Source organism: Brevundimonas sp. Root1423 (assembly GCF_001426805.1).
Window position 1 is genome coordinate 1 of sequence record NZ_LMFL01000067.1, and the last position, 57671, is coordinate 57671.

The window sequence follows — 57671 nt, forward strand, 5'->3', positions numbered from 1 at the left end:
GCAGCATTTCGTACGTCGTGGACGTGCATCGCGGGAAGACGCCGGCGGCGAAGAGCCTGCTSGACGTCATGCTGCTGATGAGCTTCTTCCCGCATCTGGTGGCGGGGCCGATCGTGCGGGCGTCGGACCTGCTGCCGCAGTTCGACCGGACGCCGCGRCTGACGCGSGAGATGGCCACCCACGGCCTGCTGCTGATCGTCTGGGGGCTGTTCAAGAAGACGGTGATCGCGTCCGAGATTTCGGTGAAYCTGGTCGAYCCGGTGTTCTTCGATCCCTCGGCCTATGGCGCGGTGGATATCGCGGCGGCGGTCTATGGTTATGCGGTCCAGATCTATTGCGACTTCTCGGCCTATTCGGACATGGCCATCGGGATCGCGGCCCTGCTCGGCTATTCCTTCCCGCGCAATTTCGACCAGCCCTATCGCGCCAGTTCGATGCAGGCCTTCTGGCGGCGCTGGCACATCAGCCTGTCCAGCTGGCTGCGGGACTACCTGTATGTGCCGCTGGGGGGCGGGCGCAGGGGGCTGATCTCGTCGTGCATCAACGTCTTCATCACCATGGTGCTGGGCGGGTTGTGGCACGGGGCGGCCTGGACCTTCCTGGCCTGGGGGGCGCTGCACGGCGGGGTGCAGGTGATCGAGCGGCTGGGTCGCGCGGCGTTCGGGGACCGCAAGGTCGTTCCGACAGTCGTCGGGGTGCTGGTCACCTTCCACATCGTCTGCCTGGGCTGGATCCTGTTCCGGGCCGAGAGCTCCGACATGGCCATGGCCATGCTGCAGGGCCTGGGGCGGATCGGGCCGGTGGCCGCCCTGACGCCGCTGCTGCTGATGCTGATCCTCGGCGGGCTGGCCATGCACTGGTTGCCGCCGCGCGCCGTCGAGGGGCTGGCCGAGCGGCTGAAGACGGCGCCGTCGATCACCCTGGGCCTGCTGGTCGGCGCGGCCTTCCTGCTGATCGAGGCGGTGCGCCCCGAGGGCGTGGCGCCCTTCATCTATTTCCAGTTCTGAGGCGTTGGACCCGCGATGACCGACGACACGACAGGCAGGCACGAAGATCCCCCGGAAAGGCTGGAGCCGTTCCCGCTCCAGGGGGCGGATTCGCCCTTTCCGCCGCTGTACGAAAGTCTGCCGCCGCCGCCGAAGGATCCGCCCAGCGACTGGATCGAGACGGCCGACGCCCATGACCTGCCGACACGCGACAACGCCCTGACCGCCCTGGGTCGGTTCGCCTTTCCGCCCGCGCCGCCGCTGGACGACGAGGGCGTGGCGGCGCGCGACCGGCGCTGGACCAGCCGGACCGTATTGATGACGGCGGCCTTCCTGATGGTGTTCAACGCCGTGTCGCCGCTGAACTGGGCGCGGCAGCAGCCGCCGGGATGGATCGCGGGCACGGTGGAGCAGCTGTCCGAGGTCTGGGTCGCCCGGTTGGCCGTCTTCGGCGTCGATCAGCCGCGTCAGGGCCTGCGCGAGATGTGGACGGCGGCGCGGCAGGCGCGGTTCATCGGCCAGGACCCGGTGCGCGACGCGGGGTCGACACCAGGTTGAGATTGGTGAACCTTCGCGGTTCAGAAGATGTGCGGGGGCATGGGTGAAAATCGACCGACGGAAGGCCCTGACCGGCGCCGCGATGCTGAGCCTGTGCGCCGGTCCGGCGCTGGGCCAGACCCGGCGGACAAGACGCGGCGCCGGCGGTCTGTCCGCCACCAGCGACGATGTGGTGGCCTTCGGCGAAGGCCTGGCCCTGATGAAACGGCGGCGCGACGACCGGTCCTGGGCGCGGCAGAACGCCATCCACTCCCGCAACGGCCAGCACAACAACGGCCTGTTCCTGCCCTGGCACCGGCTGCAACTGCTGCATCTCGAGCGGATCATCGCCGGCCTGACGGGGCATGCCGCCTTCGCCATGCCCTACTGGGACGCGCAGGAGCATCGGACCCTGCCGTCGTGGATCACGGAGCAGGACGCCCTGCTGTACGAGCGGCAGCGCGCGCGCGGCGTCGAGACCCTGGACTTCAACGCCGCCCGGTGGGCCCGGTCGCCGTATATGTCGCGGCTGACCTCGGATGATTTTCCGACCTTCGCGGGCCGGCTGCCGACCGGGGCGGGGATGGTCGAGGGCTATGGCCACAACTACATCCACGAACTGGTCGGCGGGGTGATGAAGCGGCTGACGACGGCGGCGACCGATCCCATTTTCTGGCTGCATCACTGCAATGTCGACCGCGTCTGGGCGACCTGGCACGCGCGTCAGCCGGCCGGCGTCTATCCCGAGGACTGGACCGCACGGACGCTGGACGGCTTCGTCGGCGGGCAAGGCGAGGACACGGGCGACTGGCGGGTTGGGAGCGTGCTGGAGACGCGGGCGCTGGGCTATGGCTACGACCATCTCTATCCCTTCCCGGTGTTCAACGCGCCCGAGGTGGGACCGCCGGGAGCGACGCGGCGCGAGCCGCTGGGCGGGGTCGTCCACCGGATGCGGGCCGAGGGCGGAGACGGGCAGGGCGGCTTGTCCGTGACCCTGCCGGCGGAGGCCGTGGCGCGGATGCGGGCGGCGGACGACACGCTGATGATCGAGGGGGCCGGATCGGTCGCCTGGGCCGCGAACGAGACGCTGCTGGACCGGTCGATCGAGATCCGCATGAGCTGCGCCGGGCGGCGGATATCTCTGGGGTCGTCGCCGACCTTCCTGCACCTGCGGGAAGGCGTGGAGGCGCACCACGCCGGCGACTACGTCCTGCCGTTCCGGTTCGGCGAGGAGGTGCTGAACCTGATCGGCGAGGGCGATGCGCCCGTGACCATCAGCGTCGAGGCCGAGGACCTGGCCCCGGAGGCCGGACGGGGCCCCGCGCAGGCGCTGGCGCTCGACCTGTCGTTGACCCTGACCGAAAGCCGCTGGGCATGAGCCGTTTGAAGATCGTTCTGGTGCTGGCGCTGGCGGCGCTGTGCGTTCCTGTGGCCGGCTGTTCGGTGTTTCAGGATCAGGTTCCGCCACCGGTGATGGCGCCGCCGCCTCCACCGCCTCCACCGCCTCCACCGCCTCCGCCCGCCTCCGCCCGCCGCGCCGCCGCCGGCCCAGGCGGACCTGTGGCCGGACGGGCGGGCGCCGATGTGTTTCGAGGCCCCGGCCGAGGCGGACGCCTGGGCGCGGGAGAAGGTGATGGACGCCGCGGCCGCGTGGGAGGCCGTGGCCCGGGTCGAGTTCGACATCCTCGCCGCCTGTCCGGCGCCCGGCTCAGGGCCGCGCCGGATTCCCATACGGATCGAGCACGATCCCGAGCTGTTCGCCTCGTCCAGCCATCTGGGCGTCAATCTGGTGCGCGGCGGGGCCATCACCCTGAACGCCGACTATCTGGTCACCAACCGCATCTGCGGCCGGCGCGGGACCGTGGGGCGCGAGGGGTGTTTCTACGCCGACGCCCTGCATGAGCTGGGACACGCCCTCGGCTTTTCGCACGACCACGTCAGCCCGCGCGCGCCCGATTGCGTCGCCCGCCTGGGCACGCCGGAGGCCGAGGTCGCCGACGAGCAGTATTACGACCCCGCATCGATCATGAACTACTGCAACCCCGACCGCTGGAAGGGCCAGTTGAGCCCTGCCGACCTGTGCTCGGTCCGCGCCGCCTACGGCGGACCGCACGGCGACCGGCCCAGCCGGGCCAGCTGCTATGCGATGACCGGGGCGACCGCGGGCGGTCGGGAGAGCCGGCGCCCTTGACCCCCGTCTCCCCCGCACCCTAGCGTGCGGCGCCCGTGGGGCGTGGTGGTTTGGGGAAGTCAAAATGCGTCATGGTCTGCTCGCACGGGCTCTGCCCGCCTTCGTACTTCTGGCGGCCCTTGCGGGGCCGGTGCTGGCCCAGGACGGCCTGGCCTACCAGCAGCCGCCCGCGCCGATCGCCGACATTCTCGACACCAAGCCAACGCCGACGCCAAGCCTGTCGCCCGACCGGACGACCCTCGCGCTGTTCGAGCGCGCCAATCTGCCGCCGATCGCCGAACTGGCAGAGCCGATGCTGCGGCTCGCGGGATACCGGATCAATCCGCGCAACAACGGGCCGGCGAACAGCCGGGTCACCTGGCTGACGGGGCTGAGCCTGCAGCCGGTCGCGGGCGGCGAGGCGCGCACGGTCGCGCTGCCGGCCAATGCGCGGTTCCTCTCGCCCAGCTGGTCGCCGGACGGAAAATCGATCGCCCTGATGATGGACGCCCCGACGGGGCTGGAGCTGTGGGTCGTGGATGTCGCGAGCGGACAGGCGCGCAAGCTGACCGACGCCCGTGTCAACGCGGCCGGGGGCGGGGCCTTCGACTGGCTGCCGGACAGTTCGGGCCTGATGGTGCGGATGACGCCCGAAGGCCGCGGCGCGGCGCCGGATGTGAGCCGAGCCCCCGTCGGCCCGACGGTCGAGGAAAGCATGGGGCGGACGGCCCCGGCGCGGACCTATCAGGACCTGCTGTCCAACGCCGGCGACGAGGCCCTGTTCGACCACTATTTCACCTCGCAGCTGACGCTGGTTCCGCTGAATGGACCGGCGCGCACGCTGGGGGCTCCGGCTGTGTATCTCGGCGCGGGCGTGTCGCCCGACGGGCAGCACGTGCTGCAGACGACGGCCAGGCGGCCCTACAGCTATGTCGTGCCCGCCGCCCTGTTCCCGGCGGACGTGGTCGTGACCGATCTGCAGGGCCGGGTCGTTCACCGGGTCGCCGACCTTCCCCTGAGGGACAACATCCCGACGCCGTTCGACGCCGTGGCGCCGGGCCCGCGCTCGGTGCAGTGGCGCGCCGATGCGCCCGCGACCTTGGTCTGGACCGAGGCCCAGGACGGCGGCGATCCGCGCACGCCCGCCGAGGTGCGCGACCGGGTGTTCATGCTGGCGGCGCCGTTCAACGCCGGGCCGACACGGCTGATCGACCTGAAGGAACGCTACGCCGGCGTGACCTGGGGTGACGCGGACACCGCCCTGGTGAACAGCCGCTGGTTCAACACCCGGCACGAGACCCGCTATGTGGTCGATCCGTCAAACCCGGGCAGCGGGCGGGTCCTGCTGGAGCGCAATTATCAGGACCGGTACAACGATCCGGGCTCGCCCGTGACCGAGCCCAACGACCAGGGCTTCCCCGTCATCCGTTTCGCCCGCGACGGCCGGGTGCTGACAACCGGCCCCGGCGCGACGCGCGAGGGGGAGTACCCCTTCCTGGCGGCCATGGACCTGTCGAACGGACAGTCCGAAAGGCTGTGGAGCTCGGCCAGCGGCGACTATGAGAGCGTCGTCGGCATCCTTGACGAGGAAGGCCGCCGTCTGGTGACCCGCCGCGAGACCCGCAACGACCCGCCGAACCTGTTCGTCCGCGACCTGGATGCGAGCCGGCAGGACGCCCTGACGACCTTCCCCGATCCGGCGCCGCAGCTGGCCGGGGTCAGCAAGCAGACCATCGCCTATACGCGCGCCGACGGCGTGGCGCTGTCGGGGACGTTGTATCTGCCGGCGGGGTACGACAAGGACCGCGACGGTCCGCTGCCCCTGGTGATGTGGGCCTATCCGGCCGAGTTCACCGACGCGGCGGTGGCCGGCCAGGTGGTGGACAGCGCCAACCGCTTCACGCGGCCCGGCGGCATCAGCCATCTGTTCCTCCTGACCCAGGGCTATGCCGTGCTGGACGACCCGTCGATGCCCATCGTCGGCGTGGGCGGAGCCGAGCCGAACGACACCTATGTCGAACAGCTGAAGGCCAGCGCCGAGGCGGCGGTCGAGGCCGTGGTCGGCATGGGCGTGGCGGACCGCGAACGGATCGCCGTGGGCGGGCACAGCTACGGCGCCTTCATGACCGCCAACCTGCTGGCCCACACCGACCTGTTCCGCACCGGCATCGCCCGGTCGGGCGCCTATAACCGCACCCTGACGCCGTTCGGATTCCAGGCCGAGCAGCGGACCTACTGGGAGGCGACCGAGACCTATACGGAGATGTCGCCCTTCACCTACGCCAACCGGGTCAATGAGCCGATCCTGCTGATCCACGGCGAGGCCGACGACAACTCCGGTACCTTCCCGGTCCAGTCCGAGCGGTTCTACGCGGCGCTCAAGGGCAATGGCGCGACGGTGCGCTACGTGGTCCTGCCGCTGGAAGCCCACGGCTATCGCGCACGGGAATCCGTGGGTCATACGCTGTGGGAGATGACCCGCTGGCTGGACCAGTATGTGAAGAACGCGCCGCCCCGGTCGGCCGCCCCCTGAGGCGACGGAACGCTTGCCGCGCCGCAACATTCCTGTTGCCTCAGCGACGCTTGTCGGGTCACGCTGAATCTTCAGAGCAGCGGGAGCGGCATGGCGTTCGACGAGATGTCAGGTGGGGCGCCCGGGTGCGGGGCGGATGTCCGCGACAGTTATCGCGGGCTGGCCCGCTGGCTGGCCGAGGCGCCGGACGGCCTGCTGCAGGCGCGCTCGCGTCAGGCCGAGCTGTTCTTCCGCCGCATGGGCATCACCTTCGCCGTCTATGGCGACGCGGAGTCGAGCGAGCGGCTGATCCCCTTCGACGTCGTGCCGCGCATCATCGGGGCGTCGGAATGGGCCGGGCTGGAGGCCGGGCTGATCCAGCGCGTGACGGCGATGAACATGTTCCTCGCCGACGTATACGGCCCGCAGGAGTGTCTCAAGGCGGGCGTCCTGCCGCCCGAACTGGTGCTGACCAATCCCCACTATGTGCCCGAGATGCAGGGCCGCCGGCCGCCGCGCGGGGTGTGGGTGCATATCGCCGGCGTCGATCTGGTGCGGACGGGCGAGGACGGCTTCTACGTGCTGGAAGATAACTGCCGCACGCCCAGCGGGGTCTCCTACATGCTGGAGAACCGCGAGATGATGATGCGGCTGTTCCCCGACCTGTTCGCCGACTATCCGGTGCGGCCGGTCGAGACCTATACGGACATGCTGCTGAGCTCGCTGCGGGCCTGCGCGCCAGAGGCGGCGGGGCCGGACCCGACGATCGTGGTGCTGACGCCCGGGCCGTTCAACTCGGCCTATTATGAGCACAGCTTCCTGGCCGACAAGCTGGGGGTCGAGCTGGTCGAGGGGCGCGACCTGTTCGTCGACGATGGCAAGGTCTTCATGCGCACGACGCAGGGACGCCAGCAGGTCGACGTCGTCTACCGCCGCATCGACGACGACTACCTCGATCCGCTGACCTTCCGGCCGGATTCGTCCCTGGGCGTGCCGGGGCTGATGACCGCCTACCAGGCCGGGACGGTGACCCTGGCCAATGCGGTCGGGACGGGCGTGGCCGACGACAAGGCGGTCTATACCTACATGCCCGAGATCATCCGCTTCTTCACCGGCGAGGAGCCGATCCTGAAGAATGTGCCGACGTGGCGCTGCCGCGAGCCCGAGGCGCTGAAGGAGGTGCTGTCGAAACTGGATCAGCTGGTGGTCAAGGAGGTCGGCGGATCGGGCGGCTACGGCATGCTGGTGGGGCCGGCGGCGTCGAAATCCGAGATCGAGGCGTTCCGCAAGCGGCTGATCAACGATCCCGACGACTTCATCGCCCAGCCGACCCTGGAGCTGTCGACCGCGCCGACGTTGGACAAGTCCGGCGTGCTGGCGCCGCGCCACGTCGACCTGCGGCCGTTCGTGCTGTCGAGCCCCGACGGGGTGAAGGTGGCGCCGGGCGGTCTGACGCGGGTGGCGCTCAAGCCCGGGTCGCTGGTGGTCAACTCCAGCCAGGGCGGCGGGACCAAGGACACGTGGGTGCTGGATGTTTGAATGCTGAGCCGCACCGCAGACAGCCTGTACTGGACCGGCCGCTATATCGAGCGGGCGGATTTTCTCGCCCGCATCCTCGAGGCCACGCTGAGGCTGGCCGCCATTCCGACGCGCGGCGACGGCGACGCGGAAACCGTATGGGCCAGCGCGCTCGCTTCCGCCGGCGCGCCCAAGGCGCTGGGCCGGTCGCCGACCGAGAAGTCGGTGCGGGAATATCTGGCCTTCGCGCCGGACAATTCCTCGTCGATCACCGCCTGCATCACCCGGGCGCGGACCAACGCCCGCTCGGTGCGAACGGCCCTCACGGTGGAGCTGTGGGAGGCCATCAACGGCGCCTGGAACGGGCTGGAGGAACAGGGCCAGCCGACGCGCCGCGACGAGTTCGCCCGCTTCCTGGAGTGGGTGAAGACGGTCACCCTGTCGGTCGAGGGCGCGACCAGCCGGACGATGCTGCGCAACGACGGCTACTATTTCCTTCGCCTGGGGGCGGCCATCGAGCGGGCCGACAACACGGCGCGGCTGCTGGACGTCAAATACCATCTGCTGTTGCCCGAGGGCGAACGGGTCGGCGGGCAGCTGGACTATTTCCAGTGGACGACCCTGCTGCGCGAGGTCTCGGCGCTGACCGCCTATCGCTGGGTCTATCGGGACTCGGTCAAGCCGTGGCTGGTGGCCGATCTGCTGGTGCTGAACCGTCAGATGCCGCGCTCGCTGGCCAGCTGTCAGGCGTCGATCGTGCGGTATCTGGAGCGTCTGGCCAGCGACTATGGCCGGCGGGGACCGGCGCAGCGGCTGGCGGCGGAGCGGATGCGGGCCTTCGACAATTCGCGCATGGACGACATCTTCCAGTCGGGCCTGCACGAATACATCCAGGCCTTCCTCGGCGAGAACGGCCGCCTCGGGCAGGCGATCCACGAACAGTATCTGAGCTGACCCAGTGCGCATCCGTATCGATCACGCGACCACCTACGCCTATGACCGGGCGGCGCGGTTCATCATCCAGACGCTGCGTCTGTCGCCCCGGTCGTCCGAGGCCCAGCAGGTGCGGGACTGGCGGGTCGAGACCGATGTCGACGCGCGTCTGCGCAAGTCCGAGGACGCCTTCGGCAACATCGTCCACACCCTCTATACCGAACAGCCGACGCAGAGCCTGACGATCCGGGTCTCGGGCGAGGTGGTGACGAACGAGACCGCCGGCGTCGTGCCGCGGGATCAGGAGACCCTGTCGCCGCTGGTGTTCCTGCGGGATACGGCGCTGACCAAACGCGACAAGCTGATCTCGGTCTTCGCCTCGGAGTTTTCGGCCCATCCGCCGCTGGAGCGGCTGCACCGGCTGATGGCCGGGATCCACGGCTCGGTCGCGTTCGAGGTCGGGGTGACGACGCCGACCCATACGGCGGCCGAGGTCCTGGCCCTGGGGCGGGGCGTCTGTCAGGACCACGCCCATGTCTTCATAGCCTGCTGCCGGCAGATGGGCGTGCCGGCGCGCTATGTGTCAGGTCATCTGCTGCGGCGGGACGGACAGGACGACCAGGAGGCGGGCCACGCCTGGGCCGAGGCCTGGATCGAGGATCTGGGCTGGGTGGGATTCGATCCGGCCAACGGCATCTGTTCGACCGAGCGCTATGTGCGGGTCGCCACCGGCCTGGACTATCTGGGCGCGGCGCCGGTGCGCGGGGCCACCTACGGCGGGGGCGGCGAGCGGCTGGCGGTGCGGCTGAACGTGCGTGATGCGGACATGCAACAGAGCCAGCAACAGGCCTGACCCGGGTGAGGATGCGGGCGCCGCCGTCGCGCGAATCTGATACCGTCGCCTCATGACTGCCGTACGGGGATGGCGCGCCGCATGACCTATTGCGTAGGCATGCTGGTCGAAGAGGGTCTGGCGATGATCGCCGACACCCGCACCAATGCGGGCGTCGACAGCATTTCGACCTATCGCAAACTCCACGTCGTCGACCGGCCCGGCGAGCGGGTTCTGGGCGTCTGCACCGCCGGCAATCTGTCCGTCACCCAGACCGCCCTGGCCATGGCGAAGGAGGGCGTCCACCTCAACGTCGGCGACGAGCCCGAGACGCTGGAGACGGCGCCGAGCCTGTTCCGCTGCGCCCAGATTCTGGGCCACGCCCTGCGCAGCGTGCGCTTGTCGATCGCGCCGGCGCTGGAGGCCGACAGCCTGAACACCTCGGCCTCGATGCTGCTGGGGGGCCAGATCAAGGGCGGCGAGATGGGGCTGTTCCTGATCTACAGCCAGGGCAATTTCATCGAGTGCGGGCGCGACACGCCCTATCTGCAGATCGGCGAGCTGAAATACGGCAAGCCCATTCTGGAGAGCGGCCTCGCCTTCGACACGCCGCTGGCCGAGGCGGTCAAGCTGGGACTGATCTCGTTCTCGACCACGATGCGCAGCAATGTCGGGGTCGGGGCGCCCTTCGACCTGATCACGATCCGCCGCGGCTTCATCAGCGGCGAACAGCGGCGGATCGAGGAAGACGATCCCTATTTCGCCGACCTGCACGAGCGCTGGACCCGGGCCCAGAACACCGCGCGCCGGTCGATGCCGGAGCCGCCGTGGATGATCGGGCCGCGACTGGCGTCCAGCCGCACCTGATCCTTCTTCCGATCATCCCGGCTGTCGCCGGGATGATCGGAGTTGTTCAGCCTGACCCTCAAGGTAGGGTGGCGCATGATCCGATCCCTGAGCCGCCGCCACACCCTTGCCCTGATGGGCGGAACCGCCGCCGCCGGCCTGCCCGCCTTCGCGCGGAATGAGGACTGGGCCGCCCTCGGCGCCGATGTGAAGGCCGAGTTCAAATGGGCCTGGGACCACTATGTCGCCCGGGCCTGGGGCAAGGACGAGATCAATCCTGTTTCGGGGACCAGCCAGTCCTTCTTCATCGAGGGGCATGACCTCGGCCTGTCGCTGGTCGAGGCGCTGGACACGCTGTGGATCATGGAACTGGACGAGGCGTTCCAGGCCGGGGTCGACTGGGTGAAAGCCCATCTGGACTTCGACATCGACGGCTTCGCCCAGGTGTTCGAGACCAATATCCGGCTGGTCGGCGGCCTGCTGTCGGCGCATCTGGCCAGCGGGGATCCGGTGCTGCTGGCCAGGGCGAAGGATCTGGCCGACCGGCTGATGAAGGCGTTCGACGCCTCGCCGCACGGTCTGCCGTACCGCTATGTGAACCTGAAGACGGGGGCGGTGCGCGACCCCATGACCAACCTCGCCGAGATCGGCACCTACGCCACCGAGTTCGGCCTGCTGGGCCAGCTGACGGGCGAGCCGAAATACTATGCGGCGGCCAAGCGGGCGATAAAGCATGCGCTCGAGATGCGGTCGGACAAGGGTCTGATGGCGGCCAATATCCATGCGGAGACGGGGCTGTTCACCAGCCGCAACGCCTCGATCGACGTCTATGCCGACAGCTTCTACGAATATCTCTGGGACAGCTGGGAGATGTTCGGCGACGCCGAGATGAAGCGCTGGGCCGAGGAATGCACGGGCGCGATGATCGCCCATCAGGGGCGCCGCTACGAGGGCCGGCTGTGGTTCCCGATGGTGGACTATGAGACCGCCGAGGTGACCGGCACGTCGCAGACCGTGCTGGGCGGTTATCTGGCCGGGCTGCTGGGGCAGGTGGGACGCAAGGCCGAGGGCGACGACTTCCTGGCCAGCTACACCGACATGCAGGCGCGCTACACCATCATCCCGGAATCGATCGAGGTGACGACGGGGACGGCGCGCGGCAAGCGCACCGGCCTGCGKCCCGAGTTCGCCGACGCCTGCCTGAACCTGTGGCTGGGCGACCGCGACGAGCGGTATCGCGCGCTGACGGCGGTGCACTACCGGGCGATGAAGGMGACGTCGAARGCGGCSTAYGGCTAYACSTCGCTGGCCGACATCACSACCCGGCCGATGRCSCAGGGCGACAACTGCCCCGGCTACTGGTGGTCGGAGCAGATGAAATACTACTTCCTGATGTTCGCCGAGCCGAAGCGGGTGGACCTGAGCCGGCTGGTGCTGGTGGTCGGAGCAGATGAAATACTACTTCCTGATGTTCGCCGAGCCGAAGCGGGTGGACCTGAGCCGGCTGGTGCTGAGCACGGAGGCGAATGTGCTCAGGGGGTTTGTGAGGGGCTAGGTCGGCGGAGGACGCCTAGTCCTCCAGGTCCCGAGCCTGCCCCAGCCGCTTCAAGAACGCCGCGACACTCCCCTCTCCGTCATCCTCGGACTTGATCCGAGGATCGGGCGCCGATCCGCACAGCGATGGGTACAGGTCCGCCCAATCAGGATTGCGCGCCTCGATCAACTGCATCTTCCACGCGCGTTTCCAACGCTTGAGGGCCTTCTCCCGTCGGATGGCCTCCGTGACCAGCGCGTGCTGTTCGTACCAGACCAGAAGATTGCACTCGTGGCGTTTGGTGAAGCCTTCGATGACGCCGTCGCGGTGCTGTCGCCCGCGCTCATAGAGGTTGCTGGTCATGCCGATGTAGCGGACGCCGAACGGTCGGCTGGCCTCGATATAGGTGGCGATGAACGGGCGGCGCTCGCTGTCCATGGACCGATCTGAGGAACGTCCGGCCCTCGGGTCAAGCCCGAGGGTGACGGTCTTGAGGGGAGTGCGGCGTCCTGATGAGCCGGCGCTGGACGTCAGTTCGCCGGATACCCCGTCATCGAATACGGCCGCGCCTCCGCGCTGACACCCCAGGTCATGTTCGACTCCCTCCCCATGAGGAACCTCAGTTCGCCGCCTGCCATGATCTCCTCGTGCCCGATCCAGGTCCGCGCCAACGGTACGCCGTTCAACATGATCGCCTGGATGTACGGGTGGTCGTCGGCCAGACCGTCCGTGACGATGGCGAAGCGCTTGCCGCCGGGCAGGTTCAGCACCGTGCGGTCCGTGAACGGCCGGCCGATGACGTACTGGTTCGAACCCGGCGTCACCGGATAGAAGCCCATGGCCGTGAACATCAGCCAGGCCGACATCTGGCCGACGTCGTCGTTGCCGGCGAGGCCGTCGGGGCGGGCGTGGTACTGGCTGGTGACGATCTGCGTCAGCCGCGCCTGGGTCCGCCACGGGGCGCCGGCGTAGACGTACATATAGCCGGTGTGGTGGCTGGGCTCGTTGCCGTGGATGTACTGGCCGATCAGGCCGGCGATGTCCTCGGCGTGGGAATAGTCGAGCCCGGTGTTGTCGAAGTCGAACATGGCGTCGAGCTTGGCCACCGTGGCCGCGTCGCCGCCCATCAGGTTGACGAGACCGCCGAGGTCCTGGGGCGCGAACCACGAATACTGCCAAGCGTTGCCCTCGGTGTAGTCCGATCCGTAGTTGATGGCGGTGGGGTCGAAGGGCGTGCGGTACGAACCGTCGGCCAGACGGGCGCGGACGAAGCCGGTGTCGCGGTCGAAGGTGTTCGTATTCGACGGTCTTGGACGCSGCCTCGGGCTCGCGGTCGATGGGGACGTAGCCGAGGTCCATATAGTCGCCCAGCCCGCCATAGGGYCGGTAGGTGGCGCTGGCCGTCATGGCGGCCAACGCCGCGGCGCCGTCGATGCCGGGGATGCCCTTCAGATACGCATCCGCGATGACCGGGACGGCGTGATAGCCGATCATGGTCCAGGTCTCCTGACCGTGGAACGACCAGACCGGCAGGATGCCGTAGGGGCTGACCTGTTGCGCCGCGATCAGCGAGTTGACGATGTCGGCGTTGCGCGCCGGCGGGGCGACGAGGGTCAGCAGCGGATGCTCGGCGCGGAAGGTGTCCCAAAGCGAAAAGGTCGAATGGACGGTGAAGTCGGACTGATGGACCTGCTGGTCCGGCCCGCGCCAGCGGCCGTCGGCGTCGCCATGGACGCTGGGCGCGATCAGGGCGTGATAGAGGGCGGTGTAGAGGGTGGTCCGCATCTCCGGCGCGGCCTCGATCTCGACCACATTCAGCGCCTCTTCCCACGCCCGGCGGGTGACGGCGCGCGTGCCGTCGAAGTCGAACTCGCCGCCCTCCGACTCCAGATTGCGGATCGCTCCGGCCTCATCGACGGACGAGACGGCGACCTTGACCAGCAGCGGCCCGGCGATCTCGCCGAAGTCGAAGGCGGCCTCGAGCTGGCGGCCCTGGACCTGGTCGCGATCGGCGGGGGTGCGGCCGGGCTGGCGGAAGCCGTTGTAGGGGATGGCCTCGTCGCGATCCTTCAGCTCATGGCCGACCATGGGGCGCGAGAAGCGCATGGCGAAATAGAGCTGGCGGGCGGGGGCCCAGCCGCGCGTCTCGCGGAAGCCGGTGACCGTGCCGTCGGGATGCGAAATAGAGCTGGCGGGCGGGGGCCCAGCCGCGCGTCTCGCGGAAGCCGGTGACCGTGCCGTCGGGATGCAGGCGGATGCGCGACCACAGCACCTTGCCGGGGTAGTCGTAGATGGAGTTGCGCAAGTCGAGCAGGACGCGGGCGGGAGCGCCGCGCGGGAAGCTGTAGCGGTGCAGGCCGATGCGGACGCCCGCGGTCAGTTCGGCGCGCACGGCCGAGTCGGTCAGGCTGACGGCGTAATAGCCGGGCTCGGCGGTCTCGGACGCCTTGCTGTAGCGCGAGCGGTAGCCCGAGCCGGGCTGGTCGGCCGCGCCGGGGTCCCATTTCAACTCGCCCGAGATCGGGGTGATCAGCACGTCGCCGAGGTCGGAATGGCCGGTGCCCGAGAAATGGGTGTGCGAGAAGCCCATGATGGTCGGGTCGTCGTAGCGGTAGCCCGAGGCCCAGTCATAGGACTGGCGGAACGGCCGGTAGTCTGTGTCGGGGCTGAGCTGCACCATGCCGAACGGGGCCACCGCGCCGGGGAAGGTGTGGCCCTTGCCGGCCGTGCCGATGAAGGGGTCGACGGCCTCGAAGGGCGTGGGGAGGGGCGGGGGCGCTTCCTGCGCGGTGGCGCAGCCGGCGAGGGCCAGAACCAGAACCGCCGCCCATATCGTGCCCTGGCCGATCCGCCGCATGAAACGCCCCTCCGCGAAGAAGGGGGAGCCTATGCAGGATGGAGGGGAGAGGGAAGGACGATGGTGGGTGATGTAGGGTTCGAACCTACGACCCGCTGATTAAGAGTCAGCTGCTCTACCAACTGAGCTAATCACCCGGACCATACGTCAGGCGGAGCCTCGCAAGGCTCGTGCCGTCCCGACCGTGCCAGTCCAGGACCGGCGTCGGCGAGGGGGCGTACCTAATGGGAATGCCGCTCGCGTGCAAGGGGATGCGGCTGGCCGTTCCGGTTTGTCGCAGGACGGTCTAGGGTCGTGAATCAGCCGCCGGGGAGCGGCGACGGGGGAAAACGCACCATGGCCTTCTGGAACCGCCGGCGCTCGATCGACGCCATGCTGGCCCCGCACAGCGGGCATGCGCTGAAGAAGACGCTGAGCTGGCCGCACCTGATGGCCCTGGGCGTCGGGGCCATCGTGGGCACCGGCATCCTGACCCTGATCGGGGTCGGAGCCGGGCTGGCCGGGCCGGCGGTGATGATCAGCTTCGCCCTGGCGGGCCTGGTCTGCGCCTGCGCCGCCCTCGCCTACGCCGAGCTGTCGACGATGATGCCCGCGGCGGGCAGCGCCTACACCTATTCCTACGCCGTGCTCGGCGAGCTGGTCGCCTGGATCGTGGGCTGGAGCCTGATCCTGGAATATTCGCTGGTCGTGTCGGCGGTGGCCGTGGGCTGGTCGGGGTATGCGGTCGGCTTCCTGAGCGGCATGGGGCTGGACCTGCCGACGGCGCTGACGGTCGGACCGCACGTGGCGGGCGGGATCGTCAACCTGCCGGCGGTGTTCATCATCGCCGTGGTGACCGGCCTGCTGCTGCTGGGCACGCGCGAGAGCGCGACGCTGAACGCGGTGCTGGTGGTCATCAAAATCCTGGCCCTGATCGCCTTCGTGGCCATCGCCCTGCCGGCCTTCGACGCCGCCAACTTCACGCCCTTCATGCCCAACGGCTTCGGCGCGCCGGCCCTGCCGTTCGCCGAGCAGATCACCGGCCAGCCCGTGGTCCAGACCGGCGTCATGGCGGCGGCGGCCATCATCTTCTTCGCCTTCTACGGCTTCGACGCCATCTCGACGGCGGCCGAGGAAACCAAACGGCCCGAGCGCGATCTGGCCATCGGCATCGTCGGCTCGATGGTGGTCTGCACGGCCCTGTATCTGGTCGTCGCGGCCGCCGCGATCGGGGCCCGGCCCGTGGCCAGCTTCGCCGAAAGCCCGGAACCGCTGGCCCTGATCCTGCGCGAGATGGGGCAGGGCACGGCGGCGCAGTGGATCGCGGCCAGCGCGGTGATCGCCCTGCCGACCGTGCTGCTGGCCTTCCTGTTCGGCCAGAGCCGCATCTTCCTGGGCATGGCGCGAGACGGCCTGCTGCCGCGGCGTCTGGCCCGGGTGTCGGTGCGCGGCGTGCCAGCGGTGGTGACGGTCTTCACCGCCATCGTCGTGGCGGCGCTGGCGGGGGTGATGCGGCTGGACGAGCTGGCCTCGTTGGCCAACGCCGGGACGCTGGCGGCCTTCGCGGCCGTGGGCCTGTGCCTGATCGTGCTGCGGGTCCGCGACCCGAACCGCCCGCGTCTGTTCCGCGCGCCGCTGTGGTGGCTGGTCGGGGCGATCACCATCGTCGGCTGCATCGTCTTCTTCTTCAGCCTCGCGGCCCGGACGCAGATGTGGTTCGTGATCTGGAACGTGATCGGTCTGGTCATCTACTTCGTCTGGTCCTCCCGGAACTCGCGGCTGGCCAGGGGCGAGGAGACCGCCGGCTGATGGCCCTGCGCGACCTGTCCGGCGCCGTCGACTTCGCCGTCCTGGAGGCGGCGACCGGCGGCGACGACGGGATCGGCGAGGAGGTGCTGGGTCTGTTCGCCCAGCAGGCGGCCCTGTGGTCGCCCATGCTGGACGTGCGGGACGAGGGCTGGCGCGACGCGGCGCACACGCTGCGCGGCGCGGCCGCCGGCATCGGGGCCGGGACGCTGGCCGAAGCCTGTCAGGCGGCGGAGGCGGCGGACAAGGCCGCCGCGCCGCCGCTGCTGGAGCGGGTGCACGACGCGCTGGAGGCCGCCCTCGCCGACGTTGCGGCGTACCGGCACGAGCTGATGCTGAGGTCGCTGAGGGGCTAGCCCCGCGTGCGGTCGAACGCCTCGAACTCGTGGGCGATGCAGCGGGCGATCAGGGTGCGCCAGACGGGCTCGGCGATGGCGGGCGAGAGGCCGGCGGGTTCGGCGGCGATGAGCACCTTGCGCACCACATCCTCGATGCGGGCGTCGTCGTGGACGACCGAGCGGTCCGGCTTGATGCGGGCGGCGGCGTCCATATAGCGCTGACGCTCGGCGAGCAGGACGACGAGGGCGCGGTCGAGGGCGTCGACGCCCTGACGGACCTCGGCCATGGAGGCGCAGGCCTCCGGCGCGGTGCGCGGATCGATCGTGACGCTATCCGACAAAGGCGCGCTCCAGCACATAGTCGCCCGGTTCGGCGTTCGACCCTTCCTTGAGGCCGAAGGCTTCGAGCAGTTCGCCCGTCTCCTTGATCATGGCCATGGAGCCGCACAGCATCACCCGGTCACGTTCGGGCGAGAAGCCCGCGGGAAGGCCCAGATCAGCGAACAGGGCGCCGGACCTGATGCGGTCGGTGATCCGGCCGGGGGTCTCGAACGACTCGCGGGTGACGGTGGGGTAGTAGACCAGCCGGGCCTTGGCCTCCTCGCCGACCAGGGGGTCGTCGTGGATTCCGGAGGTCAGGAAGTCGCGGTAGGTCAGGTCGGCGACGTTGCGCACCGTGTGGCAGACCACGACCTGGCCGAAGCGGGCCCAGGTGTCGGGATCGCGGACCACGCTGAGCCATGGCGCCAGGCCGGTGCCGGTTCCGATCAGCCACAGCCGCTCTCCGCCGGTCAGGGCGTCGAGGACGAGGGTGCCGGTCGGCTTCCTGCCCATCAGCACGGTGTCGCCGGGCTGGATCTTCTGCAGGCGCGAGGTCAGGGGGCCGTCGGGGACCTTGATGGACAGGAATTCCAGCTGTTCGTCCCACGAGGGGCTGGCGATGGAATAGGCGCGCAGGATCGGCTTGCCGCCGTCCTCGCCGGGCAGGCCGATCATCACGAACTCGCCCGAGCGGAAGCGGAAGTCGTCGGGGCGCTCTATGGCGAAGCTGAACAGCTGGTCGGTCCAGTGGCGCACCCACAACACCTTCAGCTCATGGAAGGGCGAGGCTTTCGCGGGCGGGGAGGAAACGGCGAGGTCGGTCATCTCGGGGCTTATTAGGCGGTGCGGCGGCGGGGGGGAAGCCGCGGGGATGTCGCGATCCGAGCTTGGGGGATGACGACGACGAATTCTCCCTCTAGCGTTCGCCTCATGCGCAACAAACTCCTCGCCTCCACCCTGTTCCTTGCGGCGTTGTCGCCGTTCACCGCCGTGATGGCGCAAACGGCGGACCCGGCGATCCTTACGCCCGAGCGGGTGTTCGCCAATCCGTCGCTGGCCGGACCGGTGGCGCGCGGGGTCAGCCTGTCGCCGGACGGCGAACTGGTCGCCTTCCTGCGGTCTCGCGAGGACGACGTGGACGTGCTGGATCTGTGGGCCGCCCCGACGGGCGCCGGCGAGCCGTTCAAGCTGATCGACGCGCGGGCGCTGGTCCCCGACGCCGGCGAACTGTCGGAGGCCGAGAAGGCGCGGCGCGAGCGCATGCGGATCTCGCAGCGCGGCGTGGTCGAATATTCGTGGGACGAGCAGGGCCGTTACATCCTGGCCCCGCTGGAAGGCGACATCTTCCTCGCCAGCCGGGACGGAGGCGCGGTGCGCCGGCTGACCGAAACCGAGGCCGACGAGATCGACGCCAAGGTCTCGCCCAAGGGCAACTATGTCTCCTTCGTGCGGGATCAGGACCTGGTCGTTGTCGATCTGGCGAGCGGCGCCGAGACGCCGATCACCGACGACGGCGAGGGCCTGATCACCTGGGCGACCGCCGAGTTCATCGCCCAGGAGGAGATGGATCGCGACACGGGCTACTGGTGGAGCCCGGACGAGCGCTACATCGCCCTGCAGCGCACCGACGAATCGCCCGTCGACATCGTGCCGCGGCTGGACATCACCGGCGGCGGCGCGACCGTTGTCGAGCAGCGCTATCCGCGCGCGGGCAGGCCCAACGCTGTGGTCGAACTGTATGTGCGCGACATCGTCGGCGGCGGCCGGGTCAAGGTCGACCTGGGCGAGAACACCGACATCTATCTGGCCCGGGTGAACTGGTCGGCCGACGGCCGCACCCTGTATGTGCAGCGCGAGAGCCGCGATCAGAAGCGGCTGGACCTGCTGCGCGTCGATCCGGCGACCGGCGCCTCCCGCGTGATCTCGACCCAGCGGTCGGACGCCTGGGTGTCGCTGAGCAACGACTTCAAGGCCCTGGATGACGGCACCTTCATCTGGTCGTCGGAGGAGACCGGCTGGAAGCACCTGTATCTCTACAACCGCGAGGGCCGCCGTCTGCGGGCGATCACGCGCGGGGACTGGCCGGTCAAATCGCTGAACGGCGTCAACCAGGCGACCGGCGAGGTCTTCTTCACCGCCTCGATGCGCGACGGGCGCGAACTGCCGATCGAACAGCAGATGTTCCGCGCCTCGCTGCGCCGGACGGTGACGCCGGTGGCGGTGACGCCGGGCGGCGGCTGGTGGAGCGCCTCGGTCAACAAGACCGGCACGGCGTTCGTGGGCAACTATTCGGATCTCGACACGCCGCCGCAGTCGGGCCTGTACCGCGCCGACGGGACCTTCGTGCGCTGGATCGAGGAGAACGCGCTGGACGCGGACCACCCCTTCTTCCCCTACGCCTCCCGGCGGCAGACTCCGACCTTCGGCACGCTGGACAGCCATGGCGAAACCCTGGTCTGGCAGATGACCACCCCGCCGGGCTTCGATCCGTCGAAACAGTATCCGGTGGTCATGCAGGTCTATGGCGGCCCGTCGGGCGGCGGGGTCAAGCAGGCGTGGCAGTCGGCCACCAGCCAACTGCTGACCGAGGCCGGCTACATCGTCTTCCGCCTCGACAATCGCGGCGAGGGCGATCGTTCCGCGGCTTTCAAACAGGCCCTCTACCTGAAGATGGGACAGCCCGAGATCGAGGACCAGGTGCTGGGCGCCGACTATCTGCGCTCGCTGCCTTATGTCGACGACGACCGCATCGCCATGATGGGCTGGTCCTACGGCGGCTTCATGAGCCTGATGGCCCTGACGGAGCCGAAGATGGGGCTGGCCTCGGCCATCGCCGGCGCCCCGCCGACCGAGTGGAGCCTGTACGACACCCACTACACCGAGCGGTTCATGTCGACGCCGGAAGCGAACGCCGCGGGCTATGCCGCCTCGGACGCCATTCCGCGGCTGCCGAACCTGACCGGGCGGCTGCTGCTGATGCACGGCATGGCCGATGACAATGTCATCCTCGAGAACTCGACCCGCGTCATCGACGCGCTGCAGGCCTCGTCCACCCCGTTTGAACTGATGCTCTATCCCGGTCAGCGCCACGGCGTGCGGGGCAATGAAAGGCAGCTGCAGCAATGGCGTACCTATCTCGACTTCCTGGATCGCACGATCGGTTCAAGGGCGCCCGCCGCGCGGGACTGATCGCAGGGGCGATCGCGGTTCTCTGCGCGCCTAACGCAACGGCGCAGACACCGTCGCCGACCGGCAGCCAGCGGAGCGTGGCCGGGAGCCAGTGCCGGGCCCTCGAAACCCTGACCGCGTCAGAGCGGCGGAGCGCGGAGTACATGCTGGCTGAACGGGGCTGGACCGCGGGACGGCCCGTCCCCTGCATAAAGACGGAGCCAGGGCGGAGCGTGGGGTCGATGGGGTCGATCTGCATCGACGGTCCCGAACCGGATATCATTGATTGCGTGGAGCACCTTGGAACCAGGCCGCGCTCGGGCCGGGATCCCTGGAACAGTGTCATCGCGCTCGTGCCCTCTCCGGTTATGCCGCCACCGGGCATTGACGCCGACAGCGGTCTGGTCGGCACGCCGATCCTGCTGAAAGACAATATCGAAACGACCGAACTGCCGACGACGGCGGGATCGCTGGCGCTGGCCGGCAATTCGCCCGGGAGGGACGCGCCTCTGGTCACGCGTCTCCGCGCAGCCGGCGCGGTCATCGTCGGCAAGGCGAACCTGTCCGAATGGGCCAACATCCGTTCGACCAATTCCATCAGCGGATGGAGCGCCGTCGGCGGGCAGGCGCGGAACCCTTACGATCCGGAGCGGACGCCGTGCGGGTCCTCCGCTGGCAGCGCCGTGGCCGTGGCGGTGGGTCTTGTCCCGGCGGCGATCGGCACCGAGACGGACGGCTCGATCACCTGCCCGGCCTCCGTCAACGGCGTCGTCGGGTTCAAGCCGACGGTGGGGCTGGTCAGCCGCACGCACATCGTCCCGATCAGCCATTCGCAGGACACGGCCGGACCGATCACCACCACCGTAGAGGACGCGGCCATCGTGCTGTCGGTCATCGCGGGATCGGACCCGCTCGATCCGGCGACGGTCGAGGCCGATGCGCGCAAGGTCGACTATCGCGCGGCTCTGGACGCGGACAGCCTGCGCGGGACCCGGCTCGGCGTGATGCGGTTCCTGGTCTCCAACTATTCGGCGGAGACGCAGGCCGAATTCGAACGGGCCCTGCAGGCCCTGCGCGACGCGGGGGCCGAACTGGTCGAGATCACCGAGGCGCCGAAGGATTTCCGCGCCCTCGGCGGCTGGGAAATCCAGGTCCTGATGAGCGAACTGAAGCACGATCTGAACGCCTATCTGGCCTCGACCGACCCGGCGCAGGTGCCGACCCGGACCCTGGCGGACCTGATCGCCTTCAACGACGCCGAGCCGCGCGAGACGGTGCTGTTCGGCCAGGAGCTGTTCCTGCGGGCGGAGGCGACCACGGGGCTGGAGGATCCGGTCTATCTGGACGCGCGCGCCAACTCGCTGCGCGCCGCGGGTCCCGAGGGCATCGACAAGATGTTGGCGGACCATACGGTCGCCGCCCTGATCGCGCCGACGACCTCGCGCGCCTGGACCAATGACCGCGAGGACGATGACAACGCCCAGGGCTCGGCCAGCCGGCTGGCGGCGGTGGCGGGCTATCCGCACCTGACCGTGCCGATGGGCTTCGACCGCGGCATGCCGGTGGGGATCAGCTTCATCGGCGGCAAGTGGGACGACGCCCGCATCCTGTCGCTGGGCCATGCCTATGAACAGCGGACCTATGAGCGCCGGCCGCCGACGCTGGCGGCGCCGTAGGCGGCAACCTTCGGCGGGGCGAACGGGTTGGAGCGGCATGGAAAAGCTGTTCGTCTCCTTCGCCACGGCGACCGCCAGGATCGCCGGCAAGCCGTGGACCTTCCTCGGCTGCGTGCTGATCGTGCTGCTCTGGGCGGCGACGGGCCCGATCTTCAATTTCAGCGAGACCTGGCAGCTGATCATCAACACCGGGACGACCATCGTCACCTTCCTGATGGTCTTCCTGATCCAGAACACACAGAACCGGGACGGCGCCGCCATGCAGGCCAAGCTCGACGAACTGTTGCATGCGGTCCGGGCGGCGGACGAGCGGTTCGTCGGCATCGAACATCTGACCGAGAAGGATCTCGACAAAATTCTCGGCCAGGTCGAGGAACGGGCGGCGCGCGTTCATGGCGAGGGGGCCGGCGCGCTGCCGGTCGTGGCCACCCGGGCCGAGGACACAACCGCGGGAAACCGTCGACGGAAGGCGGCCGCGGGAAAGGGGCCCGGCAAGGCCAAGACCGCGGCCCCGGCGCGAAAGACCCGCGCGTGAGCGAGTTGGTCGCCAATGTCGTCGGCACGGCCGCCGCCCTCTGTTCGATCACCAGCTTCGCGCCGCAGATGATCAAGATCTGGAAGGAGCGGGACGCCTCGTCCGTGTCGCTCAAGACCTATTCCCTGACGGTGACCTGTTTCATCCTGTGGACCGCCTATGGGGTGCTGACGGGGGCCTGGCCCATCATCGTGGCCAACGCCTGCGCCCTCGTGATGGCGTCGGGCGTGCTGGCGATGAAATGGCGGTTCAGCGAACACGGCAAGGCTTGACCGATCCGGCTTCGCCGCCGAGACTTCGGTTCTGCCAGCGCTCGGGCTGAGAGGACGGCTCATCTCCCAGATTCCGTCTTCCGACCGGCTCGCGCCCCTGGCGTGGGCCGCCATCCTGATCGTCGCAGCCAGCCATTTCGCGGCCTTCGTCGATCGCAGCCTGCCAGCCGTCGTGGCCCCCCTGATCCGAACCCAATTCGGCCTGAACGACACCCAGATCGGCCTGTTGCAGGGGCCGGCCTTCTCGACCCTCTACGCATTCGGCCTGCTCGGGGCGGGCCATTTCATCGCTGGCCGGAATCCCTATCGGGTCGCGGCGGCCTGCGTGATCGTCTGGACCGCCGGCGCCGTTCTGTTCGCCCTGGCCCCCGACTACCCTTCGATGCTGGCGGCGCGTGTGGCCCTGGGTCTGGGTCAGGCGGCCTTCGTGCCCGCAGCCCTCATGCTGCTGACCGCGCAGGACGACGCCGGGCGCAGGGCCCGCGCGCTGTCGACCTTCACCACCGGATCGGCCACCGGGCGCAGCGCTGCATTGGTGCTCGGCGGGGCTGCGCTGGCCATGGTCGCCGGCCGGGCCGTCGCCGGGCTGGAGCCCTGGCGGGCGGCGTGTCTGGCCCTGGCGCTCCCAAATCTTGTGCTGATCGCTCTGCTGGTATGGAGCGGGCGCGGCCATGAGACCGTCGTCCGCGAGCCGGGTCAGGGTCTCGGCGACGCGTTTCGTTTGCTGGGCCGCCGCTGGCGCGTCTTCGCGCCCCTTCTGATCATCGGGGCCTGCGCGGTGCTGATGATCCAGGCCACCGCCGCCTGGAGCCCCTCGATCCTGAATCGCAGCTTCAGCCTGACGCCAGCGCAGGCCGCGCTTGTCGCGGGCGCGGTGGCCCTGAGCTTCGCGCCGCTCGGGCATCTGGGAGGGGGGTGGACCCTGGGCTCGCCCGTGGGGCGGCGCTTCGGCGCCGGTCCGCTGCTTGCGGCGGGGATGGCGCTGGCGCTGGTCAGCGTCGTGGCGCTGGCGTCGGCGCGGGGGCTGCCCATGGCGGCGGCAGGCCTGGCCGGTCTGACAGTCGGCGGCGGCTTCACGGCGGTCATCGCGCTGATCGAGGTCCAGGCCCTGACGCAGCCCCGTCTGCGGCCGCAGGTCGGAGCCGTCTATCTGGCCTTCGTCTCCCTGATCGGCGTCGGCCTGGGGCCGTTGCTGACCGGAATCGTCAGCGATCACGGCGGGACTGGTCACGGCGCCCTGACCTGGGCGATCGCCGCTGTGGTCAGCGTGGCGGCGATCGTGGGGGCGGGCGTCGCCCTGGCCTTCGCCGGCCGGCGGGCGCTGGATGCCAGCGTCTGAGCCCGCGGCGTCGAAAGGGGCGACGAACGCTGGAACCCGGTCGTCGGCCTGACCCCGTTTATGCGGGGACGACGGCGGTGGTCTCGATCTCGACGCGGGCGGAGTCCTCGATGAGCCCCTTGACCTCGACCACGGCCATGGCGGGGTAGTGGGGCCCGATCAACTCGCGCCAGACCGCGCCGATCTCGCGCAGGGCGGACAGGTATTCGGCCTTGTCCACCACGTACCAGGTCATGCGGACGATGTGTTCGGGGCCCGCGCCGGCCTCGGCGAGGACGGCGAGGGTGTTGTCGATCGTCTGGCGGAACTGGTCGGCGAATCCCGGCCCGGGGAACACGCCCTCGGGCGTCCAGCCGATCTGGCCGGCGACGAAGACCATGCGGCCGGTCGCCTCCACGCCGTTGGAATAGCCCTTCGGCCGGGGCCAGCCTTCGGGAAGCAGGATCCGGTTCATCAGGGCGTCTCCACGAAGGGGGCGAGGCGGGCGCGAAGGGCCTCGGGCCAGGGCTCGGGCTTCAGCGAGGCGCCGACGTAGACGATGGTCTGGGTCGCCTCGAACCGCAGTTCGCCGCCCGAGCTGATACGATGCCGCAGGCCGCACGACGCGCCGCCGAGCTTCGTCACCGTCAGTTCAAAGGTCAGCTCGTCCTCCAGCCGCGACGGGGCGATGAAACGGGCCTCGACGGCGGCGGTCGGGACGCTGACGTGGCGGTTGACGTGCAGCTCGCGGAACGAGGCCTGCAGCGGCCCGGCGAACCAGTCCTCGACCACCCCGTTCAGCATCTCGAAATAGCGCGGGAAGAAGACGATGCCCGCCGCGTCGCAGTCGGCGAAGCGGACGCGACGTTCGACCGTGAAGACCTCGCCCGTCATCCCGGCTCCTTGAGCCGGAAGCGCTGCAGCTTGCCGGTCTGGGTCTTGGGCAGGGCGTCGACGAAATCGAGCCCGCGCGGGTATTTGTAGGGGGCGATGACGCCCTTCACAAAGGTCTGAAGCTCGGTGCGGAGGGCGTCCGAGGGGTCGTGGCCCTCGTTCAGGACCACGAAGGCCTGGACGATCTGGCCGCGTTCGGGATCGGGGGCGCCGATGACGGCGGCCTCGGCCACGGCGTCGTGGCGCAGCAGGGCGTGCTCCACCTCGGGCGCGCCGATGTTGTAGCCGGACGAGATGATCATGTCGTCGGACCGGGCCACGAACCAGAAMYAGCCGTCCTCATCCAGCCGGTAGACGTCGCCGGTCAGATTCCAGCCGTCCTGGACATAGGCCGCCTGACGCGCATCATCGAGATAGCGGCAGCCGGTGGGSCCGCGCACGGCGAGGCGGCCGGTTTCGCCCGGTGGCAGGGGCCGGCCGTCCGCGTCGATGATCCGGGCCTGATAGCCGGGCACCGCCTTGCCGGTGCTGCCGGGGCGGATGTCGTCGCCGCGGGCCGAGATGAAGACGTGGATCATCTCGGTCGAGCCGATGCCGTCGATGATGCGGACGCCGGTCGCCTCATGCCATGCGTCGGAGGTGGCGGCGGGCAGGGCTTCGCCGGCCGAGACGCAGGTGCGCAGGGAGGACAGGTCGTGGTCGCCGGCCAGCTTCAGCAGGGCGCGGTAGCCGGGGCGGAGGATGTCGTCGCCGCGGGCCGAGATGAAGACGTGGATCATCTCGGTCGAGCCGATGCCGTCGATGATGCGGACGCCGGTCGCCTCATGCCAGGCGTCCGAGGTGGCGGCGGGCAGGGCCTCTCCGGCCGAGACGCAGGTGCGCAGGCTGGACAGGTCATGCTGGCCGGCCAGCTTCAGCAGGGCGCGGTAGCCTGTCGGGGCGGTGAACAGGGCGGTGGCCCCGCAGCGCTCGATGGTCTCGGCCAGGGCCTCGAAGCCGGGGCGGGGCGCGAAGGCCGTCGCGGCGCCGACGGCGGCGGGGAACACCACCAGACCCCCAAGACCGAAGGTGAAGGCGATCGGCGGGGTGCCGACGGCGATGTCGTCCTTCGTCAGGCCGACGACGTGGCGGGCGAAGGTGTCGGCCATGGCGAGGATGTCGCGATGGAAGTGGACGCAGCCCTTGGGCTTGCCCGTCGTGCCTGAGGTGAAGGCGATAAGGGCCGGATCGTCGGCGGCCGTATCGACGGCGTCGAAGCGGAAGCCGGCCGGCAGAGCCTGGGCGGCCGCCTGCAGCGCGGTGGAATCCATGACGTGGGTCAGTGAGGGCGAGGTCGCACGGGCCTCTGTCACGGCGTCGGCGAGGGTTGAATAGACCAGCGCGTGGCTGATCCGGGCCTTGTCGATCACCGTCGCCAGTTCGGCCGCGCGGAGCATGGGCATGGTGGCGACGACCACGCCGCCGGCCTTGAGGATCGCGAACCAGGCCAGCACCGTCCAAGCCGAATTCTGGCCGTGCAGCAGGACGCGATTGCCGGGGATCAGCCCCATGTCCTCGACCAGCACCCGCGCCATCCGGCCCGAGATGGCGTCGACCCGGGCCCAGGAGAATTCGTGGTCAAAGTCGATGAGCGCGCGGGCGTCAGGGCCTGCCGCTTCAATGGCCCGGCGCAGCAGTTCGACGCCGGCGTTCAAACGCTCGGGATAGGCCAGTTCCGGCAGGTCGAAGACGAGCTCGGGTTGCTGGTCCGCCGGCGGCAGGTGATCGAGGACGAACCGGTCGATGTGGGCGCTGGTCCTCATCAGGCGCCTCCGCCCATGCCGGCGAGGACCTGCCGCGCGATGACGATCTTCTGCACCTCGGACGCGCCTTCATAGATGCGCAGGGCGCGGATCTCGCGGTACAGCCGCTCGACCGGATGGCCCGAGACGACGCCGAGGCCGCCGAACAGCTGGACCGCCGCGTCGATGACCTGCTGGGCCTCGTCGGTGGCGTAGAGCTTGGCCATGGCGGCCTCGCGGGTGACGCGCGGCGCGCCCTGATCCTTCAGCCAGGCGGCGCGGTAGATCAGCAGGGCCGAGGCGTCGATCTTCAGCAGCGCGAACCCGGGCAGCATGAACCCCAACCCGCCGGCGCGCCCTGATCCTTCAGCCAGGCGGCGCGGTAGATCAGCAGGGCCGAGGCGTCGATCTTCAGRGCCATGTCGGCCAGCGAGGCCTGCACCAGTTGCAGRTCGCTCATCGGCGCGCCGAACAGCYGGCGGGMGMCGGTGCGSSWSGCGGCCTCGTCGAASGCGCGGCGCGAGAAGCCGAGGGCGGCGGCGGCSACGGTCGAGCGGAACACRTCCAGCGTGGCCATGGCGATGCGGAAGCCGTCGCCCGGGGCGCCGAGGATGCGGTCTTCGTCGATGCGGCAGGCGTTGAAACGGATGGTGGCCAGCGGATGGGCGGCCATCAGGGGGATGCGTTCGACGATCTCGAAGCCGGGGGTCCCGGCGTCGACGACGAAGGCGCTGATGCCCTTGGCGCCSGTCCCYTCGCCGGTGCGGGCGAAGACGGTGTAGCGGTCGGCGAGGCCGCCGTTGGARATGAAGGTCTTGGTCCCGTCGAGGACCCAGCCGTCGCCGTCGCGGCGCGCGGAGGTCGACAGGGCGGCGACGTCGGAGCCGGCGTCGGGCTCGGACAGGGCGAAGGCGGCGATGGTCTCGCCGGACGCGACGCCGGGCAGCCAGCGGGCCTTCTGCGCGTCGGTGCCGAACAGGCTGATCGGGCCGGAGCCGAGCCCCTGCATGGCGAAGACGAAGTCGGCGAGGCCGGAGCGGCGGGCGAGGGTCTCGCGCGTCAGGCACAGGGTGCGCACGTCGAGCTTTCCGTTCGCATCCGGCACCGCGTTGTTCAGCCAGCCGCCCTCGGCCAGCGCCTTCAGGATCGTCCGGCAGTCGCCGTCGAGGTCGTGGTCGCCGTGCAGGTGCAGCGCGTCGCCGTTCGCCTCGGCCCAGGCTTCGATGTCGGCGGCGAAGGCGCGGTGGCGTTCGTCGAAGAAGGGCCAGTCCAGGAAGGTGCGGTCGGCCATGGCTCAGTTCCCCTCGAACACCGGCTCGCGTTTCGCCGCGAAGGCCTCGTAGGCGCGACGGAAGTCCTTGGTCTGCATGCAGATGGCCTGGGCCTGGGCCTCGGACTCGATGGCGGCGTCCAGGCTCATGTCCCATTCGACGTTGAGCTGGTTCTTGGTGATGCCGTGGGCGAAGGTCGGGCCCCTGGCCAGCGGACGGGCCAGTTCCAGCGCCGTCTCCATCAGCGCCTCGCCCTCGACGACCCGATTGTGGAAGCCCCAGCGCTCGCCCTCGTCGGCGGTCATGACCCGACCGGTGAACAGCAGCTCCGAGGCGCGGCCCTGGCCAATCTGGCGGGGCAGGATGGCGCAGGCGCCCATGTCGCAGCCGGCCAGGCCGACACGGGTGAACAGGAAGGCCGTCTTCGTCCGCGGCGTGGCGATGCGCAGATCCGAGGCCATGGCCATGATGGCGCCGGCGCCGACGCAGACCCCGTCCAGCGCGGCGATCACTGGCTGCGGGCAGCCGCGCATCGCCTTGACCAGATCGCCCGTCATGCGGGTGAAGGCGAGCAGGGCCGGCATGTCCATTTCGGTCAGCGGGCCGATGATCTCGTGCACGTCGCCGCCCGAGGAGAAATTGCCGCCGGCGCCGGTGACGATGACGACCTTGCAGTCGTCGGCGTGGACCAGGGCACGGAACAGGTCGCGCATCTCGGCATAGGAGTCGAACGTCAGCGGATTCTTCCGCTCGGGCCGGTTCAGGGTCAGGGTGGCCACGCCGTCGTCGTCCACCGACCACAGGAAATGGGCCGCCTTGTAGTCGCGCGCCTTCATCCGTTCAGCTCCTCGTGCGTGGTGGCGTGGAGCGACCGCTTGGCGCGCTCCAGCAGGCGGGTCAGGTCGTCGGCCTCGGCCGCGGTCAGGTCGGCGAACAGGGCCTCGAGCCAGCGTTCGTGAGCCCGGGCCATGGCGGTGAAGCGGCTCTGGCCGGGCGGCGTCAGGCGCAGGCGCTGAACCCGGCGATCAGTCCCGGCCATGGCCTCGATCAGGCCGTCGGCCTTGAGCCGCGCGGCGAGGCCGGTGACGTTGCCGTTGGACACCATCAGCATGCCCGCCGCCTCGCCCATGGTCAGGCCCGCCTCGCCCGCGCGATCCAGCGCCGACAGCATGTCGAACCGGGGCAGGGTGGAGCCGAACTCGTCGCGCAGGCGCTGGGAAATGGTCTGTTCGATGGTGGTGGTGCAGGTCAGAAGCCGCAGCCACAGGCGCAGCGAGCGCTTGCCGTCGGGGGCGCCGCCCAACCTGTCCGGAAGCGGGCGGTCAGGAAGAGCGGCGGCGGCGCTCACAGCTCGCCCCCGGCCACGGGGACGGCGGCGCCGTTGACCCCGGAGGCGCCGTCGCCGCAGAGCCAGACGATGGTCATGGCCACTTCGTCTGGCGTGATCAACCGGCCCTGGGGGTTGGAGGCGGCGAGGGCGGCGCGCGCCTCGTCCTCGGTGCGGCCGGTCTTGCCGATGATCGCTTCGATCGAGCGGGCGACCAGTTCGGTTTCGGTGAAGCCGGGGCAGACGGCGTTGACGGTGACGCCCTTCGAGGCGACCTCGAGCGCCAGGGCGCGGGTCAGGCCGACGAGGCCGTGCTTGGCCGCGACATAGGCCGAGACATAGGCGTAGCCCTTCAGGCCCGCCGTCGAGGCGACGTTGACGATTCGGCCCCAACGGCGCGTCAGCATGCCCGGCAGGACCAGTCGGGCGGCTTCGGCCGGAGCCTCGAGATTGAGCGCCAGCATGGCGCGGAAGGCGTCGGCGTCGGTCTTGAGGAAGGGGGCGGACGACGCGGCGCCGGCATTGTTGATCAGGATGTCGATCGGGCCGAACCGGTCGCGGCCGACCTCGATGGCGGCGGCCAGGGCGTCCGGGTCGGTGACGTCGGCGGGGGCGGCGAAGGCGAGGTCGCCTATGCGGTCGGCTGTCTCGTTCAGACGGGCGACATGGCGTCCGATCAGGGTGACCTGACAGCCGGCCTCGGCCAGCCGTTCGGCCGTCGCCCGGCCGATGCCGGAGCCGGCCCCGGTGACCACGGCGTGGTGTCCGGTCAGGCTCATACGGGCCCCGCCTGCGACGACTTTTCAAGGTTGCGGGCCAGCTGGGCGAAGCCGGCGCGGTACTGGACCGGCGGCTGAATCCCGCGCCAGCCCAGTTCGGCGGCTGCGCGCAGGCTCCAGTTCGGATCGGCCAGATGCGGCCGGGCGAGGGCGCACAGGTCCGCGCGGCCGGCGGCGAGAATGCTGTTCACGTGGTCGGTCTCATAGATGTTGCCGACGGCCATGGTGGCCACCCCCGCCTCGTTGCGGATGCGGTCGCTGAAGGGCGTCTGGAACATGCGGCCGTAGACGGGTTTCGAGTCCGGCGAGGTCTGGCCGGCGGAGACGTCGATCAGGTCGCAGCCGGCCTCGGCGAAGGCGCGGGCGATGGCGACGGAATCCTCGGGCGTCAGGCCGTCCTCGACCCAGTCGCTGGCCGACAGGCGGACGGACATCGGCTTGTCGTCGGGCCAGACGGCGCGCATGGCGGCGAAGACTTCCAGCGGGAAGCGCAGCCGATTGTCGACGGAGCCGCCGTATTCGTCGGCGCGGTGGTTCGACATCGGCGTCAGGAAGGACGACAGCAGATAGCCGTGGGCGCAGTGCAGCTCGACCATGTCGAAGCCGGCTTCATCGGCCCAACGCGTGGCGCGGACGAAATCATCCCGGACGCGGTCCATGTCCACGCGGGTCATTTCACGCGGAGTCCGGTCTTCGTCCGACCACGGAATGGAGGACGGGGCGATCAACTCCCAGCCTTCCTCGAGCGGTTGGTCGGCGCGCGGACCCCACGGCCGTTCGACCGATCCCTTGCGTCCGGCGTGGGCCAGCTGGATGGCGAGGCGCGAACCCTGCCCATGGACGAAGTCGACAATCCGCCTCCAGGCGTCGCGGTGCGCGGGACGGTACATCCCTGCACAGCCCGGCGTGATACGGGCGTCGGCCGAGACGTCCGTCATCTCGGTGAAGACCAGTCCCGCCCCGCCCAGGGCCCGGGCGCCGAGATGGACGAGGTGGAAGTCGCCGACCGTCCCGTCCTCGGCCGAATACATGCACATGGGCGACACGACGACACGGTTGGGCAGGGTCAGGCCGCGCAGCCGCAAGGGCGCGAACATCGGCGCGGGCGGTTCGTCCGTAGGCGGAGCGCCCGCGCTTTCAGCGAACCAGCGCTCGACGCTGGTCAGAAACCCCTTGTCGCGCAGGCGCAGGTTTTCGTGGCTGACGCGCTGGCTGCGGGTCAGCAGGCTGTAGGCGAATTGCAGCGGGTCGAGGTCCACATAGCGGTCCACCGTCTCGAACCATTCGGTCGAGTTGCGCGCCGCGCTCTGCAGCTTCAGCACCTCGACCCGGCGTTCCGCTTCGTAGTCGGCGAGGGCGGCGTCGAGGTCGCCGCCTTCTGTCAGGGCTTCGGCGAGGCGGATGGCGTCCTCGAACGCCAGCTTGGTGCCCGAGCCGATGGAGAAGTGGGCGGTATGGGCGGCGTCGCCCAGCAGCACCACCTTGCCGTCGCGCCAATTGGCGCAGGCGACGCGCGGGAAGTTCAGCCAGGCCGAGCCGCGCAGATGTCTGGCGTTGCTCATCAGGGCGTGGCCGCCCAGCCAGTCGGCGAACAGCGCCTCGGCGGTGCGGCAGGTCTGGTCCTGATCCATGGCGTCGAAGCCGAGGCCGCGCCAGGTCGCCTCGGTGCATTCGACGATGAAGGTCGAGGCGCCCGGCTCGAACTGGTAGGCGTGGGCCCAGATCCAGCCGTGAGGGGTCTCGACGAAGGCGAAGGTGAAGGCGTCGAACGACTGTCTGGTGCCCAGCCAGATGTATTTGTTGGTCCGCACGTCGATATCGACGCCGAAGACCTCGGGATTGTCATTCCGGATGCGGCTGTTCAGGCCGTCCGCGGCGACGACGACGTCGGCGGGCAGGGCGCGAATGTCGGCGACCTCGTCCTGGAAGCGGAGGTCGACGCCCAGCGAGCGGGCGCGGTCCTGAAGGACCGTCAGCAATTTCTGGCGGCCGATGCCCGCGAAGCCGTGCCCGCCAGAACGGATCGTCCGACCGTGAATATGCACGTCGATATCGTCCCAGTGGACAAAGGCCGCCTCGATCGCCGCCGCTGTTTCGGGGTCGTTGAGCTTGAGATTCGCCAGGGTCTGGTCGGAGAACACCACGCCCCAGCCGAAGGTGTCGTCGGGCCGATTGCGCTCGTGCACGATCACATCGAGCGCCGGGTTCCGCAGCTTCAGGGATATGGCGAGGTACAGGCCGCCGGGTCCGGCGCCGACGACGGCTATGCTTGTGACGGCCCGTCCTGACAACATATTTTAAGCCTAAAACAAAATCGGGAGGCCGTCTATGGGGGATGAGGCGCCGCCGCCCGGAGCAACCGGTTGACGCACGGCGTTCGTTCAGCCCAAGTGCGACGAGGCCGTGGACGCCAGCGTCTGATTTCCCCACCTTTGCGTAGCAGTATCCGTCCCGCATGACAGAGCGCTTCAGTTATTCCAGCGACGCGCTGTCCGAAGGCGAGGCGTTCGAGGCCTATCGGCTGCTGTATAGCAACGGGTCGGATGTAACCCGGGGCGACGGGCCATTCCAGGCCCAGGTCAGCGCGTGGCGGCTGGATGGCCTGCTGCTTTTCGAAAGGCGCCTGACGGGGGTGGTCCATTCCCGGGATGGGCGGGCAAGCAAGGATCGCTTCGATCATATCGTTCTGAGTCTGGTGATCTCGGGCCAGGTCATTGGCGGGGCGGCCAGTGGGTTCAACCTGGCGAGCCCCGGAGAAATCTATGTGATGGACACGGTTCGTCCTGCGCGGACTGAATTCATCGATGCGCATGTTCTGACCGTCAGCGTGTCCCGTGACCTGATCGAGGCGGCGCGTGGAACGGCCGGGGGGCTGCACGGACGGCTGCTGAAGGCGCCACGCAATCTGATGCTTGCGGACTTCCTCCGGTCGCTGGCCCGCCACGGCGACACGATCGAGACCGAGGCGCTGCCCGGGCTGGCGCGAGCCTTCATTCATATCCTGGGGGCCGTCGAGGACAAGGGACGCGTCGGCAACGAGGCGCATCGGCGGGAATATGCGCGCCGCGATGCGGTAGGGCGGATGATCGAGGACAATCTGGGCGATCCGGGCCTCTCGGTCGCGACGGTGAGCCGGGAAACCGGCATGTCCCGCTCGGCCCTTTACCGGCTGTTCGAGGACTATGGCGGCGTCGCCCGGCTGATCCAGAACCGTCGGCTGGACGCTGTGCGCAGGGCCCTGGACAACCGGACGGCCTTAACGCTGGCCGAACTGGCCCATAGATTCGGACTGGGCGACGAAGCGGGCCTGAACCGGATGTTCAGCGAGGCCTACCAGGTCTCCGCACGAGCCTATCGCGCCGAGGTGGAGGCCTCGTATCCGGGCGATCCCGAGGACAGCCGCCGCAAATGGGTCGGCTGGATGCGGGAGGTCTCCCAGGATCACTGACGGCGCCGTCGCGCGCGCCCGGTCCCGGCGCAAACGACAATGGCGCAAACGAAAACGGCGGCTCCCGGGGGAGCCGCCGTCCATGATGGTCTGAAGGCCGACGAACTCGTCAGCCGGTCGACTTAGTCGCTCTCGGAGTCGTCGTCGGCGGCAACCACCGCGGCGAAGGCGGCGATGGCCACCACGGCGAAGATCAGGCCGGGGGCGATCGAACCGCCGAACTCGTCGGAGGCGCCGGCGGTGCTGCCCACGCGGTCAGCGACGCTCGGGGCGGCGGAAACCTGGTTGGCGGCGACGGCCTGGCCGGCGATCAGCAGGGCGCCGGTCGCGATTGCAGCAAGAGTTTTCTTCATAGGTCGGCTCCGTGATGATTAGACAGCGTCGGCGAACACAACACCACGCGGAAGCGATAGTTGCAAGCCAAGGCGGCTATCTCCCACGTCTATTGCCGTTTCGCCACAGTTCCGGACCGCCCCACGGCGAATTTCGCCGGAACTGTGGCGCGGAAGGCTCAACTCCAAGTACGGACGTCCGGATGTTCGCACATCCTTAAGTCTAAATTCGTCAGCGCCCGGTAGAATCGGGACATCGCCTGCACGCCCCAAGTGTCTCGCCGACGTGGAGAGAAAACCACCACGGAATCTGGAGAAATCCCGCTTCAGGCGAGACGTCCCAAGTTTGGGACGAACGCCGCTATGCGAGCCATTCCTTCACTATGGTTGCCAATGTATTACCGCCGTCCGTTTGGTGTGGGCGACGTGTGCTCCCTCTGTGCGTGGTTGATATTTAGCGTCGGCGGAAGCCGGCCGTTCGGGGTGAGTTCTACATGTCGGCTTCCAACAAGCGCCCCGTCGCGGGCTCGCGCACGCCTGCTCGCTCGAACACCAGCGCCGACGCGGCGCGGCGGATGCGTATGGGCCTGCTGGGATCCACAGCCCTGATCGCGGCGTCGCTGGCGGTCTCCCCGGCCTTCGCCCAGGTTGTCGTGAACCCCGCCGGCGGCGGCACGATCACCCGGTCAGGCGGCGGCGCTCCCACGGTCAGCGACCAGTCCGGATCCGGCGGCGGCATCCAGATCTCCAACATCAGCCAGTCGACCACGACCACGGTCGACAGCGTGGTCATCAACAACACCACCGGCGCTCCGACGGCCGACGCCTTGCGCATCCTGGGGTCGACCGGCGGCCTGAACTCGACCGGCGTGACCCTGACCGGCGTCAACACCCTGACCACGACGGTGAACGGGGGCGCGGCGCTCTACGTCCAGACCAACGCCAACATGGGCATCGGCATCACCTCCAGCGGCTCGACCTTCACGGGCAGCTACGGCATCAACCTCCTGGCCGCCTCGGGCTATGTCTCGTTCGACGCCTCGAACCAGAGCCAGTCGTTCGTCGCCAACGGCACCCACATCGCCGGCTTCAACGCCGTCACCGCCGTCAACGCCAGCATCCAGCTGGGCTCGTCAACCTTCTCGGGCTTCGACACCGGCATCAATTCGAGCAATTTCTACGGCAGCTTCGTCGAGATGACGGGCGGCTCGATCAATGCGCTGGTCACCGGCATCCGCACCGACGCGACGGGCGGCCGCAGCAACATCCAGTCCCAGGCGGCGATCGTCGCCCCGACGGGCATCCACTCCACCAACACCGCCGGCGCCGAGATCACCACCAGCGGCGGCGGCACGATCAACAGCACCTCGAACGGCGTTGGCACCGGGATCATCGCCACCAGCAGCGGCGGCACCAACGTCGACCTGTTCTCGATCAATGTCGGTGCGGCGATCGGCAACGTCACGGCGTTCGCCACAGGCGTGGACCTGTCGACCACCGGCACCTCGACGAACACGATCAACCTCACGACCACGGCGGCGATCACCGCCACGGCTCGCGCCATCAGCGTGACCGCCGGGACGTTCGGCAACACCGGCACGTTCAACCTGGGGGCCAACGTCACCGGCGCGACCGGCGTCTATACGAACGTCGGCAACTACGCGGTCAACATCGCCGCGGGCGTCACCATCACATCGACCGGCAACACGTCCTCGAACGCCGCCCTGTATCTGGTCAACGGGACGAACACGGTCACCAACAACGGCGCCCTGACCGCCAGCGGCACGGGCAGCCACGGCGTGCACTTCAGCAGCGACGGCCTGGTGACCAATACCGCGACCGGAACGATCACCGGTTCGAGCGGCATCTGGTACCAGAACGTCGCCTCGGTGAACAACGCCGGGACGATCACCGGAACCGGATCGACGGGCACCGCGGGCGTTTACGGCTCCGGCGGCGCTTCGGTGACCAACACGGGCACGATCACCGGCTACGACGGCGTCTATTCCGGCGGCAACCCCACCACGCACAACAACAGCGGCACGGTCACGGGCGTTGCGCACGGCTACAACGTGAACGGCGGCCGCATCACCCTGACCAACAGCGGCGCCATCAACACGGCCGGTGGAACCGGCGGCGCCGGCCTGTCGGGACTGCGGTTGAACACAACCGGTTCACCCAACACCGTGACCAACAGCGGTACGATCACCGGCGGCGGCGACGCCACATACGGCTTCGGCGTGGAGGTCGCGGACGGCGTCGTGACGCTGACCAACAACTCGGGCGGCGTGATCAGCGGCGGCGTTGGCGGCATCCGGCTGGCCAGCGACGACCTGGCGGTCATCAACCTGAACCTTGGCTCGACGGTGACCGGCCAGATCCTGTCGGACAATACAGGCACGCGGACCGTCACGGTCGCCGGCCTTCTGGACGGCGCCTATAACGCCGCCTCCGGCACCGGCGTCGATACGATCGCCCTGGCGTCGACCGGCGCGATCACCGGCGCAGTCGCGCTCGGTGGCGGCAACGACCAGTTCACCTGGCAGGGCGGCGCGATCGGTTCGACGATCAACGCCGGCGCGGGCACCGGCGACACCTTCAACAGCCAGCTGGGCGGGGGCGGCTCCGGGTCGCTCAACCTCTCCAATCTCTCGAATTTCGAGACCTACAACCACCTCAGCGGCACGCTGACTCTGACGGGCAGCCGGAACGGCGGGGCGGTGTGGGACATCGCGACCGGCACGACGCTGAACCTCTCGGGCTCGCTGACCAACGTCGGCGGCACGGGCTTCGGCATTACGGCCGCCGCAGGCGCGACCGTCAATGTGCTCGGCACGGGCGTGCTCGACAACTGGATCGGCCTCTACTTCAACGGCGGCGCCACCAGCACCGCGAGCAACTCGGGCTCGATCACGGGCCAGTCCACCGGCATCTTCAGCACCTCGGGCCGGGTCAACTTCACCAACAACGTCGGCGCTACCGTCTCAACCGCTGGCGCGAGCGCGGGCGTGGCCATCGCTCTCGCGAGCGGCGGCGGCACGATCGTCAACAACGGCACGGTGACCGCGGTTACCAACGCTCTTACGTCCTCCAACACGGGAACCGGGGGCAGTGCATCCAGCCTGACGAACGCGGGGACCCTGGAGGGCATCTCGGCCGGTCTCGTCATGACCGGCAGCGGCGCTTTCGGGGTGACCAACACGGGCTCGATCAACGGCTCGGCCGTCGGCACGGGCGCCGGGATCTCGCAGACGGCCGGAACCGTCACCATCGCCAACAATTCCGGCGGCACGATCAGCGGCAACGGCTATGCCGTCAACGTCACCACGAGCGGCGCTCTTGCCTTGACCAGCGCCTCCGGCGCGACGATCTCCGGCGGATCGGTCGCGGCCATCCAGGCGAACACCAGCGGTACGGCTACGATCGATCTTCAGGCCGGATCGACGACGACCGGCGACGTGATCCTGTCGGGAAGCGGCGCGCGCACGGTGACCGTCGCGGGCGGATTCTCCGGCAACCTTGACGCCACGGGCAACAGCGGCGCGGTCAACCTGACCCTGAACACCAGCGCCACGGGCTACACCCTGCTGCACGCCGGCTCGGGCGTGGACAGCCTGACCTTCAACGGTTCGGGCTCGCGCAGCTTCAGCGTCGACAATCTGAGCGGCTGGGAGACCGGCTCCTTCACGGGCGGCGCCTGGACTCTGACCGGCACCGGGAACCAGAACAGCTTCACCTCGGGCCTGACCATCAACGGCGCGGCCCTCACGGTAAGCAACACCCAGCAGTTCCAGGGCGCGACCGGGCTCACCCTGACCGGCGGCGGCTCGATCACGACCACGGCGTCGCTGAGCAATACGCGGACCCTCGCCATGACCGGCGCGGGCAGCCTTGGCGCAGCCTCGGGCCAGACCCTGACCCAGTCGGGCGTCGTCAGCGGCGCCGGCGTCCTGACCCTCAACGGGCCCGGCACCGTCAACCTGTCGGGCAACAACACCTACACCGGCGGCACGGTCGTCAACGCGGGCATCCTGCGGCTGAGCCACACCAGCGCGGCGGGTACAGGCCTGATCCGGATGATCGATCCGCAGATCGATTTCGCGGCGACCGGCACCTACAACAACGCCATCTCGCTGGAAGTCGTCGACGGGCAACAGGCGGCCGATCCGACCATTCTCAACAACACCTCGGGCGGCGCCATCACGCTTGCCGGCCAGATCTATGAGACCGGCGGCGTCGGCGGCGCGAACCAGTATGTCACCTTCAGCGGCGGCTCCATCACCCTGACGAACAGCGCCAACACGTGGGGCGGCGTCACCCGGATCAACTCCGGCGCCACCCTGCTGGGCACGACGGCCTCGATCTCGGGGGCCAGCATCGTCAACAACGGCACGCTGACCTATCAGAACGCATCCGCCGGGACAGCCAGCCAGGCCATCTCGGGCTCCGGCGCGATCAACATCAACGGCACGGGCGCCACGACCCTGGCCGGCGCGATCACCACCACCGGCCAGCTGACGGTCAGCGGCGCGGGCGCCAATCTGATCCTTGGCGGCTCGCGCACCGGCTCAACCAACACCGGCGCGGTCATCAGCGGCGCGGGCGCCAGCCTGACGGTGGCGAACGGCGCATCCCTGCAGAGCGGCCAGTACAACGGCGTCCGCATCACCAGCGGCGGCGTTGGCGCCACTGTCACCAATCTCGGCCTGCTTCAGAACGCCGGCACCGGCGGCGACGGAACCGTCGGCGCGGGCATCTATGTCCTCAACGGCGGCGCGGGCGGCACGACCACGGTCAACAACGGCTCGATCACCGACACGGGCGCGGGCTCGACCATCCAGGGCCGCAACGCCGGCGTCCGGCATGAGTCCGGCTCGACCGATCTGCTGGTGGTCAACAACTACGGCCTGATTGTCGGCGATCTGTACAACGGCGTCGAGAACACCGCCGGCGGCCTGACCGTCAACAACTTCGCGGGCGGCTACATCACGGCCACGCTGGGCAACGGCGTCTCCAGCGCCTCCGCAAGCGCGGTCAGCATCACCAACGCCGGCACGATCGGCCGCAACATCGCGGGCACGGTCACGGTCAACGGTTACGGTGTGGCCACCAACGGCGTCCTGACGCTGGTCAACCAGGCCAATGGTCTGATCACCGGGACGCTGGGCGGGGTCCAGAGCAACGCGGCCGGCAGTTCGATCACCAACCAGGCCGGCGGGACCATCCTCGGCAACTACGGCGTCGTCACGGCCGGCGGAACCATCAACAACTCCGGCCTGATCCGGGGCTTCAATGACGCGATTATTCTGAACGGCGCCACCGCCCTGACCAACAACGCCGGCGGCCTCATCGTCGGCGCCGGCAACGAAGGCGTCTTCGTCAACGCGAACGGCAGCACCATCAGCAACGCCGGCCTGATCGTGAACTCGCTGAGCGGAATCGGCGCGAACTTCTCGGTCGCGATCACCAACTCCGGCGTCATCGCCAGCGGCGCGGCGCCCGACGCAGCGACCACGTCCGCCCACATCAGCCGCAACACCGGTACGGCGCTCGCGCTGGGCGCCGGCGGCTCGGTCACCAACCTCGCCGGAGGCGAGATTCTCGGGGGCGTCGGCGTCAGCTTCAGCAACGGCGCTTCCGGAACGCTCAGCAACGCCGGCCTGATTGACGGCTCGATCGGCTACGGGGTGCAGATGACCGGCGCCGGCACGATCACCAACCAGTCGGGTGGCGCGATCGGGGGCTGGTTGGGTTCGATCCAGCTGTCCGGCGCGGGCAGCAAGACCCTCGACCTGTTGGCCGGCTCGACTACCAACGGCCAGATCCTGTCCACCGCGACCGGCACGCAGACCGTCGGCATCGCAGGCTTGCTGAACGGCGCCTACGACGCCACGACCGGCTCGGGGATCGACAACCTTACGCTCGCGTCGACGGGCTCGATGACCAGCGCGACCCTGGGAGCCGGCGCCGACAGCTTCCTCTACCAGGGCGGCGCGTTCAGCGGCCTGATCGACGCCGGAACCGGCACGGACAGCTTCACCTCGAACCTCAGCGGCGGCGTCGCCTCGGTCAATCTGAACAACCTCGCCAACTTCGAAACCTTCGCGCACCAGTCCGGCACGCTGACCCTGACAGGGACTGGCGCCTTCGCGGGCGGCGCCACGGTTCAGGGCTCCCTGATCGTCAACGGCACGCTCCAGGCGGCGGCCACTGTCGCCAACGGCGCCACGCTGAACGGCGGCGGCTCCGTCACGGGCGCGGTCACGGTCGCCAGCGGCGCCACCCTGATCGGCGCCCAGGGCACGACCCTGACCATGGGCTCGCTGGACCTGTCATCGGGTTCTACCATCAATGCGACCTTCAGCGGCGCGGGTGGTCCCGCCCTGTTCGCCGTCACCGGCGACCTGACGCTGGACGGCACGGTCAACGTCGCCAGCACCGGCGCCTATGGTTTCGGCGTCTACGGTCTGATGACCTATGGCGGCGTCCTGACCGACAACGGCCTCGTCATCGGCACGACGCCGGCCGGCGCCCAGCGCGTGGCGGTGCAGACTTCGGTCGCGGGCCAGATCAACATCGTCCACGCCCCGACGGAATTGCTGTTCTGGGACGGCGGCCCGGGCGGCCATGACAATGGCGCGGTCAACGGCGGCGCGGGCACCTGGACGGCCGCTGGCTCGGAATGGACCGACTCCAGCGGCCTGTTCAACGGCGCCATGCAGCCGCAGCCCGGCTTCGCCATCTTCCAGGGCGTCGGCGGCGTCGTCACCGTCGCCAACGGTGCAGGTGCGGTCGGCGTGACCGGCATGCAGTTCGCGGCGGACGGCTATCGCATCCAGGGCGACTCCATCACCCTGGCGAACGCCACCAACACGATCCGTGTCGGCGACGGCACGGCCCCGAGCGCGGCCTGGACGGCGACCATCGCCTCTGAACTGACGGGCTCCGGCGGACTGGTGAAGACCGACCTCGGCACGCTGATCCTCGCGGGTGAGAACACCTACAGCGGCGGAACCACCATCAACGCCGGCACGCTGCAGATCGGCGACGGCGCCGCGGCCGGCTCGATCCTCGGTTCGGTGGTCAACAACGCGGCGCTGGTCTTCGCTCGCAGCGACAATCACGACTTCGCCAACGCCGTCAGCGGTTCCGGCACGGTCGGCGTCCGCGGCGTGGTGACCCTCAGCGGGGCGATCACGGCCAGCAACGGCGTCAACGTCGCCGCCGGTTCCACTGCGACCCTGTCGAATGTCAGCGTCGCCAACGGCGCGGCCGTCACCGCCGGCCTGAACTCGACGGTGAACGTGGCCTCGGGCGGTACGGTGTCGACCGCGAACGGCGCCGGCGTCGTCTTCACCGGTTCGGGCTCGCTGACCAATAGCGGTCTGATCAACGGCACGACTGCCGGCGTCGCCCTGAACGGCGGCGGCGCCCTGAGCAACCTGTCAGGCGGCGAGATCCGTGGCGTCAACGGCGTCACGGCCAACACGCTGGCGAGCGTCGCCAACGCCAGCGGTGCTACGATCGCGGCGACGACGGGCAACGCCGTCCGCCTGGTGGGGTCAGGATCCAGCGTCACCAATGCCGGCGTCATCTCCGCCGGAAGCGTGTTCTCGGCGGTCTATTTCGATGGCGTCGGCACGGTGACCAACCAGGCCGGCGGCTCGATCTCGAATACCGCGACGGCCGTTCAGTTCGTCGGCGCGGGATCGACCCTGGACAACGCCGGCGCCATCTCGAACACCAACACGAACGCGGCGGTCTATTTCAACAACGCGGGCACGGTAACCAACCGGGCGACCGGAACGGTCAGTTCGACCAACGGCTATGGCGTCCAGCTCGCCGGGGCCAACGCCTCGATCACGAACTTCGGATCGATCACCGCCGGCCTGCGCGCGGTCTCGCTCGACGGCGCGAACTCGACCCTGATCAACTCGGGTTCAATCACGGGCGGAAACGCCGCTGTGCTCGCCGCCGGCGGTTCGGTGACCAATAGCGGGTCGATAATCGGAACCGGCGGCTCGGGCCTCGCCTTCTCGAACGGCGGCGTCGTCGACAATCAGCTCAATGGGCTGATCCGCGGCGCCACCAACGGCGTGAACGGGGCCGCCGGCATGGCCACGGTGACGAACGCCGGCGCGATCACGGGCCTCAACGGCGCGGGCGTACGTCTGGCGGGCGGCGGCTCGGTCGACAACCTCTCAGGCGGTTCAATCAGCGGGACGAGCGCGGCGATCCTTTCGGTCGGCTCGTTCGTCGACACCATCACCCTGCGCGACGGCTCGACGCTGACCGGGGGACTGTCGCTGGCCGGCGGCGACGACACCCTCTTCATGCATGGCGGGGCCGCAACATCGGGGCTCATCGACGGCGGCGATGACTTCGATGCGTTCGTGGTCGCGGGCGCCGGTTCGTCGAGCTTCGACATCGGCAATCTGATCAACTTCGAATCCCGGACCATGAATGGCGCGGGAACCTTCACCCTGACCGGCGTGGACGCCTCGACGGTGACGTGGACGATCAACTCCGGCACCCTGGCGGTCAGCGGCGGCGCCGCGATCAACGACGCCGTGACGGTGACCATCGCCGCGCCGGGCGCGCTTCAGCTGAACGCCAGCGAGCGGATCGGCGCCCTGAACGGCTCGGGCTTCGTGGCGCTTGGATCCAGCACGCTCACCGTGGGCGGCGCGGGCGCCAGCAACTACGCCGGCGTCATCGGCGGCTCGGGCGGCGTCACGGTTACGGGCGGCGGCGTACTCACGCTCAGCGGCGCGAACACCTACACCGGCGCCACAACGGCCTCGGGCGCAACACTGCGCCTCGGCGCCTCGAACGTGCTCGCCGACGCGACCAACCTGACGGCCAGCTTCGGCGGTGTCGTCGACATGGGAACGTTCAGCGACACCGTCGCGACCTCGACCTTCTTCACCGGAACCCGGCTCGACGGGACGGGAACGCTGACCGCCGGCAGCTACACGAGCTACGGCGCGGTCATCAACGCCAACCTCGGCGCCGGAACGTTCAACGCGATTGCCGGTACGACCACGCTGAACGGAACGGCTGGCGCGGGCCAGGTCCTCGTCAATGGCGGCGCCCTGTCGCTGGGCGCGTCGAACCGGCTGGCCGACACCGCCACGGTATCCGTATCGTCGGGTTCCAGGCTTGAGCTCAACGCCTTCAACGAAACCGTCGGCGTTCTGACGTTGAACGGCCTTCTGAACGGCACCGGCACGCTGACCGCGGCGCAGTACGCCCTGAACGGCGGCACGGTGAACGCCAATCTCGGGTCCGGCGCCCTGTTCAGCATCGGATCCTCGACCCTGAACGGCACGGCCTCGGCCGGCCAGGTGGCTGTCACGGGCGGAACGCTGACGCTGGGATCCTCGAACCGGTTGGCGGACGGAGCCGCGGTGACCGTGGCCTCCGGCGCGACGCTGGCGCTCGGCGGCTTCACCGACACCGTCGGGACAATCGATCTCGCCGGCGTTCTGGCGGGAACGGGCACCCTGACGGCGGGGACTTACACCCTGTCCGGCGGCGTCGTGAACGCCAATCTGGGGGCCGGCCTGCTGATCCAGCAGTCGGGCGTTTCCACCCTGAACGGAATGTCGGGCTCGGCGCAGGTGTCGGTCAACGCCGGTACGCTCGACCTGGGCGCCTCGAACCGTCTGGCCGACACGGCCACGGTTTTGGTGGCCTCGGGGGCGACGCTGAACCTGAACGCCTTCGATGACACCGTCGGCCTGGTGCTGCTGAACGGCACACTGGGCGGAACCGGCACGCTGACGGCCGGCGAATATGATCTGAACGGCGCGACCATCAACGCCAACCTCGGCGCCGGCAATCTGTTCAATGTCGGCGGCGTCTCGATCCTGACCGGGTCAAGCGCGGCGGCCAATGTCGTTGTGCAGGCCGGCACGCTCGACCTGGGCGCCTCGAACCGTCTGGCCGACACGGCCACGGTCTTGGTGGCCTCGGGCGCGACGCTGAACCTGAACGCCTTCGATGACACCGTCGGCCTGGCGCTGCTGAGCGGCACGCTGGCCGGGACCGGCACGCTGACGGCGGGCGAGTACGATCTGAACGGCGCGACCGTCAACGCCAACCTCGGCGCCGGCAATCTGTTCAATGTCGGCGGCGTCTCGATCCTGACCGGGTCAAGCGCGGCGGGCAATGTGGTGGTGCAGGCCGGGACGTTGACGCTGGGCGCTTCGAACCGTCTGGCGGATACGGCCACGGTCTCGGTCGCTTCGGGCTCGATCCTGAACCTGAACGGCTTCGACGACACCGTCGGCCTGGCGATGATCAGCGGCGCCCTGAACGGCACGGGGACGCTGACGGCGGCCCAGTACCAGCTGAACGCGGCCACGGTGAACGCCAACCTCGGCGCCGGAGCCCTGTTCAATCTGGGCGGGGTCTCGACCCTGAACGGAACGGCGGCGGCCAGCCAGGTCTCGATCGACGCCGGCACGCTGCGGCTGGGCGCCAACGAGCGCCTTTCGGACGCGGCGTCGGTCTGGACGGCGGCGGGGGCGACCTTCAACGTCAACGGCTTCAACGAGCGCGTCGGCGCCCTGTTCGGAACCGGCAATGTCGACGTCGGCGCGGGCCGCCTGACCTTCGGCGGCGTCGAGTCGGGCTTCGGCGGCCGTCTGTCGGGCTCGGGCTCTCTGGTTCACACCGGCGGCCTGTTCACCCTGATGGGCGATCACACCATCGCATCGATCAGCAACACCGGCGGCGAACTGCGCTTCCTGGGCACGACCACCGGAGGCCTGACGGCCTCGGGCGGCAGCGTGACCGGGGCGGGCACGATCGGCGGAGCCCTGAGGGCGTCGAACGGCGCGGTCCTGTCCCCCGGCCTGGCCGGCGTCCAGGACGGCATCGGCGGCTTCACCGCGGGCGGCCTGACGCTGAACGGCGGCACGCTGGCCATCGACGTGCTGGGCAAGTCGGGCGGGAATCTGATCGACCAGCTGCGCATCAACGGCGCGGCGACCCTGACCGGCGGCCTGCTGGCTCCGACCTTCCGGGGTTCGGCGGCCACGGACTTCGACTTCTCGACCCGCTACCTGTTCCTGCAGGCCAACACCCTGGTGGGAACCTTCGCCAACGGCGGGACCTTCACCGCGGCGGGTCCGGAGAACCTGTTCTGGCGGGTCCGTTACGATCTGAGCCCCAACGGCGCCGTGCTGGAACTGCGCGAGTTGACCGACTTCGATCCGGGCGCGACCGGAACCGGAAACCAGCGGGCGGTGGGCCAGGCGCTCTCGGGCGGCCAACTGAACGCTTCGGATGACTTCGCCGGCATCCTCAGCCTCATCGCCGGCCTTAACGCCGCCGACCGGGCGGCGGCCTTCGACAGCATCAGCGGCGAGCCGCTCGCTGACATGACCACCTCACTGTTCGGCGCCAACGACAGCTTCCTGACCGCAGTGCGCGACGGCGGCCTCGGCGGCCGGGATGACGGCGGCGAGGCGATGAACTTCGTCGACGGGCTGAGCTTCGCCGGGGGTCGCGACAACGTGGCCGACCGTCTGGGCGACGTCCTGGGCGCCTTCGATCCGTCGGCCTCGACCGCACGCGGCGCGGGCGGCTGGGTCTCGGCCTACGCCGGCGACCAGACTCTGGACGGCAAGCCGGGCCAGGCTACAGTCGACAGCCGCCTGAACGGCTTCGCCGGCGGCTATGGCGTTCGCAACGGTTCGATGAGCATCGGCGCGGCCGGCGGCGTCAGTCGTCTGGAAGGCGATGTCGCGGCCCGCGACGCCCATTACGAAAGCGACCTGTCGCACGCGGCGGCCTATGTCGCCTTCGACGACGGCGCCTGGGCGACGGACGTGACCGCGACCTTCTACGGCGGCGACCTCGACAGCCGTCGCGGCGTCCGGGTCGGCGCGTTCGGCGGTCAGGCCATCGGCAACACCCACGTCGAGGGCCAGGCGCTCTCGGCCAGCGTGGCGCGCCGCTTCCAGGTGTCGGACAACACCATGATCGCCCTCGGCGCCATCGGCACGGCGTCCAACGCCTCGGTCGACGGCTTCACCGAAACCGGCGCTGGCGGCCTGTCGTTGCAGGCCTCGGGGCTGGAGCGTGACTGGCAGTCGCTGCAGCTCAGCGCACGCGCGACGCAGGACTATCGCGTCGACGGGCGCGGCTTCCGGATCTACGCCGGAGCCGGCGTCCTGGCCACGACGGGCGACCGTCAGGCCACGGGCGACATGCGCTTCAGCGGCGCCCCGACGGGCTTCGGCGCCTTCACCATCGAGGGTGCGGAAACGCCGCCGCTGGCCGGTCTCGCCGACTTCGGTCTCGAGGTCGGGGTCGCCGAGGGCGTGACCGTGTCGGCCGGCTATCGGGGCCTGTTCAGCGAGCGTCTGCAGGACAACCAGATCGGCGTGAAGCTCAAGGCCAGCTGGTAAGCTTCGGACGCGCCCCCGCCCTGACGGCGGGGGCGTCGCCCCATCCCTGAAAAGCCGACGGTTCGCGAACCCTTGTGCGCGGCCCCGCGACGGGCGATGGACGGTCGTCCTTGTTGCGCAGTTGGGGGCTTGATGTCTGATCGGGGTCCGCTACTCGCCGGGGTCGAACTGGGCGGGACCAAATGCGTCTGCCTGCTGGCCTCCGGGCCTGACGACGTCCGCGAGGAGGTCCGGATCGACACCTCCGCGCCCGCGGAAACGCTCGCCGCCATCCACGGCGTCCTGTCCCGCTGGCAGGACCGGGAAGGGTTCGCGGCCATCGGCGTCGCGAGTTTTGGTCCGCTGGAGCTCGATATCGGGGCGGCCGGATACGGCTGCATCGTCAACACGTCGAAGGCCGGCTGGAGCGGCGCCGACGTGCTGGCGCTCCTGCGCGGCTTCGGCGCGCCGACCGGGTTCGACACGGACGTCAACGGCGCGGCCCTGGCGGAGGGGCGCTGGGGCGGCGCGCGGGGTCTGGACAGCTACGCCTACATCACCGTCGGCACGGGCATCGGCGTCGGCTCGGTGGTGCGGGGCCTGACCCTCCGGGGGCTGGGACATTCCGAGGCGGGGCATCTGCGCATCCCCCGCATGCCCGGAGAAACCTGGGCCGGCGTATGCCCGTTCCACGGAGACTGCGTCGAGGGACTGGCCTCCGGCCCGGCGATCCAGATGAAGGCGGGCGGGCCGGGCCATGGGCTCGGGCCTTCCAGCCCCGTGTGGAACGAGGTGGTTCACGCCCTGGCGGCCCTGCTGCACAATCTGGTGCTGACGACGGCGCCGCAGCGGATACTGATCGGCGGCGGGGTGGTCGGCGGACATCCCTTCCTCCTGCCCCGGCTGAGAGAGGCGCTGATTCACAGTCTGAACGGCTACGGCGCGGCGCCCGGGATCGTCGAGGTGATCAGGGAATTCGTCGTGGCGCCCGCGCTGGCGGATCGCGCCGGTCCCCTCGGCGCGATCGCTCTGGCGGAAGACGCCCTGGCCGATCAGGTCGCGAGGCAGGGTCGCGCGACCTGACTGCGGGGGAGGGCGTCGCCGCTACACGCCGGTCTCGCCCGGGCGATGAAACGACAGGCTGGCGTCAAAGACCGATCGGACCGTAGAGCCATGTCATCCAGGCCCCGATGGCGAGAAAGACGCCAAACGGCAGCCGGTCGCCTCCGGACACCGCTCTCTGTGACAGGCGTCTGGCCAGAATCACGCTGAGCCCCGCGGCGGAAGCCCATAACAGGACGCTGGGAAGCGCCAGCCATCCCACCCACGCACCGATCGCCCCCAGCAGATAGGGATCTCCTCCGCCCAAGCCCTCCCGCCCCCGCAGCCGGCGGTAGGCCAGGGCCAGGGCCCAAAGGGTGAAAAAGCCCAGGCCAGCGCCCGCGAGGCTGTCGCGCAGATTGGCCTGATCCAGCACCAGCGCCGCACCGAGGCCCGTCGCCATGAGCGGGAGGGTGAGGCGGTCGGGCAGCCAGAAATGCTCCCCGTCGATGACGGCCAGCAGCAGGAGTTGCCAGCCCAGCAGCGCCGTCAGAAGCGCGCCCGGCAATGTCGGCTGGGCGATGGCCGCCCAGGCCCCGATGGCCCCGCACGCAAGTTCCATCAGCGGATAGCGGGCAGGGACAGCCCCTCTGCACGCGGGACAGCGCCCCCCTTGAGCCAGGTAGCTCAGCACCGGCACGAGAGACCAGGGGGGCAGGGTTCGGCCGCACGCCCGGCATTGCGATCTTCCCCAAAGCACGCCTTCGCCTTGCGGCAGGCGGATGCTCAGAAGGCCGACAAAACTGCCCACGATCAGGCCCAGCAGGGCCAGACCTGTCATCAGCAGGGGCGGCGGGGCGGCGTCGAACAAGGGCGGTCCAGGCTTGAACGGATCCAGATGGGCCCCCCTTAGAGCCCGCGCAAGTCGCGCACTAGCGGCGGTCTGTGACAGTTGAGCCGTGCCGGGACGGGTTTTCACGGAACCGCGAAGACAACTTCACACAAGCGCACCGGAACCGTCACCGTACGGCGTCGGCCCCGTCATATCCCACCCCTAACCACAGCGGTGGGCAGGGGGCGATTCCGTCGTCGCGTCAGGATCTGGGTTCCTGGCGACCTCTGTCGTGAAATTCTTTTGCACAGACACGGTGAAAACGATGACCGGCTTTCGACTGACGACCCTGCTCGCGGTTTCCGCCAGCGCCCTGACCCTGGCCGCTTGCGGCTCGGCCGAAGTCGCATCGCCTGGAGAGGGTGATTTCGGCGACGGCGGCGGCGGCGGGGGCGGCGTGACGCCCCCGCCCGCTCCGGGCACGCCGGCGGCCGACTGCCCGACCGGCTTCGCCAACGTCGGCCTGATCGCCGGCAACACCCTGCGGGTCTGCCAACTGCCGCAACAGATCAACGGCGCCCTGACGGTGCCGCTGCGCGCCGGCACCATCTATTCCATCACCGGCCGCACCGCGGTCGGCACCGACCGCGGCGTCGATCCGGCGGCCCCGATCGCCGGCAGCGAGCAGGGCATACTGACCATCGAGGCGGGCGTCCGCATCTTCGCCTCGGGCGGCTCCGACTATCTGCTGGTCAACCGCGGCTCGCAGCTGTTCGCGGAAGGCACGGCGACGAACCCGATCGTCTTCACGAGCCGCCAGAACGTCGAAGGCACGACCACCGAGAGCTCGCAAGGGCAGTGGGGCGGCATCGTCCTGGCCGGCCGCGCGCCGCAGGCCAATTGCCAGCTGACCGCGCCGGTGACCTGCACCGGCACGGTCGAAGGCACCAGCGCCTTCTACGGCGGCAACACGCCGTCGGATAATTCTGGCCGTCTGCGCTACGTCCAGATCAAGTTCTCGGGCTTCGAAATCTCGACCGGCAACGAGCTTCAGGGCCTGACCATGGCCGGCGTCGGCTCTGGCACCACGGTCGATCACATCCAGGTTTACAACAGCTCGGACGACGGCATCGAAATCTTCGGCGGCAACGTCAACCTGCGCCACATCGTCATCAACGGCGCCGACGACGATGGTCTGGACACCGACACCGGCTGGCGCGGCGGCGCCCAGTTCGGCATCGTGACGCAACGGGCCCCCGGCTCGACCAGCCGCAGCGCCGGCTTCGAATTCTCGTCGGCCCCGGCCTCCGTACCGCTGGCCACCCGCTATGTCTCGCGGCCCTTCATCGCCAACTGGACCCTGGTCGGCCGCAACGCGCCGACCAATGCCCATACCGTGGCGCACTTCGACACCGGCAATGACGCGACCGTCATCAACTCGGTCTTCACCAGCGTGGCGGGTTCGGCCGCGGGCTGCCTCGACATCGCCGACGCCGACACGGTCACCAGCGCTCCGGCCTTCAACTCGGTGTTCATGTCCTGCGGCCTCTCGTTCCGGCCCGGCGGCACCGCCGCGCAGTCGGGAGCCGTCTTCAACGCCGGTACGGGCAACACCCCCGCCGGAACCTCGACCCTGACGGCTCCCGGCGCGGGAACGAGCATCAGCAACCAGGTGCTGACGTTCATCAACGGCGCCAATGAAACCGCCGTGACCCCGGCCAACGCCCCGGCCGTCTATCCCTTCTTCCAGGCCACGACCTACATCGGCGCCGTCCAGAACGCCGCCGACACCTGGTACCAGGGCTGGACCTGCGGCCTGACCGCCGGCGCGACCTGCTGATGACGGATGCGCGGAGGCGGCCCGAACGGGTCGCCTCCGGCCTTCGCGTATCCCGTTGAACCCCTTCAAGGCGCAGATCATGAAGACAGTTACCCTGACCCTGAGCGGGGTCCTTCTGGCCACCAGCGCGCTGATCGCGCCGGGGCTGGCCTATGCTCAAACGCCGCCGGTCCAGGCCGCGCCGCAAACCGCCACCGCGCAAACGCCGGCCGCACAGGCCGAGCCGCAAGCGGACGACGGCTCCCAGCTCGACGAGGTCGTGGTTCTGGGCCGCTACATCCCGGAGCCGAACCGCGAAAGCGCCGAAGTCGCCGCCTTCCTGACGGCCGAAGACCTGCAGCGCACCGGCGACAGCAGCGCCGCCGGCGCCCTGGCGCGCGTCACCGGCCTGACCGTGGTCGAAGGCCGCTTCGTCTATGTGCGCGGTCTCGGCGAGCGTTATTCGTCGGCCCTGCTGAACGGTTCGCCCCTGCCCAGCCCCGAGCCGCTGCAGCGGGTCGTTCCGCTGGATCTGTTCCCGTCCAGCATTCTTGAGAGCGTCACCGTCCAGAAGTCGTACTCCGTCGACTTCCCCGGCGAGTTCGGCGGCGGCGTGATCGACCTGCGCACGGTCGATGCGCCCAACGAACCCTTCTTCTCGATGTCGGCGTCGGTCGGCGGCAATACAGAGACGACCAACAAGGAAAGCCTGATCTATTACGGTTCGCGCACCGATTTCACCGGCTTCGACGACGGCACGCGCGACGTACCCGGCCCGCTGGCCCTCGCGTTCGAGCGGGGCGTTCCGGTCAACAGCGCCAACTTCGAGGCGCAGCAACTGCAGCGGATCGGCCAGTCCCTGATCAACGCGCCATTGCGCCTGTTGCAGCGCGAAACCACGCCGGTGAATTTCGGCTTCGACTTCGCGGGCGGCCTGAAAAGCGACAGCAGCATGGGGACCTTCGGCCTGATCGCCGTCGCGGGGTACAGCAACAGCTGGTCGACCCGGAACGGCGTCCAGGAGGAGGGCCAGTTCTCCGGCTCCGTCCTGGTGCCGGTCACCAGCAAGGCCTTTGAGTCGAACCAGAACGACATCCAGCTGAACTTCCTGGGCGGCCTGTCGCTGACCAACGAGAACAGCGAGATCAAATGGACGAACTTCTTCGTCCGCAACGTGACCAAGGAAGCCCGCATCAGCGCCGGTCCTGATTTCGACGCCGGCGGCGAGGTTCAGCGGTCCGATTTCACGGAATGGTTCGAACGCCAGCTGTTCTCCAGCCAGCTGGCCGGCGAGCATGAATTCATGGACGGCGCAGTCGAGCTCGCCTGGCGGGCCGCCTATGCGAAGACCGAGCGGGACGCGCCGTACGAGACGCGCTTCGAATACGGCCTCGATACCAGCGGCAATTTCGTCCACGAGATCGGCGGCAACCGCATCTCGTTCAGCGAACTGGACGACGACATCGTCTCGGGCGGGGCCGACCTCAGCTACACCCTGCCGCTGTCGGACTATCGCGAAGCCGTCTTCAGCGTCGGCGTCGCATACTCGGACAACAACCGCGACGCCCAGCGTCGCGACCTGCAGTTCGTGCCCGCCAGCACCCTGACGGAAGAGCAGCGTCAGTCGCGGGTCGACTATCTCTACTCGGACTTCAACATCCGCCCGGACGGTCTGATCCTGACGGAAATCACCGGCGGCGCCGGCAGCGGCGCGGCGGCCTATTCGGCCCAGCTGGAAGTCGCCGCGGCCTACGCCCAGGTCGACGCCGAGATCATCCCGCTGGTGCGCACAACCTTCGGCGTGCGCTATGAGGACGGCCAGCAGTCGGTCATCACCCGCGACCTGTTCGGCGGGGCCGCGCCCTTCGCGCCGACCGAGATCGAGGAGCAGTATTTCCTGCCTTCGTTCACGGCGACCTGGAATTTCGCCGAGGACCAGCAACTGCGTCTGGGCGCTTCCCAGACCATCGGTCGCCCGCAGTTCCGCGAACTGGCGCCGCAGTCCTATACGGACCCGGAAACCGATCGCGAGTTCACCGGCAACCCTTTCCTGGTGGACACCGAGATCCTGAACCTCGACGCCCGCTACGAGTGGTTTTTCGCCCGCCAGCAGTTCCTCACGGCCGGCGTCTTCTACAAGGATCTGGACAAGCCGGTTGAGTCGACGATCGTGACCTCCGGCAACGCGCGTCAGCAGTCCTTCATCAACTCGCCGCAGGCCACCATCTACGGGGCCGAAATCGAAGCGAAGAAATTCTTCGAATTCCCCGACGCCGGCATGGCCTTCATCGCCAACAAGCGCTGGCTGGTCCAGGCCAACTACACCTGGTCGGACTCCGAAGTGAATGTCGAGGCGGGCGATATCGTCCGCACGCCGGGCGGCGGCGGCGCCGACGAGGATGCGACCTTCTTCATCCAGGATGGCAGCCGTCTCCAGGGCCAGTCCGAGCACGTCGCCAACCTGCAACTGGGCTGGGAGGACGATACGGCCCGGTCCCAGGCGACGATCATCGTCAACTACGTCAGCGAGCGCATCAGCGCCCGCGGCGCCGGCGGGGCAGGCAACCGCGAGCCCGACTTCATCCAGGATCCGGGCATCTTCCTCGATTTCGTGTACCGCAAGGACTTCGAGTACGGGGGCCGCGATCTCGGTTTCGCGCTCGAACTGCGCAATCTGCTGAACACCGATTTCGACGAGTACCAGGAGCTGGGCAACAAGATCCTGATCAACAACTACGAGCTGGGATCCAGCGCCTCGGTCAGCCTGACCGCGCGCTTCTAGATCATACCGGGGAGGTCGCGCGGGCGGCTTCCCCGGACCGTTGCGCGACTGTTTTGCGGCGGTTCGTCCGTGGGCGCACCAACCGTCACGGACAGTTCGCCGGGCCGTCATGTGGCGGTGAAGCCGGACCCGGACGATTGGTCTAGGGAGTCCGCCGGGCCGTCGGGGCTCCGTGGGGCACGCCATAGTGATCGGCGCAGTGCGCAGTTTCAGAGACCAGGTTCGGGACGCCATTGCGGCGCGTCCGGATCGCGTGCGCGCCGGCGTCGAGATCGCCCTGGCCATGGCGCTGGCCATCCAGCTGGGTCAGCTGGTCTGGATCGTCGCCCAGCCTCGCGCCGAGACCGCGACCGCGAGTTCCACGCCGCTCGAGGTCTCCCCGCCGGACTATTCGGTTTTCCAGCGTTTCGACGCCTTCTTCCGCACCGGCGACCTCAGCAGTCTGGCCGAGGCCACGGCGGCGGGCAGCAGCCAGATGCGCCTGTTCGGCGTTCGCGCCGGCGGCGCGGGCGGCGGCTCCGCCATCATCGGCCTGGCCGACGGACGGCAGGTCTCTGTCGGCGTCGGCGAGGAGGTCGAGCCGGGCCTGATCCTCCAGTCGGTCGGCCAGGATCACGTCACCCTGGCGCGCGGCGGCTCGATCACCCGCCTGATCTTCAGCGACACGCCCGTCGGCGCCGCCCCGCCGCCTCCGCCGCCGCCCGGACCCCAGACCGTCAGCCCGCCGGCCGAAGCCGCCCTCGCCGTCGCCCCGGCCGCGGCGGCCGGACCCTGGGTCGATCCCGCCCGGCTGATGGCCCAGGCTTCGCTGCGGCCCCGCATGCAGGGCCTGCGCGTCAACGGCTTCACCGTCTCGGCCGCCGGCGACGGCGCCGCGCTGAAGGCTGCCGGCCTCCGGTCGGGCGACGTCATCCTCGCCGTCAACGGGACCTCGCTGGACAGCCTCGACCGCATCGCCGGTCTGCGAGGCCAGCTCGCCAACAGCACCAGCGCCGAGATCCGCTTCGAACGCGGCGGCGCCGTGCAGACCACCACCATAAGGACAGGCCGTTGAAGCGATCGAACCGAAGCGTCCTGGCCGCCGTCCTCGGGGCGCTCATCGCCGTGCAGGGCCCCCTGGCGGCGACGCCCGTGCTGGCCCAGTCGGGCGAGCGCCAGACCCTGAACGTCCAGGGCGCCGACATCCGCGCCTTCATCCAGGACGTGGCCCGCTCGACCGGTCGCACCTTCATCGTCGACCCGGCGGTCAGCGGCACGGTGACCGTGACCAGCGACCGCCCGCTGAGCCGCGCCCAGCTATTCGAGGTCTTCCTGTCGACCCTGCGCGCCAACGGCCTGGTGGTGACCCCGACCTCATCGGGCGCCTACCGCATAAGCCCGGCCCAGGGCGCGGCCCAGGGACCGTCGACCGTCGGTTCGGAACGCTTCTCCACCGAGGTCTTCCAGTTGCGCAACATCGACGCCGCCTCGGCCGCCGAGACCGTCCGCCCGCTGGTCGGACCGCAGGGCCAGGTGCTGGCCAATCCCGGCGCCAACAGCGTCGTCGTCGCCGACTTCTCCGACAATCTCGCCCGCATCCGCTCGCTGATAGGCCGCATCGACGTGGACCGCACGGGCTTCGAGGTCGTGACGCTGCAGAACTCCTCGGCGCGCGAGATCGCGGCCGTGCTGCAGTCCGTCCTCGCCCCGCCGGGCGGCCAGCCGGGGCAGGGGATGGCCACGGTGACGTCGGTCGAGAGCTCCAACTCCATCGTCCTGCGCGGCGACCCCTCGGCCATGGCCCGCATCCGCCCGCTGATCGAGGATCTGGACCGCCGGGCGGAGTCCGCCGACGACGTCAAGGTCATCTTCCTGCAGCACGCCAACGCTGAGGCCCTGCTGCCCGTCCTGCAACAGATCGTCGGCCAGCAGGTCACGGCCGCCAGCGCCAATGCAGTGCCCGCCAGTGCTTCGCGCGGTGGTTCGGGCGACACAGCGGCCGCGGTCATTCCGGCCAGCCCCATGGCCACCGCCCCCGTCCCGGGCCAGCGCGCCACCATCGCCCGCTTCCCCGGCGCCAACGCCCTGGTGATCTCGGCCTCGGCCGACACCCAGCGGATGCTGTCAGAGGTCATCCGCCAACTGGACCAGCGCCGCCAGCAGGTACTGATCGAAGCCATCGTGGTCGAGCTGTCGGACAACGCCGTCAAGGAGTTGGGGGTCCAGTGGCTGCTCGCGGGTGAGGACGGCAATCCGGTCGGCCTGACCAATTATTCCGACCGCGCCACGCCGCTGGTCCCCATCGCGGGCGGCGTGGGGGCGGGTCAACTGGAAGACGACAACCCCCTACGCGAACAGCTGCAGAACCTGGCGCTGAACACGCTTCTGGGCGCCAACGGCTTCATCGGCGGCGGCGGGGGCAGCATCGGCAACGGCCTGTTCGGCTTCATCATCAACGCGGCCAAGACCGACGAGGGCTCCAACCTTCTCCAGACCCCGTCGCTGATGACGCTGGACAATGAGGAGGCCACCATCCTGGTCGGCCAGGAAGTGCCGATCACGACCGGCGAGACCCTGCTGGACGGCAATTCCAACCCTTTCCGCACGACCCAGCGCCAGGACATCGGCGTCAAGCTGATCGTGCGGCCGCAGATCAACGCCGGCGGCTCCATCACCCTGTTCCTGCGCCAGGAGGTGTCCAGCATCAACGGCGTCCTGACCAACTCGGCCAGCGACCTAGTGCTGAACAAGCGCGAGCTGGAGACGACGCTCGTGGTCGACGATGGCGATATCGCCGTGGCCGGCGGCCTGCTGGACCAGAACGACCGGCTGTCTGTCGACAAGGTGCCGGGGCTGGGCGACATCCCCTATGTCGGCGCCCTGTTCCGCTCGACCAGCCGCCAACGCGGGCGGACCAATCTGATGGTCTTCATCCGCCCGACCATCATCCGCAATGCGGGCGACGCCCAGACCCTGGCCGCCGATCGCTGGGGCTATATGCGTCAGCAGCAGCTGAACAACGCCCCGGGCGTCGAGCCCGGCCTCGACGAAATGCTGCGCGACTACATGCGCACCCAGCCGCCCGTCGCGTCCGGCGCGATCGCGCCGGTCGGCGAGGTGGTCATCGGCCCCCTGCCGCCCGTCCAGACGAGCCCCGGAGGCTGAGGCCGCCATGATCACCCTGATCAATCCGACCCTGCCCTATGGCTTCGCCAAGCGGCACGGCGTGATCCTGCTCGAGGCCGGCGACATCGCCGTGGTCGGCCTGCGCGAGGGCGCCGATCCCTCGGCCCTGATCGAGACGCGTCGCGCCCTCGGTCGCCCCCTGCGCGTCGAACCGCTCGGTCAGGCCGCCTTCGACCGCCAGCTGTCCGAGGTCTACGCCGGCGACCACCTGAACGCCGCCGACAGCGATGATCTGGACATGCCGTCCGGCCTCGAAAGCCTGATCGACGACATTCCCGCCGCCGCCGACCTGCTGGACACGGCCGACGACGCCCCGGTCATCCGTCTGATCAACGGCATCATAGCCGAGGCGGTCCGCACCGGTGCCTCGGACATCCATCTGGAGCCGTTCGAGACGGCCCTGACCGTGCGCATGCGCGTCGACGGCGTGCTGCGCGAAACCCTGTCGCTCAATCCCCGGATCACGCCCCTGCTGGTGTCGCGCATCAAGGTTATGGCGCGGCTGGACATCGCCGAGAAGCGCGTGCCCCAGGACGGGCGCATCCCCCTGACGCTGGGCGGCAAGACGCTTGACGTGCGCGTCTCGACCCTGCCGTCGCGCGCCGGCGAGCGAGTCGTGCTGCGCATCCTCGACAAGGAGCAGGCGGGCCTGACGCTGGACCGGCTTGGCATGTCGTCCGAGGCGCTGGACGCCTTCCGCCACGCGCTGAAGGAGCCGAACGGCATCATCCTCGTCACCGGCCCGACGGGCTCGGGCAAGACCACCTCGCTCTACGCCGGCCTGTCGCTGCTGAACGACGCCACGCGCAACATCCTGACGGTCGAGGACCCGGTCGAATACGCCATCGACGGCGTCGGCCAGACCCAGGTCAATCCCAAGGTCGGCATGACCTTCGCCGCCGGCCTGCGCGCCATCCTGCGTCAGGACCCGGACGTGGTCATGGTCGGCGAAATCCGCGACGTCGAGACGGCCCGGATCGCGGTCCAGGCCTCGCTGACCGGCCACCTCGTCCTGTCGACCGTCCACACCAATGACGCCGCGGGGGCCATCACCCGCCTGCGCGACATGGGCGTCGAGCCCTTCCTGCTGGCCTCGACCCTGCGGCTGATTGTGGCCCAGCGGCTGGTGCGGCGGCTGTGCGGCGAATGCCGCCGGCCCGAGACGGCGGACGCGGCCACGGCCCGGCTGGCCGGGGTCGAGCGCGGCGCCCGCGTCTGGCGGCCGCAGGGCTGCGCCCACTGCCAGAACACCGGCTATGTCGGTCGCGTCGGCCTGTACGAAGTCATCCGCGTCGACGACCGCGTGCGCCGCCTGATCGCCGCCGAGGCTGATGAGGAAGCCATCAACGCCGCCGCCTTCGGCAAGGCGGGAGCCGACACCCTCACCCAGCGGGCGCGCGCGCTTGTTCTCGAGGGCGTCACCTCGGTGGAGGAGGCCGTCCGCGTCACCCGCCAGGAAACGGCGGATCTCGAGCCCGACGCCGCCGATCGCGGGGTCGCGGCCTGATGGCGGCCTTCGACTATGTCGCCGTCGACGCCGGCGGGCGCACCGTCACCGGGGCGGTGACCGCCGCCGACGAGGGCGCCGTGCGCGCCGTCCTGGCCCGCCGCCGTCTGATGCCGCTGGAGGTCACGACCGCGCGCGGCGCCGTCTCGCGGAC

Annotated in this window: 42 protein-coding genes, 1 tRNA gene and 2 pseudogenes (1 of these 45 running past the window's edge); 28 read left to right on the forward strand and 17 right to left on the reverse strand. The window is 69.3% G+C overall.

Going from position 1 to position 57671, the window contains the following annotated elements; genetic code table 11:
* From ASD25_RS26720 to ASD25_RS32910, 11 genes and pseudogenes are all read left to right on the forward strand, one after another.
* Positions 1–1007, forward strand: a 1007-nt coding sequence (locus ASD25_RS26720) for an MBOAT family protein (RefSeq protein ID WP_056621493.1), incomplete at its 5' end; no start/stop codon positions are given.
* A gap of 15 nt (positions 1008–1022) precedes the next feature.
* A complete protein-coding gene (locus ASD25_RS26725) occupies positions 1023–1544 on the forward strand; it encodes a hypothetical protein (RefSeq protein ID WP_055831485.1) in 522 nt (173 codons plus the stop codon).
* Between the two features lie 43 nt (positions 1545–1587).
* On the forward strand, positions 1588–2901 hold the full coding sequence (locus ASD25_RS26730; protein ID WP_055831482.1) for a tyrosinase family protein: 1314 nt from the start codon (positions 1588–1590) through the stop codon (positions 2899–2901).
* Positions 2902–3105: 204 nt separating this feature from the next.
* Complete coding sequence (locus ASD25_RS31115; protein ID WP_055831481.1) at positions 3106–3714, forward strand: hypothetical protein; 609 nt, start codon at positions 3106–3108, stop codon at positions 3712–3714.
* A gap of 64 nt (positions 3715–3778) precedes the next feature.
* Positions 3779–6226 carry a S9 family peptidase gene (locus ASD25_RS26740; protein WP_055831478.1) on the forward strand — a complete coding sequence of 816 codons (2448 nt, stop codon included), beginning with the start codon at positions 3779–3781 and terminating at the stop codon, positions 6224–6226.
* 90 nt (positions 6227–6316) lie between these two features.
* The gene (locus ASD25_RS26745) at positions 6317–7744 is read left to right on the forward strand and encodes a circularly permuted type 2 ATP-grasp protein (protein WP_055831475.1); all 1428 of its coding nucleotides are present in this window, start codon (positions 6317–6319) and stop codon (positions 7742–7744) included.
* Complete coding sequence (locus ASD25_RS26750; protein ID WP_055831473.1) at positions 7745–8677, forward strand: alpha-E domain-containing protein; 933 nt, start codon at positions 7745–7747, stop codon at positions 8675–8677. It abuts the gene before it with no gap.
* A gap of 4 nt (positions 8678–8681) precedes the next feature.
* Positions 8682–9509, forward strand: a complete 828-nt coding sequence (locus tag ASD25_RS26755) for a transglutaminase family protein (RefSeq protein WP_055831470.1) — start codon at positions 8682–8684, stop codon at positions 9507–9509.
* Between the two features lie 81 nt (positions 9510–9590).
* The gene (locus ASD25_RS26760) at positions 9591–10355 is read left to right on the forward strand and encodes a hypothetical protein (protein ID WP_055831608.1); all 765 of its coding nucleotides are present in this window, start codon (positions 9591–9593) and stop codon (positions 10353–10355) included.
* Between the two features lie 114 nt (positions 10356–10469).
* Positions 10470–11681: pseudogene (locus ASD25_RS26765) on the forward strand (glycoside hydrolase family 47 protein); the annotation flags it as partial.
* Between the two features lie 121 nt (positions 11682–11802).
* Entirely contained in the window at positions 11803–11889 is an 87-nt protein-coding gene (locus tag ASD25_RS32910) for a hypothetical protein (protein WP_255356204.1), read from the forward strand.
* A 15-nt stretch (positions 11890–11904) separates the two neighbouring features.
* Here ASD25_RS32910 and ASD25_RS26770 read toward each other — a convergent pair whose 3' ends face one another.
* Together ASD25_RS26770 and ASD25_RS32540 are read right to left on the reverse strand one after the other, a co-directional pair.
* Positions 11905–12306, reverse strand: coding sequence for a GIY-YIG nuclease family protein (locus ASD25_RS26770; RefSeq protein ID WP_055831468.1), 402 nt, complete (start codon positions 12304–12306; stop codon positions 11905–11907).
* 92 nt (positions 12307–12398) lie between these two features.
* Positions 12399–13758: pseudogene (locus tag ASD25_RS32540) on the reverse strand (GH92 family glycosyl hydrolase).
* On the opposite strand from ASD25_RS32540, the gene ASD25_RS32545 reads away from it, so the two are divergent.
* On the forward strand, positions 13643–13915 hold the full coding sequence (locus ASD25_RS32545) for a hypothetical protein (RefSeq protein WP_235562900.1): 273 nt from the start codon (positions 13643–13645) through the stop codon (positions 13913–13915). The pseudogene ASD25_RS32540 and the gene ASD25_RS32545 overlap by 116 nt on opposite strands.
* A gap of 27 nt (positions 13916–13942) precedes the next feature.
* Here ASD25_RS32545 and ASD25_RS32550 read toward each other — a convergent pair whose 3' ends face one another.
* Together ASD25_RS32550 and ASD25_RS26780 are read right to left on the reverse strand one after the other, a co-directional pair.
* A complete protein-coding gene (locus tag ASD25_RS32550; protein WP_235562896.1) occupies positions 13943–14725 on the reverse strand; it encodes a hypothetical protein in 783 nt (260 codons plus the stop codon).
* A 61-nt stretch (positions 14726–14786) separates the two neighbouring features.
* Positions 14787–14862 (reverse strand) — tRNA-Lys (locus tag ASD25_RS26780).
* 199 nt (positions 14863–15061) lie between these two features.
* On the opposite strand from ASD25_RS26780, the gene ASD25_RS26785 reads away from it, so the two are divergent.
* Entirely contained in the window at positions 15062–16513 is a 1452-nt protein-coding gene (locus ASD25_RS26785; RefSeq protein ID WP_055831463.1) for an amino acid permease, read from the forward strand.
* The gene (locus tag ASD25_RS26790; protein ID WP_055831461.1) at positions 16513–16866 is read left to right on the forward strand and encodes an Hpt domain-containing protein; all 354 of its coding nucleotides are present in this window, start codon (positions 16513–16515) and stop codon (positions 16864–16866) included. The genes ASD25_RS26785 and ASD25_RS26790 overlap by 1 nt, the downstream gene beginning before the upstream one ends.
* On the opposite strand, the gene ASD25_RS26795 is transcribed toward ASD25_RS26790, so the two are convergent.
* A complete protein-coding gene (locus tag ASD25_RS26795; RefSeq protein WP_055831459.1) occupies positions 16863–17207 on the reverse strand; it encodes a chorismate mutase in 345 nt (114 codons plus the stop codon). The two genes, ASD25_RS26790 and ASD25_RS26795, sit on opposite strands and share 4 nt — an antisense overlap.
* A complete protein-coding gene (locus ASD25_RS26800; protein ID WP_055831457.1) occupies positions 17179–17994 on the reverse strand; it encodes a ferredoxin--NADP reductase in 816 nt (271 codons plus the stop codon). Before ASD25_RS26800 ends, ASD25_RS26795 begins: the two co-directional genes overlap by 29 nt.
* Before the next feature lie 105 nt (positions 17995–18099).
* Here ASD25_RS26800 and ASD25_RS26805 point away from each other — a divergent pair, with 105 nt between their 5' ends.
* From ASD25_RS26805 to ASD25_RS26825, 5 genes are all read left to right on the forward strand, one after another.
* On the forward strand, positions 18100–20358 hold the full coding sequence (locus ASD25_RS26805; protein ID WP_055831454.1) for a S9 family peptidase: 2259 nt from the start codon (positions 18100–18102) through the stop codon (positions 20356–20358).
* Positions 20359–20705: 347 nt separating this feature from the next.
* Positions 20706–22013 (forward strand): amidase, encoded by a 1308-nt coding sequence (locus ASD25_RS26810; protein ID WP_055831452.1) that lies wholly within the window; start codon positions 20706–20708, stop codon positions 22011–22013.
* Between the two features lie 37 nt (positions 22014–22050).
* On the forward strand, positions 22051–22548 hold the full coding sequence (locus ASD25_RS29875) for a low affinity iron permease family protein (RefSeq protein WP_082560154.1): 498 nt from the start codon (positions 22051–22053) through the stop codon (positions 22546–22548).
* A complete protein-coding gene (locus tag ASD25_RS26820) occupies positions 22545–22820 on the forward strand; it encodes a SemiSWEET family sugar transporter (RefSeq protein ID WP_055831450.1) in 276 nt (91 codons plus the stop codon). Before ASD25_RS29875 ends, ASD25_RS26820 begins: the two co-directional genes overlap by 4 nt.
* 118 nt (positions 22821–22938) lie before the next feature.
* Positions 22939–24159, forward strand: a complete 1221-nt coding sequence (locus ASD25_RS26825) for an MFS transporter (protein WP_255356205.1) — start codon at positions 22939–22941, stop codon at positions 24157–24159.
* Between the two features lie 58 nt (positions 24160–24217).
* On the opposite strand, the gene ASD25_RS26830 is transcribed toward ASD25_RS26825, so the two are convergent.
* From ASD25_RS26830 to ASD25_RS26865, 9 genes are read right to left on the reverse strand one after another with little or no spacing between them, the layout of a single operon-like run.
* Positions 24218–24613, reverse strand: coding sequence for a RidA family protein (locus tag ASD25_RS26830; protein WP_055831445.1), 396 nt, complete (start codon positions 24611–24613; stop codon positions 24218–24220).
* Positions 24613–25032: a thioesterase family protein gene (locus tag ASD25_RS26835; protein ID WP_055831443.1), complete on the reverse strand. Its 420-nt coding sequence runs from the start codon at positions 25030–25032 to the stop codon at positions 24613–24615. Before ASD25_RS26835 ends, ASD25_RS26830 begins: the two co-directional genes overlap by 1 nt.
* Positions 25029–26834 carry an AMP-binding protein gene (locus ASD25_RS32980; protein ID WP_056621495.1) on the reverse strand — a complete coding sequence of 602 codons (1806 nt, stop codon included), beginning with the start codon at positions 26832–26834 and terminating at the stop codon, positions 25029–25031. The genes ASD25_RS26835 and ASD25_RS32980 overlap by 4 nt, the downstream gene beginning before the upstream one ends.
* Complete coding sequence (locus ASD25_RS31430) at positions 26834–27148, reverse strand: acyl-CoA dehydrogenase family protein (protein WP_200943738.1); 315 nt, start codon at positions 27146–27148, stop codon at positions 26834–26836. Before ASD25_RS31430 ends, ASD25_RS32980 begins: the two co-directional genes overlap by 1 nt.
* Complete coding sequence (locus ASD25_RS32915; protein ID WP_200943739.1) at positions 27124–28104, reverse strand: acyl-CoA dehydrogenase family protein; 981 nt, start codon at positions 28102–28104, stop codon at positions 27124–27126. Before ASD25_RS32915 ends, ASD25_RS31430 begins: the two co-directional genes overlap by 25 nt.
* A gap of 3 nt (positions 28105–28107) precedes the next feature.
* Positions 28108–28920: an enoyl-CoA hydratase family protein gene (locus ASD25_RS26850; protein ID WP_055831436.1), complete on the reverse strand. Its 813-nt coding sequence runs from the start codon at positions 28918–28920 to the stop codon at positions 28108–28110.
* Positions 28917–29432 (reverse strand): MarR family winged helix-turn-helix transcriptional regulator, encoded by a 516-nt coding sequence (locus tag ASD25_RS26855; RefSeq protein ID WP_055831434.1) that lies wholly within the window; start codon positions 29430–29432, stop codon positions 28917–28919. The genes ASD25_RS26850 and ASD25_RS26855 overlap by 4 nt, the downstream gene beginning before the upstream one ends.
* Complete coding sequence (locus ASD25_RS26860) at positions 29429–30190, reverse strand: SDR family NAD(P)-dependent oxidoreductase (protein WP_055831432.1); 762 nt, start codon at positions 30188–30190, stop codon at positions 29429–29431. The genes ASD25_RS26855 and ASD25_RS26860 overlap by 4 nt, the downstream gene beginning before the upstream one ends.
* Complete coding sequence (locus ASD25_RS26865; RefSeq protein WP_235562897.1) at positions 30187–32481, reverse strand: bifunctional salicylyl-CoA 5-hydroxylase/oxidoreductase; 2295 nt, start codon at positions 32479–32481, stop codon at positions 30187–30189. Before ASD25_RS26865 ends, ASD25_RS26860 begins: the two co-directional genes overlap by 4 nt.
* A gap of 164 nt (positions 32482–32645) precedes the next feature.
* Here ASD25_RS26865 and ASD25_RS26870 point away from each other — a divergent pair, with 164 nt between their 5' ends.
* Positions 32646–33638: a helix-turn-helix domain-containing protein gene (locus tag ASD25_RS26870; protein WP_055831427.1), complete on the forward strand. Its 993-nt coding sequence runs from the start codon at positions 32646–32648 to the stop codon at positions 33636–33638.
* Positions 33639–33760: 122 nt separating this feature from the next.
* On the opposite strand, the gene ASD25_RS26875 is transcribed toward ASD25_RS26870, so the two are convergent.
* Complete coding sequence (locus ASD25_RS26875) at positions 33761–33991, reverse strand: hypothetical protein (RefSeq protein ID WP_055831424.1); 231 nt, start codon at positions 33989–33991, stop codon at positions 33761–33763.
* 473 nt (positions 33992–34464) lie between these two features.
* Between ASD25_RS26875 and ASD25_RS26880 the strand changes: the two genes are divergently transcribed.
* Entirely contained in the window at positions 34465–46392 is an 11928-nt protein-coding gene (locus tag ASD25_RS26880) for an autotransporter-associated beta strand repeat-containing protein (RefSeq protein WP_056621496.1), read from the forward strand.
* A gap of 132 nt (positions 46393–46524) precedes the next feature.
* On the forward strand, positions 46525–47454 hold the full coding sequence (locus ASD25_RS26885; RefSeq protein ID WP_055831420.1) for an ROK family protein: 930 nt from the start codon (positions 46525–46527) through the stop codon (positions 47452–47454).
* Between the two features lie 64 nt (positions 47455–47518).
* Here the strand turns inward: ASD25_RS26885 and ASD25_RS26890 are convergent, their stop codons facing one another.
* On the reverse strand, positions 47519–48283 hold the full coding sequence (locus tag ASD25_RS26890) for an A24 family peptidase (protein ID WP_235561795.1): 765 nt from the start codon (positions 48281–48283) through the stop codon (positions 47519–47521).
* Between the two features lie 286 nt (positions 48284–48569).
* On the opposite strand from ASD25_RS26890, the gene ASD25_RS26895 reads away from it, so the two are divergent.
* The 6 genes from ASD25_RS26895 to gspF form a co-directional block, all read left to right on the forward strand.
* A complete protein-coding gene (locus tag ASD25_RS26895; RefSeq protein ID WP_055831418.1) occupies positions 48570–50084 on the forward strand; it encodes a hypothetical protein in 1515 nt (504 codons plus the stop codon).
* A gap of 79 nt (positions 50085–50163) precedes the next feature.
* The gene (locus ASD25_RS26900; RefSeq protein WP_055831605.1) at positions 50164–52845 is read left to right on the forward strand and encodes a TonB-dependent receptor domain-containing protein; all 2682 of its coding nucleotides are present in this window, start codon (positions 50164–50166) and stop codon (positions 52843–52845) included.
* A 199-nt stretch (positions 52846–53044) separates the two neighbouring features.
* Positions 53045–53899 carry a type II secretion system protein N gene (locus tag ASD25_RS26905; RefSeq protein ID WP_235561794.1) on the forward strand — a complete coding sequence of 285 codons (855 nt, stop codon included), beginning with the start codon at positions 53045–53047 and terminating at the stop codon, positions 53897–53899.
* The gene (gene gspD / locus ASD25_RS26910; RefSeq protein WP_055831415.1) at positions 53896–55989 is read left to right on the forward strand and encodes a type II secretion system secretin GspD; all 2094 of its coding nucleotides are present in this window, start codon (positions 53896–53898) and stop codon (positions 55987–55989) included. The genes ASD25_RS26905 and gspD overlap by 4 nt, the downstream gene beginning before the upstream one ends.
* A 7-nt stretch (positions 55990–55996) precedes the next feature.
* Positions 55997–57517: a type II secretion system ATPase GspE gene (gspE, locus tag ASD25_RS26915; protein ID WP_055831414.1), complete on the forward strand. Its 1521-nt coding sequence runs from the start codon at positions 55997–55999 to the stop codon at positions 57515–57517.
* Positions 57517–57671, forward strand: partial view of a type II secretion system inner membrane protein GspF gene (gspF, locus tag ASD25_RS26920; protein ID WP_055831412.1) — the 5' portion only. The gene runs 1063 nt beyond the window's last position; 155 of the gene's 1218 nt are visible here — the first part of the coding sequence; the start codon lies at positions 57517–57519; the stop codon falls past the right edge of the window. Before gspE ends, gspF begins: the two co-directional genes overlap by 1 nt.

What these genes read in the sequence shown, in the direction of transcription:
- ASD25_RS26810 (WP_055831452.1), top strand. Translation starts at nt 20,706, where the DNA reads ATGCCGCCACCGGGCATTGACGCCGACAGCGGTCTGGTCGGCACGCCG.
- ASD25_RS26785 (WP_055831463.1), top strand. Translation starts at nt 15,062, where the DNA reads ATGGCCTTCTGGAACCGCCGGCGCTCGATCGACGCCATGCTGGCCCCG.
- ASD25_RS26850 (WP_055831436.1), bottom strand. Translation starts at nt 28,920, where the DNA reads ATGAAGGCGCGCGACTACAAGGCGGCCCATTTCCTGTGGTCGGTGGAC.
- ASD25_RS31115 (WP_055831481.1), top strand. Translation starts at nt 3,106, where the DNA reads ATGTGTTTCGAGGCCCCGGCCGAGGCGGACGCCTGGGCGCGGGAGAAG.
- ASD25_RS26800 (WP_055831457.1), bottom strand. Translation starts at nt 17,994, where the DNA reads ATGACCGACCTCGCCGTTTCCTCCCCGCCCGCGAAAGCCTCGCCCTTC.
- ASD25_RS26880 (WP_056621496.1), top strand. Translation starts at nt 34,465, where the DNA reads ATGTCGGCTTCCAACAAGCGCCCCGTCGCGGGCTCGCGCACGCCTGCT.
- ASD25_RS26795 (WP_055831459.1), bottom strand. Translation starts at nt 17,207, where the DNA reads ATGTGCTGGAGCGCGCCTTTGTCGGATAGCGTCACGATCGATCCGCGC.
- ASD25_RS26760 (WP_055831608.1), top strand. Translation starts at nt 9,591, where the DNA reads ATGACCTATTGCGTAGGCATGCTGGTCGAAGAGGGTCTGGCGATGATC.
- ASD25_RS32550 (WP_235562896.1), bottom strand. Translation starts at nt 14,725, where the DNA reads ATGCGGCGGATCGGCCAGGGCACGATATGGGCGGCGGTTCTGGTTCTG.
- ASD25_RS26750 (WP_055831473.1), top strand. Translation starts at nt 7,745, where the DNA reads ATGCTGAGCCGCACCGCAGACAGCCTGTACTGGACCGGCCGCTATATC.
- ASD25_RS31430 (WP_200943738.1), bottom strand. Translation starts at nt 27,148, where the DNA reads ATGCTGCCCGGGTTCGCGCTGCTGAAGATCGACGCCTCGGCCCTGCTG.
- ASD25_RS26870 (WP_055831427.1), top strand. Translation starts at nt 32,646, where the DNA reads ATGACAGAGCGCTTCAGTTATTCCAGCGACGCGCTGTCCGAAGGCGAG.
- ASD25_RS26770 (WP_055831468.1), bottom strand. Translation starts at nt 12,306, where the DNA reads ATGGACAGCGAGCGCCGCCCGTTCATCGCCACCTATATCGAGGCCAGC.
- ASD25_RS26745 (WP_055831475.1), top strand. Translation starts at nt 6,317, where the DNA reads ATGGCGTTCGACGAGATGTCAGGTGGGGCGCCCGGGTGCGGGGCGGAT.
- ASD25_RS26740 (WP_055831478.1), top strand. Translation starts at nt 3,779, where the DNA reads ATGCGTCATGGTCTGCTCGCACGGGCTCTGCCCGCCTTCGTACTTCTG.
- ASD25_RS26835 (WP_055831443.1), bottom strand. Translation starts at nt 25,032, where the DNA reads ATGACGGGCGAGGTCTTCACGGTCGAACGTCGCGTCCGCTTCGCCGAC.
- ASD25_RS26900 (WP_055831605.1), top strand. Translation starts at nt 50,164, where the DNA reads ATGAAGACAGTTACCCTGACCCTGAGCGGGGTCCTTCTGGCCACCAGC.
- ASD25_RS26790 (WP_055831461.1), top strand. Translation starts at nt 16,513, where the DNA reads ATGGCCCTGCGCGACCTGTCCGGCGCCGTCGACTTCGCCGTCCTGGAG.
- ASD25_RS26805 (WP_055831454.1), top strand. Translation starts at nt 18,100, where the DNA reads ATGCGCAACAAACTCCTCGCCTCCACCCTGTTCCTTGCGGCGTTGTCG.
- ASD25_RS32910 (WP_255356204.1), top strand. Translation starts at nt 11,803, where the DNA reads ATGTTCGCCGAGCCGAAGCGGGTGGACCTGAGCCGGCTGGTGCTGAGC.
- ASD25_RS26725 (WP_055831485.1), top strand. Translation starts at nt 1,023, where the DNA reads ATGACCGACGACACGACAGGCAGGCACGAAGATCCCCCGGAAAGGCTG.
- ASD25_RS29875 (WP_082560154.1), top strand. Translation starts at nt 22,051, where the DNA reads ATGGAAAAGCTGTTCGTCTCCTTCGCCACGGCGACCGCCAGGATCGCC.
- ASD25_RS26875 (WP_055831424.1), bottom strand. Translation starts at nt 33,991, where the DNA reads ATGAAGAAAACTCTTGCTGCAATCGCGACCGGCGCCCTGCTGATCGCC.
- gspE (WP_055831414.1), top strand. Translation starts at nt 55,997, where the DNA reads ATGATCACCCTGATCAATCCGACCCTGCCCTATGGCTTCGCCAAGCGG.
- ASD25_RS26895 (WP_055831418.1), top strand. Translation starts at nt 48,570, where the DNA reads ATGACCGGCTTTCGACTGACGACCCTGCTCGCGGTTTCCGCCAGCGCC.
- ASD25_RS26885 (WP_055831420.1), top strand. Translation starts at nt 46,525, where the DNA reads ATGTCTGATCGGGGTCCGCTACTCGCCGGGGTCGAACTGGGCGGGACC.
- ASD25_RS26830 (WP_055831445.1), bottom strand. Translation starts at nt 24,613, where the DNA reads ATGAACCGGATCCTGCTTCCCGAAGGCTGGCCCCGGCCGAAGGGCTAT.
- ASD25_RS26860 (WP_055831432.1), bottom strand. Translation starts at nt 30,190, where the DNA reads ATGAGCCTGACCGGACACCACGCCGTGGTCACCGGGGCCGGCTCCGGC.